Source organism: Shewanella saliphila, assembly GCF_014648295.1.
In the GTDB taxonomy this organism is placed as follows: Bacteria; Pseudomonadota; Gammaproteobacteria; order Enterobacterales; family Shewanellaceae; genus Shewanella; species Shewanella saliphila.
Map to the genome: position 1 here is coordinate 1 of NZ_BMQV01000012.1, position 57,671 is coordinate 57,671.

The following is a 57,671-nucleotide window of genomic DNA, read 5'->3' on the forward strand; positions in this document are numbered from 1 at the left end:
TCCTTCAGACCCTGCCGTTGGCCAGCAACGCCCTTGCCATTCGGATTATCTTCCCCTCAGTCGGGGTGATTCAGGTTTCTTTCAACCTGACGGGTTTGCCAGCTTCGCTGGGCAAACAAAAAAGGGACTGAAAATTCAGTCCCTTTTTGTATCTGTTATTTAGTTGAATTTATGCTTCAACATCTACGCTATTACCGCCTTGAGATACCATTACCATGGCTGGGCGTAACAAACGGTCGTTAAGCAAGTAACCTTTTTGCATCACCATCATAACCGTGTTAGCAGGATACTCAGCACTTGGTTGCATACCAATAGCTTGGTGATGGTCAGGGTTAAATGCATCGCCTAGTGGGTTAACTTGGGTGACACCAAACTTTTCAACCGATGTTAAGAACCCTTTCATGGTTAACTCAACGCCTTCATAAATGGCTTTAGTCGCTTCGTCTTCAGGATCTGTTCCCTGTAGCGCACGCTCCATATTGTCAATGACTGGCAATAATTCATTGGTGAACTTTTCTAACGCAAATTTACGCGCTTGTTCAACATCTTTTGCTGCACGAGTACGGATATTTTGCGTTTCTGCTGCAGCGCGCATTTCAACATCTTTACGCTCTTCAAGTGCAGCCTGGCTCTCAGCTAATTGCTGCTCTAATTCTTCAATGCGAAAATTGGCTTGGGTCAATTCATCCATCAAACTCGCTTCATCAGCCACGACTTCAGGTGTTACCACTTCTTCCACTTGATCTTGCGGTGCGTTGTTCGATTCGTTGCTCATTTTCACTCCAGCTAAAAAATGCAATATTGGATATATTAATACAAAAATAAAGTGGCCAACTGCTGATTAATTGACAGCAATTATCACACTTTTAGTAAGTTTGAGTATATTATGGGGATCAATTCTTATGTTTCAAGGCCTAAAGGCAGAACAAACACGAATATGACTAAATTGTTCAACACAATCGGACTTATCGGCAAACCACATCACCAAGGGACCAACCAAACCCTGAGACGTTTGCATCACTGGCTCAGTGTTCAGGGCTTTAATGTGATTGTAGAGGAGCGTGTATCTGCTGAGCTTGGTAACGATATCTGTTCGATGGACTTGCCCGAAATGGGCGAGCATTGTGACCTTGCCATCGTTGTGGGTGGCGACGGGAATATGCTGGGTGCAGCACGTGTACTGGCGCGTTTTGATGTGGCCGTTATAGGCGTAAACCGAGGTAATCTTGGCTTTTTAACCGACCTACCTCCCGACAACTTTGAAGATGCATTGTCTAAAGTCTTAGACGGTGAGTTTGAAACTGAACATCGTTTCTTACTCGAAGCGGAAGTTCATCGTCATGGTAAAATCACCTCCAGCAACACTGCTGTTAATGAGGCGGTTTTGCACCCGGGTAAAATTGCGCACATGATCCAATTTGAGGTGTATATCGATGAACAATTTATGTACAGCCAACGAGCTGACGGCATGATTGTTTCAACCCCTACCGGATCGACTGCCTATTCTTTATCGGCAGGAGGATCAATTTTAACACCAAATTTACAAGCACTTATTTTAGTACCTATGTTTCCGCATACGCTGTCATGCCGACCGATTGTGGTCGATGCCTGCAGTAATATTAAATTAGTCGTATCGCCTAACAATGATGAAAATCTTGAAGTGAGTTGCGATGGTCATGTGCATTTAGCCGTCTTACCGGGTGATGAAATTTTTATTCGTCGCTCTAATGAACGCTTGCGATTAATACATCCTAAAGGGCACAACTATTTCCATGTTCTGCGAAATAAATTAGGTTGGGGCAGTAAACTTTTCTAACCTTTGACAGAGCTCACACCTTGTATTTCTCTCGCGTGAAACTCTTCACATTAACAAGCGCTAAATAACGTTATCGTAAGCCACTCGTTAAATCGAGTGGCTTTATTTTTGTGTCTATTTCAAAACATAAAAATGTGATCTAAAACAAACATTAAAAATACAGCTATTAGAGGTAGATCTCACTTCTACTCGCGAGCGATGTTTCCGGTGTATTCGATGATCTCGATCAACACTTTTAACACTTAAATAACGTCTATTACGCCCTAGTTAGCGAAAAGCTAACAAATAATAACAATTTAATACCCACTATTAGTGATACAGAGGTATACATGACATTTTTACAGTTACTAGCAAGCTTAACGCCCATTATAAGCGTAATGATATTTTTAGTACTCATGCGCTTACCGGCATCCAAAGCTATGCCAATATCAGCGATTGCAACAGGTCTGGCTGCAGTCTTTATTTGGCAAATGGACACTATGCTGCTCGCAGCTTCAGTTGTAGAAGGACTTTTATCCGCATTAACACCGCTTACCATTATTTTTGGCGCGGTGTTTTTGTTAAATACACTTAAATATTCTGGCGCGATGGACACCATCCGCTCAGGTTTTACCAACATTAGCGCCGACGCGCGAGTGCAAGTTGTCATTATTTGTTGGTTATTTGGCTCATTTATCGAAGGCTCTGCAGGCTTTGGTACACCAGCGGCAATTGGGGCGCCGTTGTTAGTGTTACTCGGCGTGCCACCTATTGCTGCTGCAGTAGTTGCCTTGATCGGTGACTCAACAGCTGTATCATTTGGTGCGATTGGTCTACCCGTATTATTTGGTATGGAGCAAGGCTTAACTGAAGGTGGCGTTAACATGGCTGCGGGTCAATTTGCTGAACATGGCGGCACCTTTGTCGGTTATGCGCAGTTTATTGCTAAGCACATGATCACCATCGACTTAATTACCGGTACGCTCATTCCACTCGTCATGGTTTGTGTATTGACGGGTTTCTTTGGTCGTAACAAATCAATTAAAGAGGGCCTACAAATTTGGAAGTTTGCCATTTTTGCAGGTTTGGCATTTACGATTCCAGCATGGTTAATTAACTTCTTTGCTGGTCCTGAGTTCCCATCTGTTATTGGTGCGCTTGTTGGTATGGCGTTAGTCATTCCTGTGGCTAAGAAAGGCTGGTTACTGCCTTCACAACCTTGGTGCGACTTTAGCGAAAATGACAACAAATCTGAAGAAGAGTTAGCAGTTGATCAAACCCCTGTTAAATTTTCTCAAATTGCAGCTTGGTCTCCCTATATCATTATGGCAGCGCTATTAGTTCTGTCGCGTGTTATTGGTCCTTTCAAGAGCTGGTTAACTAGTTTCAACGTTAGCTGGACTGGATTACTCGGTACCGAATTAAAAGCGGGCTTTGCCACCTTTTATGCACCCGGCATCTTCTTTGTAGCAGTCTGTTTATTCGGTTTTGTATTATTTAAAATGAAACCAAAAGCAATGCAGCAGTCTTTCACTGTATCGTGCAAGTCGATGTTACCGACGATTATCTCATTAGGTGCGTCAGTACCAATGGTTAAAATCTTCCTAAACTCTGGCGAAAATGGTGCTGGACTTGCGTCTATGCCAGTTGCGCTAGCTGACTTATTGGCTAACAGCATGGGAGCGGTTTGGGCATGGGTATCACCGGTTGTGGGGATTTTCGGTGCATTCTTGTCTGGTTCTGCCACCTTCTCAAACATGATGTTCTCTGGTTTACAGTATTCTGTAGCCGACAATATCGGCATGAACCATGCCTTAGCATTAGCACTTCAAGGTATTGGCGCTAACGCTGGTAACATGATGTGTGTGATGAATGTAGTAGCCGCTGCAACTGTTGTAGGTATGGCTGGACGTGAATCTGAAATTATTCGTAAAACAATGCCTATCGCCCTTGGTTATGCCATGGTAGCAGGCACTATCGCAGTAATTTGGGGCGGATTTTAATCCAAGCTAATTGCTGTAGAGTATGACAACTCAAAGCATTTGAAGCTGCGATAATCAGAAAAAGTTTATTGCAGCTTCTATTTATTATTGAGATTAACGATAGCTGGCAAACATAGCCTGCTAAATATTAGAGTGTTAAGAGAGCAAGTTATGACTATTAACTATCAAGTAGTAATGGATATTTTAACGTCTCAATTGGGAAGCGATGCTGTCTCAAATGATCCTGTACGTCGCTTTGCCTGGTCTACGGATGCGAGTTACTTCCGTATCGTACCAGAAATTGTTGTCCACGCTGATACCGTAGAACAAGTCAAAATCACCCTTAATGTTGCTAGAGCACATAATGTGCCAGTGACATTTCGTGCAGCAGGTACAAGCTTATCTGGTCAAGCTATTGGCGAAGGTATTTTATTAATCCTAGGCCATGATGGCTTTAGAACCATTGACATTAGCGAAGATAAATCATCTATCGCGTTAGGTGCTGCAGTTATTGGTTCTGACGCTAATGCGGCATTGAAACCATTTAACAAAAAGATTGGCCCAGACCCTGCCACTCTCGCCTCGGCACAGATTGGCGGCATGGTTGCCAACAACGCCTCAGGCATGTGCTGTGGTACTGCACAAAACAGTTACCAAACCATCAAGTCGGCAAAGTTAATGCTGGTCGATGGCACTGAATTAGACACGGGTTGTCCTCATTCAAAAGCCGCATTCAGTCAATCGCACCCCATGTTATTAGCAGCATTAACTGACTTAGCTGAGTTAACTCAAAATAACCCAACGTTAGCGGCACGTATTCGTAAAAAGTTCTCGATTAAAAATACTACGGGTTACAGCATCAACTCTTTGGTCGACTTTACGGACCCATTCGACATCATTAACCATTTGATTGTGGGCTCTGAAGGTACCTTAGCTTTCGTTAATGAGATCACTTATCACACCGTCGAAGAAGCACAATTTAAAGCCTCTGCCATGGCTGTGTTTTTCAACATGGAAGATGCCGCCAGTGTAATCCCGTTAATTAAAGGTGACAGTGTTGCTGCAGCAGAATTGCTCGACTGGGCGTCAATTAAGTCTGTAACCGGCAAAACAGGTATGCCTGAATGGCTAAGCGAGTTGCCAGAAGGCGCTGCCATTTTGTTGATTGAATCTCGTGCCAACGATTCAGAAACACTGGATAGCTACACCAGTGACGTTATCGAAAAAATTGCTCACATTAAAACAGAACGCCCAATTGAGTTCAGTAAAGATCCTGCTGTATTTGGTCAATACTGGGCCATGCGCTCTGGCTTGTTCCCAATTATTGGTGGCGCGCGCCCGAAAGGCACGTCAGTGATTATTGAAGACGTGGCATTTGAACTTGAACATTTAGCGAATGCAGCAGCCGATTTAACTGCATTATTCCACAAGCACGGCTACCCTGAAGGGGTTATTTACGGCCATGCTCTTGCGGGTAACTTCCACTTTATCATTACACCGACATTTGCATCGCAAGGCGATATCGACCGTTTCCATGCCTTTATGCAAGATGTGGCAGAAATGGTCATCGACAAATATGACGGCTCAATGAAAGCTGAGCATGGTACAGGCCGTGCGGTTGCGCCATTTGTTGAAATGGAATGGGGTAGCGATGCATATACCCTAATGAAACAAATTAAGCAGATTTTTGACCCTAGCGGTTTATTAAACCCAGGGGTGATATTAAATGATGATGCACAAGTGCACGTTAAAAATATCAAACCATGTCCAATTGTTGATGATTTTGTCGACAAGTGTATTGAGTGTGGTTTCTGTGAAAAGACCTGCCCAACATCAGCGCTTAACTTCTCGCCACGTCAACGTATTGCCGTGTTACGTGAAATTGAACGTTTAGAGCAATCTGGCGATAAGCAAGCCGCGGCTGAAATGCGTGCCAGTGCAAAATACGATGTTGTCGATACCTGTGCTGCATGTCAGCTATGTACTATTGCCTGCCCTGTTGATAACAGCATGGGTCAGTTAGTGCGTAAATTACGTACGCCATACATCACCACCACAGAACAAAAAGTACTCGACTTCCAGGCCAAGCATTTTGGCGCGGTTAACCAAGTCATCAGTACTGGTTTTGATATTTTAGGCATTCTTCATAAAGTAACCGGTGACACCATCACCAACTCACTCATGAATGCTGGCCGAATGATCACCAAAGAAGTGCCTTACTGGAACCCTGACTTCCCTAAAGGCGGTAAAGTCGCCAAACCATCGGCGCATAAGCCTAACCAACAAACTGTATTGTACTTCCCAGCTTGTGGTGGCAGAACCTTTGGTCCTACACCAAAAGATCCTGACAACCGTACCCTGCCAGAAGTGGTTATTACCTTGTTAGAGCGTGCTGGCTATAACGTGATTATTCCAGACAATACGCGTCATTTATGCTGTGGCCAAATGTGGGAATCAAAAGGCGACTTTAAAAATGCCGACGCCAAGCGTGATGAGCTCATTGAGGCGCTAAGTAAGATGTCTGACAATGGTAAAGTGCCTGTCGTGGTTGATGCCTTGTCTTGTACTTACCGTACATTAACAGGCAACCCTAAAGTGGCGATTACCGACCTAGTCGAGTTTATGCACGATAACTTACTGCCTAACATGACGATTACCAAAAAATCTAACGTCACCTTACACCAAGGCTGTAGTGCCCGTAAGATGAAGCTAGAGCCAAAACAACAGGCCATTGCTGATGCATGTGCCAACCATGTGGTATTGCCTGCAGGGATTACTTGTTGTGGTTATGCCGGTGAAAAAGGCTTGTATAAGCCTGAAATTAACGCCAGTGCATTACGTAATATCAAAAAACTCATTCCAGCAGAAACCAAAGAAGGTTACTACGCAAACAGAATGTGTGAAGTGGGCTTAACCCAACATAGTGGTATTTCGTACCGTCACTTAGCGTACCTATTAGAAGAGTGTACTCGCTAAGGTTCGTAAGGTTATTTGCGCCTGCTTAAAGGCATAAAACATAATGGGCATTGATATTGTATCAATGCCCATTTTTATATCAGGATGTGGGTGTTTACTTTAACATTCAATGTTAAGCGTTTAGTGCTACATCACCTCAATACAATCTAAAAGCTGTTGCTGTAAACCATCAGCATCGAGTTGCTTGTCACTAATGATTTCAATGCGCGAATCAAGCGCATCATCATGTTCATCTAGGCTCAAATGACCATCAACCATATTGGCGGTTAATATGCCATCAAGCGTAATGACAATGGCTTTTAATCTCAGTACATTTAACCCTTTGACCGACTCAAGCCACTGCATAAACGATTCAAAGCTAAAACAACGCTGACTATCAATAATCCAACCATAACTGACACAACCTTCGCCTTGGTTAGTTTTGAAAACATAACCCTGCTGCGCAAGTTGTTGTTGAAGCTCATCGTCGGTATGGGTTGATGGCGCACTGGGCAAAAACCATTGCTCTGCACCAGGACTAAGCATGCTTTTAGGTTTGAAGGTTGGCGATGGTTGTTTGTTACGTTGAGTGGTTGATGCATCCAGTTGCGTGAAAATGCGGTGCAATTGCTCAGGCTGAATAAGCTGGCTGTTATTGTACATTACCGGCGTATCGGCGCGATTAAGCTGTGCCATAAAGCCAGTCAAGGCCTGCTTATCTTGCTCAGTATAATGTTGGGCTTTATTGGCCATCACAATATCAGCTACCTGTAATTGCTGAATAAAAATATCGTGGCAGTTATAGCGCTCATCACTGACTTTGCGAGCATCAACGAGACATAAACTCGTTTGCACCTTAATAACGTGTTGGAAATGTTCTGCTTGTAAAAGCTTAACGATCTCCGCTGGATGACCCAACCCTGTAGGTTCAATCAATAATCTATCTGGTTTTGCTTGCTGGATCAGTTGCGTAATAGCCACTTGTGTTGGCACGCCTGCTGCGCAGCATAAACAGCCGCCAGGCACTTCTTTAATGGTTATACCTGCCGTTGCTTGCGTATGCAGCAAACCGCCATCTATGCCTATCTCGCCAAACTCATTGACCAGTACCGCCCACTTTTCATGAGCGGGTTTATTGGCCAATAACTGCTTAATGAGTGTGGTTTTGCCCACACCCAAAAAGCCAGTAATAATATTGGTTTTTATTGGTTTAGTGATCATTTCTTCGTTTTCGCGTATTTACCTTTGCGAGTGGGTTTGGCCTCTCCTTGTAACGGTTTACCCCGCTTATGCTTAAACACTTTTTTCGGTTTTTCAGGGCTCACATCACGATACCTGGCGGGTAACGGTGCACCTTCTTCATACCCTTTTGGAGTAAGCGTAGTTAATGTTTGCCCTATAAGCTGCTCAATTTCAGCTAATAACTCAAGCTCTTGCGGACTCACTAACGATATAGCCTCACCCGCGAGTCCTGCTCGACCGGTACGGCCAACACGGTGTACGTAATCTTCACACTCTTCAGGCAACTCAAAATTAATCACTCGCGGTAAGGCTTGAATGTCTAAGCCTCTTGCCGCTAAGTCAGTCGCTATTAATACCCGTAACTGCCCTGCTTTAAATTCTTCTAAGGCGCGGTTGCGGGCTCCTTGGCTTTTATCGCCATGAAAAACTGCCGACTTAATGCCGTCTAATGACAATTCGCGGTATAAATGTTCTGCCGTTTCTTTACGGCTGGTAAACACCATGACTTGCTGCCAATTGTGTTTACCAATCAACTCTGACAATAATTCGGCTTTACGACGCGCATCCACTTTATACACTTGCTGGCTTACATTAGCCGCTGTGGTTTGGGTTTCAACATGGACATATTCAGGTTGGTGAAGCATGTTAGCTGCCAAGCTTTTCACATCGTCAGAGAAGGTCGCAGAAAACATCATTGTATGATGTTGTTTAGCGATTAAACGCTTCACTTTTTCAATGTCTTTAACAAAACCTAAATCGAGCATGCGATCGGCTTCGTCAATGACCAGGTGGGTCACTGAAGATAAATCCAATTCATGTTGACCGATAATGTCAAACAAACGACCTGGCGTAGCAACTAACACATCAACGCCCTGCTCTAATGCTTTACGTTGAGGATTAATGCTTGCGCCGCCATACACTGCCAAACTTGAAAGTTCAGTGAATTGGCCGTACTTAACGAGGTTTTGTTCAATTTGAATAGCCAACTCACGGGTGGGAGTCATGATTAACACCCGCAATCTTGCTGCTGGGCTCAACGCTTCTATCGGTTGTTGCAACAAATGATGTAACAATGGCAACGCAAATGCCGCCGTTTTACCGGTACCGGTTTCGGCACTGGCCAACACATCTTGCCCATTGAGCGCTAGTGGGATAACCGCTTGTTGAACAGGGGTGGCGGTGTGATAACCTGATTGATTAATCGCATCAAATAACAATGGCGATAACCCTAGCGAAGTAAAAGACATAACAAACTCAACAGACAATGAAATAGTCCGCTATTGTATACTAATCTCCGAGCGTATTAACTATTTTCAATTAAGGTATGCAGATGAGTATGTTCAAAGCAGAATTAACTGAAATGGATAATCTTACCGGCCAGTAAATTGGTTTATCTGAATGGGCTCAGCGCGTTGTTGCAAATATTTTTGCTCAAACTCTTCATGACATAAAGCATGCGAAAACCAATACCCTTGGCCATAGTCACAACCGGCAAACTCAAGTAATGCTCGCTGCTGCTCTGTTTCAATGCCTTCAGCAATGACTTTCATACCTAATTTATGCGCCATCACAATTATCGCTTCACATAAGCTTAAATCATTACTGTCTGGCATTAAGCTGTTCACAAAAGATTTATCTATCTTAAGATAATCAATATTAAATTTGCGTAAATAAGAAAGCGATGAGTAACCAGTACCAAAATCGTCTAATGACACTTCAAGCCCTGCGTCGCGATATGCCATCAACTTAGCCTCTACATTTTGCTCTTTATCGAGGAGTAAATCTTCGGTAATTTCAATACAGATGCGACTTGGATTGACATGGTGCTCAGTGATTTGTGACAGCCAATCCTGCACATCGATGGTTTCATCTTTAAATTGTACAGGTGATTTATTAATGCTGATTTGAATATCGGCATTAAACATTTCTGTCCATCGTGCAGATTGCTTAACTGCTTGGTTAAATACCCAATGACCAATCTCAATAATCATTCCGGTTTCTTCTGCAATAGGAATAAAATCAGCGGGCGGTATAAATCCCATTGTTGGATGCTTCCAGCGTATAAGGGCTTCTGCTTTTATCACTTTTTCGTTGGTCAAATTCACAATCGGTTGATAATACAGTTCGAATTGCTGCTGAATAATGGCATTTTTTAACTCTTGTACCAGCTCCATGCGCTTTTGAGCATCACTTTGCATGGCGGGCGTGAAATAGTTAAATCGATTTCGACCATGGGTTTTAGCAGAATACATCGCTTGATCTGCGTTTTTAAGCAGTGCTTCGGTAGTCGTTGCATCATCAGGGAATAAGGTTATCCCGATACTGCCGCTAATGTAGGCCGTTTGCTCACCCAATGCATAAGGTTCGGCTAAACGTTTAAGAATTTGCCCTGCAACACGCTCAACGCCATGGTTGTCATCTAAATTGGTTAACACAATCGTAAATTCGTCGCCGCCTAAACGTGCCACAACATCTGATTCGCGCACACAACTTTTTAAACGCTCTGCGGTTTCTAACAACAAGACATCGCCCATATCATGACCCAGCGTATCGTTTATTTCTTTAAAATAATCTAAGTCTAAAAACATCAACGCAAAATGGTTATGTTGCCTATCGCCATGCAGCACTTCTTTACTGAGAAACTCCATTAACATTCTACGATTAGGTAATCCCGTTAATGCGTCATAATTGGCTTGGCGCCATATTAACTCTTCTGTTTGTTTTTTTTCTGTGATGTCAGAAAACAGCGCAACAAATCTGGCCTTATGTGCTTTGGTTTTACTGATGGCATTTATGGTTAATAAAATGAGGTAGTTTTCGCCATTTTTGCGCCGCATCCAGACTTCACCATGCCAACGACCTAACTGATTGAGTTGTTTATCAAGCTGGTCGTAAAATTTCCGAGGTTGTAATTCAGACTGAAAAATACGTAAATTTTGCCCTTGGATTTCATCTCGATTAAAACCTGTAATCAGCGAAAATGCCGGGTTAGAGTCAATAATAGTACCTTCAGCAGTGAATACACTCATGGCTTCACTGGAGTTTTGATATACGGATGCGGCCACACTTAATGACTCTTCAAACTGTTTAATGTCAGTGATATCACTTACCGTGCCACATACTCGCAATGGTTGACCTTTATCGTTTACGTCAACCACCTTACCCGTTTGCAATATCCAGCGCGTTTCGCCCTGTAAATTAGTCAATTGATATTCAATTCTTTGATTAATCGTATGGCCTAAACGAATATCACAAATAGAACGCAAAAACTTCATTTTATCAATTGGTTGAATTGCATCAAGCCACATTTTAGGGTGTTCATTTAATGCTTTGCTAGTACTACACAAAATATCGGCACTGTAGCGATTGGTGCTCATTGTGTGTTGAGCGACATCCCAGTCCCATACCCCAAGCTCACTGCTGTCGAGGACCAAATCTAACTGCTCTTTACTCTGTAATAATGCACTTTCGGCTAATTTATGCTGAGTGATATTTAAAAAGCCTGCAATCACTAAAAAACCATTATTGTCAGCATTACGTCGACATACTATCGTGACATGGGTGTAAACAATCGAGCCGTCTTTCGCAACAAATCGCTTATCAATCTCATACTCGTCTAATTCACCCTTAAGCATTTTGTCGTAAAGCAGCAAATCTTTATTTAAATCTTCAGGGTAGGTTAATTCTTCCCAGGTAAGCGCCTTTAATTCACTTTCGCTATAACCGAACATTTCACACAAATAAGGGTTCACTTTGAGCCAATATTTGGCTTTAGAGGTAATTGAAATACCTATGTTGCCAATATCAAATTGGCTGTTAAACAAAAAGTCCTCTTGTAACCTCACCTGCATATCGCGCTCACGAAATACCACTGTGCTAAATAAGCGGCCAATAACCATGGTCAAAATAGGGAAAATAACCAAAATAGGAATGGCAACAACCTTAATAGCATCGATACCAAGCTCAATGGGCAGTAATAGAAGAGATAATAACAACAAGAAGTGGAGCACTACCCCAGATAAATAAAAGCTCAAGTAGCTAATATCGTCCAGTTTGCGTTTAGCAAAATGACGCCAGACCAGGCCAAATAAACCGCTGAAACATAACATCGCAATGCCAACAAACATCCCAGTACCCGCTAAATTATAGCGGTATAAGGCCATGCAACTTGCGGCGATTAATGTCGGCACAAAACCAAAAAACAACCCCGATAAACACAATAATACTGAGCGAGTATCAAATAGTAAACCTTGCTCAAACACTAATGGAGTCATCATAATGATAACGCCAATAATGCCAATTAGGGCACCCATACTGACTTGCCATAATGCGAGGTGAGATTGACGCTGATATGAGGGAAAAAGCGAATACAAGTATACCAGCGCTAATAATAACGCGGCATTTTCACAAAATGACAAAAAAATATTCAGATTGATCATCTACACAATTCCCTTACGCATTCCTTTCAAGCTTAATTGCATCCTAGCAGTCTTTATTTAGTGTAGCAGAATCAAGCCAAAGTCTTGATTCCTGAATTACTTATACCGCATGAAAGCAGATAAAGAAATCAAAAATAATGAATCTTTGCCAATAGCTTAACGGAAAGTATTACCGTCCGAGTCAATGCTCATGCCTTAAATTGTTTCACATATGATTTAGCAAAGGATAAATATCAAGGTGTCATTTTTATCATCTCATGCCTTACGACTCATTTTTGTGCGTTATCACGCAAACAACCATCGCAATATGGTGATTATATCTTCAGCGATGACCAACGATTAAGCCACATATTTACCCCATAAATGATAGCAACATCATCATGTTAGTAACAATATATCATTAAAGCGTTAATTTCATCGGCAAACAAAAATATCATTAGATCACACTTCAGTAAAAATCATGACCCATGTAGTAAAAGAACGTATATTTAATGCGTTTCAGATCGATATTTTGCGTTAAATCACAAAACACATCGGACCATATTGGTACTTTTACTACAAATAAGATTTAAAATTAATATAAAGGGGTACAACTTATGGCGACTAAATTCTTTATTCCAAGTGTCAATATTCTTGGCCAAGGCAGTGTTGATGAAGCAGTAAACGACATTAAAGCGCTTGGATTTACTAAAGCATTAATCGTGACCGACAAACCATTAGTCAGTATTGGCCTTGTGGCCAGAGTACAAGACAAGCTTAATACTCAAGGTATTGAGGTGGTTATTTTTGACGGTGTGCAACCAAACCCAACAACCGGCAATGTCACCGCGGGGTTAGAGTTACTCACCAGTAACCAATGTGACTTTATTATTTCATTAGGTGGCGGCTCGCCGCATGATTGCGCTAAAGGGATAGCATTAGTAGCAACCAATGGTGGTCAGATTAAAGACTACGAAGGTGTAGATGTATCAACCAAGCCACAAATGCCATTAGTGGCCATTAATACTACCGCAGGCACGGCAAGCGAAATGACGCGCTTTTGCATTATTACCGACGAAGCCAGACACATTAAAATGGCAATTGTTGACAAAAACACCACACCTATTTTATCGGTAAACGATCCAGAATTGATGCTAGAAAAACCAGCATCACTTAGCGCTGCAACCGGTATGGATGCATTAACTCATGCAATTGAAGCTTATGTGTCTATCGCCGCTAATCCGATTACCGATGCCTGTGCTATCAAAGCAATTGAGTTAATTAAAGGCAACCTGGTTAATGCAGTTAATAAGGGCGATGACATTAACGCTAGAGAAAACATGGCTTACGCTCAGTTTTTAGCGGGTATGGCATTTAACAATGCCAGCCTAGGTTATGTGCATGCTATGGCGCATCAATTGGGCGGGTTTTATGATTTACCGCATGGCGTCTGTAACGCATTACTGTTACCTCATGTACAAACTTACAATGCGCAAGTGGTACCAGAGCGTTTAAATGATGTCGCTAAAGCTATGGGCGTTGATGTGAGTTCAATGACTGCAGAACAAGGCGCACAAGCTGCTATCGAGGCAATCAAAGCCTTATCGGTGGCGGTAAATATTCCGGCTAACTTAACCGAACTCGGCGTAAAAGCGGAAGATATTCCAACGCTTGCAGATAATGCATTAAAAGATGCTTGTGGTTTTACCAATCCTAAACAAGCAACCCATGACGAAATCTGCCAAATTTTTACTAACGCATTATAAAGGTTAAATTTAGCTTTACTTTTTAACGCTCGCAGCTTGCTGCGAGCGTTATTTTTATTCGTTATGAACTGTCGATTTTTAAAGCAAATATCTAATGATGACAATAGCTTATTTATAATTCAGCAAAAAGTGATGCATAGATCTAAGTTCTCGAAATAAGCATTGACCAAAACAAAAAATAAAGACTATGATGAAATCACTTAGATAGCGAATAGGTAGGTAAATAATGACAGCAATCACTCATGTATATAATTACACCGTTCGATGCCCGCACTATAAAGAAAATGAACAACCCGCAACATGGCTCAACCATATCGAAGTGAATCAATCATGTGAAATCGCGTTAGATCGTATCACCAAATGGCATAATATTTCTGGCACAAAATCGTTTGAACTAGATCAATTTGTGGTCCGAAAAGCTGACAATGAAGAAGCTTATTTTGCAATGCAAAGCAGCCGCTTAAAAAATGATGGCCACGCTTTAGTCACGTTTAAAATCCTGCTTGACCAATGCTGCCAAGATGCGTCACCCAATGAAATCATGAATCATTTAATTGAAGATTATCAACACCGTATCGCTAAAGTTGAATAAACCCATTTTTTAACCTAGTGATATTGTTGTATGACTAGGCATTTCTTAAGGAGCAAACAATTCCGTTTATTTGCTCCTTTTTTGCCACTTAAGCTGCATTCGCTCGCATACCATGTGGAATAGGCAAACCATTTTCATTGATATTCACAAACACCATTTTATCGATAAAGGCGATTGGCGCGTGATTCACTTTATTGCGGATTTTACAACGCACTGTCACCGAACTCTGCCCTAAGCTGACCAATTCAAAACCAAATTCAACAATATCGCCAACATGGGCTGGCGCCATGAAGTTAATTTCTGAAATCACTTTAGCAATATGAAACTGGCTGCGCATTTGGCAACTGGCAAAAATAGTCGCTTCTTCATTTACCCAGCTTAATAACTGCCCGCAACATAGAGTTTGACTACTATTAAGATGAATAGGCATAACGATATGACGTGTAAAATATTTCATAAGGACCTCGCGTGTTAATCCATTAATTAATGCCCTCCAGGCATATACCTCACAATGAGTAGCAACGATCAGGCCAAATATTTTTATTGTTTAAAATCAATAGAATAAAAATACCGAAATGAATAATGCATTTATGTTGCTCAAATTAAATGCAACTTCGCACCAAAAAAATACACAGACCGGGTTACCGACTGTGTATTGCTTAAATCATATTCACTTTACTTAGCTAGCGAATAGCTTGCTTCAATGCAGTAACAAAAGTACTAATGTCTGGGGTGCTAATATCATTATGAGTCACTAAGCGTAATTGATGGCTCGGGCTCAGCAATATGCCTTTATTCACAAGCGTTCGTGCCAGCGATTGTGGGTTAATATGTTCAGACAAGGTGGCAAACACCATGTTGGTTTGCACTAAACTCATATCTACCGTAAGTTCTGGTATTTCTACTAACATTTGCGCTAAAAGCTTAGCGTTATAGTGATCTTCGGCTAAACGCTCCACTTGATCTGTCAGGGCTAATTTTGCCGCCGCAGCAATAATACCCGCTTGACGCATGCCGCCACCGAGCATTTTACGCCAGCGAGTCGCCTTAGCGATTAACCGCTCATCACCCAGTAAAATCGAGCCTATCGGCGCACATAACCCTTTTGACAAGCAAATAGATACAGAGTCAAAATACTGGGTAATGTCGCTCATATTAATGCCTTGAGCAACCGCTGCGTTAGCCACTCGTGCGCCATCAAGGTGTATTTTAAGGCCTCGATTAAAAGCCAAGCTCTGTGCCGCTGCCAAGTAGTCCTGGGGCAGCACTTTACCGCCGATGGTGTTTTCTAAGCTCAATAATCGAGTGCGAGCAAAGTGCACATCATCAGGCTTAATTGCCGCTTCTATGTCAGTGAGTAAAATACTGCCATCAGCTTGGTTATTAAGAGGTTGAGGCTGAATACTGCCTAAAACGGCAGCACCGCCACCTTCAAATTTATAATTATGTGCTTGCTGACCACAGAGATACTCGTCACCTCTTTCACAGTGAGCCATTAAGGCAAGTAAATTAGCTTGAGTACCAGAGCTGACAAATAATGCACCATCAAAGCCAAACATGTCTGCGGCCATCTCTTGCAAGCTGTTAACCGTGGGGTCGTCACCGTATACATCATCGCCCACTTCAGCTTGTGCCATTGCAGCACGCATCGCTTGAGTCGGTTTAGTGACGGTATCACTTCGAAAATCAATCATGGATTACTCTATTCTATCAAAGGCTAATATTGGGCCGACGAAAACATTATTGACCCGCGGCAATGTCTACAAGTGCGGTTAATGCTGCGTCATAATTAGGGTGTTCACTCACTTCAGCAACCAGTTCGTGATATTTTAATATGCCTTGCGCATCAATAATAAAAATCGATCGCGCTAATAAACCACGGTCTTTAATCAATAAACCGTATTTTTCACCAAAATCGCGCCATACAGAATCAGACAGGACTTTAATTTTGTCTACATTTTCAGTTTGGCAAAAACGTTTTTGAGCAAAAGGTAAGTCTTCACTTACGGTTAGCATCACGACATCTGCGCCAAAATTGGCAAACTCTTTATTAAAACGTTTGGTTTGTAATGCACACACACCAGTATCTAAACTCGGTACGGCACTAATCAGCACTGTCTTGCCTTTAAAATCGCTTAAACTCACTGGGTTAAATTTTTCATCAACAACTTTAAACAATGGCGCAGGGCTATTTATACTCGGTATTTTTCCTTCAAGAGCAACGGGAGTTCCGCCCATTGTAATCATGGTTTTATCACCAGCAAAGGCCAACGATCCCATCACAAAAGTGGATAATACTGCCGTTATAGCTAAACGAGAAATTAGTTTCATAAAAACTCCTGATAAAAAAACCAGCAATTGCTGGTTTTTTTTGTTAGTAAACATAGCGCCCGCAAATTATTTTGCTGGAACTTCTTTTACATGTAAATCCATTTGTGGAAATGGAATTTCGATTTCAGCTGCATCGAGTGCATTTTTGATTTGCTCAAGCAATTCAAAGCGAACTGGCCAGTAGTCACCCGTGCTAACCCAAGGACGAACCACAAAGTTAATAGATGAATCAGCAAGTTCAGCTAAACCAATTGTGTAACCAGGATCTTTCATTACTAATGAGTGGTTATCTAAGACATCAGCAATCACTTTCTTGGTTGTCGCTATATCAGCTGTGTAAGACACACCAATCGTTAAATCGATACGACGCTTTTCTAATGCAGAATAGTTAGTAATTGTACCGTTCATGATGGCTGAGTTTGGCGCGATAATGATTTTGTTATCGCCTGTACGTAAACGTGTTGAGAAAATAGTAATTTCATCAACTACACCGGCAGTACCTGCAGCTTCAATAAAGTCGCCAACACGACATGGACGGAATAACACCATCAACACGCCTGACGCAAAGTTCGATAAAGAACCTTGTAATGCTAAACCAACAGCTAAACCTGCAGCACCGATAACGGCAACAAGTGACGCGGTTTGTACACCAACCTGACCCAATGTGGCAATAATGGTAAATATAAATACTAATGCCCACGATAAGTTAGCCACAAAAGACACAACCGTTGCATCAACCTTACGGTTATTTAACACTTTAATGGTTAAACGTTTTGCAACTCCAGCAAGATATTTACCAATAATAAAGATTACAATTGCTGCTAACGCTTTTAGACCATATGTCATAAAGAACTCTGGTGCTTTCTCTATTAGTCCGTCTAAACCTTCTAGGTGTTCCATTTTTCTCTCCCTTAAATAAGCAGAATTATTCTGCCGAAATGATGAACTCAACTCTCCGATTGCGCTGACGCCCTTCTACTGTGGCGTTATCCGCTGCCGGTTTTTTGTTACTCATACCAACAACCTCAATGGATGTTGGTAGAAACTGATAATCATTAATTAATAATTGTTTTATTGCTTCAGCTCTTTTTAGCGATAACGTCATGTTAACCGCATCACTGCCTATGTTATCTGTATGCCCTTCTAAACGAATGCTCACTTGAGGATGCAGTTCGATATATTGCTGCACCCTAACTAACGTTGGGCGCTGGGTCAGTAATACATTGGATTTATCGAAATCAAAATAGACGGGTTGAAGAATTGATCCAAAACAATCTACCGCGACATTCACATCGGGTTGTTGACGGCACTGTTCGGCAATTAACGCTGCATTATTGGTAATGGTGGCGCCGAGTTCTGCTTCGTCAAACTCGTCGTCATCTTCTGCGTCTTCATCAACGATAATAATGTCAGTATCAATACAGCCGTTAGCCATAACCACGGTATTGGCAGGCGTATCTTTGCAGGCATCCTTTTTATCAGGCACACCATCAAAGTCGCTATCAACCCAAGCTAATGCGCTGGTGATAAAACAGCAAAACAAGATCAATGTCAAAGTTCGAACAATTATCATCAAAGCCCCCTTCGACATAGCATCGAGATATGTTAATAAGGCGTATATTAACGGTTTCTCGCTGGAATTAAAAGACAATACTTAATAATCAACACCTTGCAAAGTAAGTGTAATGTCAACGCCATAAAACATCATAAGATTATCGGCCATAAACGTAAAAACCGCACTTACACACGTGACTTAATTGTTTTAATTTTGTACAAGTCATTAACAAGCAAGTGTTTTTATTTTTTACCCTGAAACAATTTCTAACACGCACAACCTCTCTGTTCCCCCCATTAACATTGACTTTAACGCCCCTAAAAGGGTATATAAGGTTAGCTTTTTGGTGTTTGGTCAGCTTTTAGCATCAAAATGACATTATTTCTTATAAAAAATAACCAATAAAGTCGCTAAACGGTGTTTTTCTTTAATTATTCTCTTTTATTAAGAGGGAGTTTTAATGGCACGGCTAGACGATTAAATGCAAACAAACTATTTCTGTGTCGACATTTTCGCACAGGCAATCACAAGCTTAAGGTGGAAGACTTAATGAGTGAAGCAAAACCACAAGGAACGATGTTTGGACACCCTAAAGGGCTGTTCTTACTGTTTACAACGGAATTATGGGAACGTTTTAGTTACTACGCTATGCGTGCAATCTTGGTACTTTATTTAGTCGATAAAGTGCAAAGTGACCAAGCTGGAGGCGGCTTAGGCTGGACTGAAGCTGATGCATTATCTTTATACGGTACATTTACGGGTCTTGTTTATTTAACCCCACTTATTGGTGGATGGTTAGCAGATAACGTTTTAGGTCAACGTAAAGCGATTTATATCGGTGGCTTCTTAATGGCCGCGGGTCAATTTGCCTTAGCCGCTCCACATAGTTGGATGCCTGGTTTAGAAACCACCATGTTTTATATTGGTTTAGGTACCTTAATCTTAGGTAACGGTCTATTTAAACCAAACATCTCTACTATGGTTGGTGATTTATACCCTGCGGGCGATCATCGCCGCGACGGTGCATTTACCATTTTCTACATGGGTATCAACATTGGTGCAGCGCTTTCAGGCTTTATTGTTGCCTGGGCTTATACTTCATTCGGTCACGAAGTTGTGATTGATGGACAAAGCGTATTTATCAACAACTGGCAAGCAGGCTTCTTCTGTGCTGGTGTTGGTATGATCATTTCATTAATCATTCAATTCTTCTTTGCCCAAAAACTACTTGGTGATATCGGTACTGTTCCGGCAGCCAAATTAGAGCAAAGTAAAAATGCTGCTGAAGGCAATACTCGTAAAGAGCCGTTAACTAAAGTTGAACGTGACCGTATTAAAGTCATTATGGTTATGGGTTTATTTACCATTATCTTCTGGGCTGGTTTTGAGCAAGCCGGTGGTTTAATGAACTTGTTCACCAACAACTTCACAGACCGCATGATTGGCTCATGGGAAGTACCAACAACTTACTTCCAATCACTGAATGCTATTTTCATTGTTGTATTCGCACCAGTCATTGCCTCAATTTGGATTAAATTAGGTAAAAATGAACCTAACTCGCCAATTAAGTTTGCTTTAGGTTTATTCCTATTAGCTGTTGGCTTTTTATTCATGATGGGTGCTGTACTAGAAATGGGCGGCGACGCTTCTGTTAAGTCAAGCATGTGGTGGTTAGTGGGAGCTTACTTCTTCCACACCATGGGTGAGCTATGTTTATCACCTATTGGTTTATCAATGGTGACTAAGCTTGCTCCACTGCGTATTGCTTCATTAATGATGGGTGCTTGGTTCCTATTCATTGCAGCAGCAAACAAAATTGGTGGTTTAGTAGGTTCATTAATTGGCCATGGCGGCGCAGTTGAAGAACAATTAGCAAACGCAATGGCTATCTTTGCCGGTATCGCGATTACCGCGACTATCTCTGCGATTATCTTGTACTTAATGTCAGATAAATTGGTTGACTGGATGCATGGCGCTGAAAGCAAGCATGACACTGAAGAGCAAGCACTAGAAGAAGAGATTGCTGTTACCGCTGAACATGAAGCAATTAAGCGTTAATAAAATCGACGATAAAGTGATGACTTAGCAACATATCATCACCAATAAAAATCCCCTCCAAGTTAACTTGTGAGGGGATTTTTTTATCCGGTCATTTCACTAGTGACAAGACAACTGCATAAAGCCACCCGCATTAATATCGGTTTGATAAACCAGCCCGGTAAAACGGTTTTCCAGTAACTGTTGTTTATGTTGTTGATGATACGTACCAATGCACAGTTTTTCATCCATCAACAATGTTCGTCTTTGCACGCCAGCTTGATGCCAATTCACATCGCCCAATTGCAAGGCACTAGGTAACACTAACGGCATTAAATGATTATCATGGCGTAAGTAACACCGTAAGCCATTGCCTGCCTGACCCACAGACACAGTGTACTGTTGCAAATCAACACAAACATAGATGATATCTGTGAGAATATGTAAACCCGACCTCACCATACGCTTATTTAAATAGCCCAGCATGTTATCAGGTTCAATTAGTGTGGTGCTCAAACCGTTACGAAATAGCTTAAGCTTTTGATTGATGAAACTTTTAAGCAATACACAGCCAAATGCTGCGCTGTTATCTTCAGGATGAAAATGCGCCATATACATGACTAAATGACTGTCGCCTACCATGGTTGAATCAATAAAATAGGCACTGACATCATTGTTTTTAAATAAGCTGTAATCAATAACAGCCCTGGGATAAAGGATGTGAGACGCGGGGAAAAGTTGTTGCTGTACACTCTTAGCGGCTTGAGCATTTTGTTCAAGTAGATGCAGGTTATCGGTTAACTCCAGGTAAGACAGTTCATTCATTTCGTGCAAATGAGTTTGGCTACTGGCATTCATTGGTGTCGCTGCGGTTAACATCGCTTGAATGATGGCTTGTTCAATAATGAACAGATCGGCAACAGGTTTGGTTAAATAATCGCTAGCACCAATCCGTAATGCTTCGACAACATCGGCCATAACATCATTAGCAGAAATCACAATAGAGGGCACGGCGGGATTGATATCTTGCATTTGCCTCAGCATGGGCAAACCACCGAGCCCAGGTAAACCTAAGTCAGCAATAACAATATCAAACGTTGTTTGAGAAAAAAGTGCGATACCCTCTTTACCGTCATGAGCGAGGTGGACTTTAGCTCCCTGCCCTTGCAAAAAATCTGCAACGACATGACGAAATATAGGATCATCTTCAACAAAAAGGATTTCGACATCAGTTAACGCCATACTACAACCCCGCAGAAGTGTCTGCCGGGGTTGTATAGCCCCGGCTAATCTAGCTCATCAAGGTATTCGTCAAGTAACTCATCGCTTTCTTGATTAACAGGCATGTCGCCATCATACACTTTGTAATCCATATGCTGTAAATATGCGTCTTTTACAAATGCGTATGGATCGAGAGCATTGTCTAATAACCTTTCTTGGTCAATTGCTTCAGCACGTGAGTGCAAGCCTTTAAGGCCCCATTTCAATACCGATTGCCAAAAAGTTAACTCGGATAAAGGAAAGTATAGACTATCCACCCAGTCTGATGCGATTTCTCTTGTCACAAAAGGGCCATAAAACGGTGCCATAAAATACGGACCATTCGGAACGCCGTAATACCCTAACACTTCATTAAAGGCGTCTTGTTTACGGTTCATTCCCATCATATCGGCCACATCAATAACACCGAGCAAACCAATCGTGGTGTTAACCGTAAAACGGCCACCCGCATTGGCAGCCCACATCCACTTACCTTGCAAGGTATTGTTAATAAGTGCGCTAGGCTCTTCTAGGTTATATACAAAATTATTAATGCCCGTTTTAATTGGGCGTGGCACATAATCTTTATAGCCGTGAGCAACGGGTCTTAAAATATATTGATCAACATACAAATAGTTGAAATCCCACATAGTGCGGTTAAATCCCTCAAACGGATCTCGAGGATCGTTATAAGTGATTTCAATTGCGGGCGATGATTCTTGGGTAACTTGAGGCGCATCATCTTGGGCATACACTGGCATACCTAACACAACAAACGCCTGAAGTAATATCCATTTATACTTCATAACACTCTCTTAAAAATGACAAAAGGGCCTGCTCAATAAACTGCTAATTTTGTCTTTTTATTAAAGCAATTTCTGTTCAAGTCGATATAATTTAACCGGCTAAAGCAAGGTGTAGCCTTGTTGTTTGTTCTCAATAGCGGGTTAGCTTTGTCTTATTACCAGCAATGATTCATACGACATGAATTCAATTGCCCCAATAAAAGGCAACAAGAGCGCTAAGGATACTTAGACTGTTGACAATATCAATCAAAAATTTGTAAATGAAAATAAATTCAGTGTTAGGTTAATCGGTTTGATTATTGTGCAAAATGTTCGCTTAATAGGATTTATATGGCGGTGCCACCGACAAACACAGCAACAACCACACCCAGCTCTGCAACGCAAAAAGCGGCGAATGCGGGTCAACAAGTGTCGCCTGATATTCAACAAAAGCATGCAACCGCGGCAAGCACAGCAACCCCAAAAGCAACGTCAGATCTTGCTGCTGTGTTATTACCCGTAAAACTACAACAACCACAAACTACGGTATCGACAGATCTTGATATCACCATTCAAAATCAACAGTATCAACTGACAAAGACCGCTGAATTACAAAAATTATTACAACAAACCGCTCAAGTAGTGATGACCAGCGAACAAGCAAAAGCGGTAACTAAAGCTGCTAATCTAGCCTTAACTCAAGGAACGAATACGGCTCAACCCACCAACACGCCGCAACAGTTTGCCCCCGTAGTGACAGTAAACCAGCCAACGGTTAGTGTCATTTCAACGCAACTGGTGTTATTAGCGCAGAGTATTAACTTAACGTTACCGACATCGTTAACAGAACTTGCCCAACAAAATGGGGTGTCAACTCAACAGCTCACATCATTGGCCTCGCGGCCACAAGGCTACACACTACCGACGGCACAGGTATCTCAAGGACTATTAACCTTTACCGATGGCCCAAGCATTAAGCTGCCTCAAACGGTCTCCCTGAGTGAAGGCCAATACCTTGCTAAAGTGGTTGTTAATCAGCAGCAGTTACAGCTCGCACTGACACCTGTTGTAGCAAAAGTTAATGTAGACTTAGTCAAACAAGCAGCTGCTATGCCTGATTTACAGTCTAACAATGTTGTTTTAACCAAAAATGAGCCGGCACAAATCCTCAGTCAATTTATAAAAAAACTTGAAGCGACCCCGTTGCCGAGCACTAATAGCCCAAAAACGCCTGTTAATCAAAGTGGCATAAATCAAAACACCATTAATCAAAACAGTATCAATCAAAGTAAGCCTGCAACAGGCAGTACAAGTACAAACGATGTCGTTATTTCGGCTCAACAAGTCAGTCGTAACATCGCGAGTTCAAGCACTAACAGCACGAGTAATATTGCTAACGGATTAGGCCGTCGCCCTGAGATAGGGCTAAGCATTGGTAATGGTAATACTGGTGTCAGTGCAGTAAAAGAAATACCCGTTAATTTATCGACAACCGCTGTGACATCAACAAGCACTGGCATAAAAACGAACAGTGGCAATGCACAACAAAGCTCGCAGCAAACATCAGCGATAAAGCCAGAGGGACGGCAAGGTGGTCAACATCTAGCACCAACAGATGTTAGTCATCAGACTCAAAAAGTACCGGGACAACAGTTAACAGCAAGTCTTACAAGTGCTTCCATATCATCAGCAAGTACGCCTGCGACGCAGAATACTCAAGCAACATCAGCCGCTCAGGCAACATCAGCCGCTCAGGCAACACAAACAGCTCAGAACACTCAAACGACACAAACAGCTCCGAACGCTCAAGCAACTCAAGCAACTCAAGCAACTCAAGCAACTCAAGCAACTCAGAGCAATGCTACCCAGGTAAATATCGCAGTCACTAATGATGCTGCTCAATCTAAGCAAACAGTAAACAAAGATCCCCAGCCAATAGAAGTGCTCAATAAAGCTTTATCTAAAGCGGGAGCAATGCCAATAAAACAACAGCAAAATTTACAACTGCCTAATAGCTTGGCCACTGAATTATTAAAACATTTACCGCAAATGAGCCCGCATCCATTAAGTGCATTAAGCGATCCCAAATTACTGAACCATGAACTCCACAGCCTTGCCAGTTTAAACCTTGCTCAATCTATTCTGCCTTCAAACTCTGCAAGCTCTCCACTTTATTCTGGCGGAGCCATCACAACATTATTTCAACTGTTACTTGGCGTGAAAGCCCAATCAAACAGCTCAAGCATCAGTGCAAAATTACAAGATCATTTAGCTCAATTACAGCAGCGAACCTTAGCAAAATTAACCGGAACCTCCGGCTTACTTGGTGCGCTTGATAAACTCGGTGGCGCTGACTCAATGGCTCAACTTGCCAACAGTATTGCAATGTACCAACAAGCGAGCACAGATCAAAATCAAGCGATGACCTGGTATTTTGCATTACCTTATTCAATAAATCAGCGTGATGAACAGTTTGAAGGCAAGTTTGAACAAGACAACGAGCAAGACCAAGAGAAAGGCGGCTGGAAATTACAGTTAAAATTTAATCTAGCACAAGGTTCATTGCTTATTTGTGCTCATAAGAAAGCAGATAAGTTAGATATCCAATTTAAAGGCAACAGCCAATCTCTACTCGAAAGAGTCGATAAATTTAATGGCGCACTGGCAACAAAAATTAGCCAAATAGGCCTGACCCCTGGGACGTTTAGCTCGCAGTTAACCCACATTCCTGCCACATTATTACCTGGCGACCATTATCTGGTTAAAACGAGGGCATAAACCATGAATGATGAATCGAAAAAAACACAACAAGCAGTCGCACTCAGCTTCGACGGCATTAGTGCGCCAAAGATTACCGCCACAGGTAAGGATTTAGTCGCAGATGAAATCATTGCCATCGCCAAAAGTGCGGGCATTCACATTCATCAAGATCCACATTTAAGCGAGTTTTTACAGTTACTCGAGCTTGGCGAAGAAATCCCCAAAGAACTTTATTTACTCATTGCTGAGTTAATTGCATTTGTTTATATGCTAGACGGTAAATTCCCAGAGCAATGGAGTAACCTTCATCAAAAAATAGTTGCTCAGGCATAGCAACCTGCTCAAAAAAACGTAAGTTGCTTCAGCTATTTGACTATATCAAAAATTGATAACTAAATTTAGCGACCATAAACAGCGCTCCTAATCCTAACCCACTCAGGCATAACCCCGCCAAACGGTCTTGATCAAATGCAAGCCAATCATTAAATGAGGCGTAAAATCGTAATGAAATACCATAGAGCACAATAAAGGCCAGTGAGATAAAGCTGTAGAGGTAATGTTCAGGATAAAAAAACGTCAATAACGGGATAAACGCCAACACGTAATCACCGCTTTTATATTCAAAATCAGTGTTATTTTCAATAATAATATCAAGCAGCATTTGCAGAGGTATGACGATTACCAGCAAGCCTAACAACAAAATAAAGTCCATCACTACTCCGTTAATCTGTGATGTACACAGACAATGTTAGCTTTAGTAAACACGAGCCGACTATTAAGAGTAACAGACCGAACCAACCACCTATTTATCACAAGATGTTGAGGTTTAAGCTCAGAGGTAAGACCATCAGCATTTGAGCTAACAGCAAAGACGCCACAAAAGTACCGGATAATATAATCCATTATAAATTCCATTTATAAGTATTTCTTCCATTTCAAATCGTCACAGTATCAATAATGAAAGTGAGCGCAAAAGAACTGTGCAGATGACAAAACTTATAGCTTGTTTTTAACCCACAATCAATAATTTACATTATCTAAGTGATATTTACATACGATATAATTAGATCCATCGAACAAATTAACATCAGCAATTATGTGATTGAGTTAATGCTTGATATAATTAATCGGAATATTTAGTTCATTTTTAAACGTTCAAATTTATATTGTGCGCAATCATAATGTGCCATTCAATTTTGATGACTTTAACCCGTCACAATGTAACTTCACTTAATCAATAATAGTGTTAAAACTGAACAAGATTTCACGAAACAAAATGAGAGAGATGATGTCAATAAAAGCCAATTTGTTAGTTACACTTTCAGGATTAGCAGTCGTTCCTGCGGTTCAAGCTCAGATGGTCGACTTTGACGATTACGGCCCATTAAGGGTTTATGCTCAATCCCCTATGCAATCAATAAACCACACCCCGCTGTTGCGCTCAGGATTCTCATTACCCAATGGCCAGAAAGAATGGTATATCACGGCCAACATTGCCAGTATTTGGTCTGAGTCAGAAGTACTTCTGGCCGATTACTATCAAAATACTGTCACGGGTGGCATAAAGTGGCAGATGTCAGATGCGTTAATGTTAGATGTTAATTATCGATGGGGATTTAGTGCTGATAATCATTTAGACTCGCTCACAATGTGGTTTCATGACGCGTTTGGATTTGACCAAAATGGTCGTCAAGATCAAGCCAAGCATCAAAACCAAATTCATTCCGATGAGTATGACATTCACATTGACGATTTAAGCGGTGAAACCCTCGAGAACGCCATAACGGCATACTTAGGTTACCAACTTCTACAAAGTGAGCATCATGGGTTATCAATCGGTGCTAGCCTATATTTAAAAGCGGTTGACAGTGGCCCATTTGCTGAAGATTCGTTTGCGCAAAGCATTCAAATAAACTACAGCTACAAAAATGGCCCACATCATGTGAACTCAAGCTTGGGAGTTAGCTTTATTGAAGACACCGAGTCGATATCAACCAATAGTTATGACGACCGTTTCACCACGATTGCGATTGGCTATGAATATCGCAGTGGACGCCACGGTTGGTTAGCAGAAATACACAGATATGCAGGATTGGTAAGCTGGGATGAAAATTTCTCAGATGCGTCTCATGAAGCTTTGCTCGGCTACCGTTACTACTTAAACACCAGTGCAATTGAATTCACTCTGGTTGAAAACTTTGAAAACATGGATAACAGTGCAGATATTGCCTATACGCTAGGCTACCGTCAGAAATTTTGATCAACAGGGCATTATATTGCCCTGTTTAACTCTCTAAACAGTGGCGAGCTCTGCTGTCATAACCTCTGCACCTAGCACTCTGTTTCTGCCACGGTTCTTAGCTAAATAAAGTTGTTTGTCTGCAGCTTCAATAAGGATGTTAGCCGACACGTCACGAGTAGGCACTATGGTTGCAACACCAGCGCTGATGGTGACATAACTCGATACTTGTGAGCTTTCGTGAGCTATTTTGAGTGAAACAATACTGTCGACAATTTGTTGAGCCACATAAGTCCCACCAATCAAATCGGTATTAGGCAAAATACACACAAACTCTTCACCGCCATAGCGAGCAACTAAATCGTAAGGGCGGTTAACCGTATCATGAATTTTTTGTGCCACCTGCCGTAAGCAAGCATCACCTTCGGTATGGCCGTAGGTATCATTAAATGACTTAAAGAAATCAATATCTAATAAAATCATCGTTAAGGGTTGTTGCTCGCGGCAACATTGTAGCCATGAGACGGGTAATGCCTGTTCAAAATTCCGACGATTAGCAACACCAGTTAAGCCATCTAATAAGGCTATTGAGCGTAATAAATCAGACTGTGACTTCAACTTAATCTGATTTTTAACTCGCGCTTTGGTAATAACAGGGTTTATTGGTTTGTGAATAAAATCAACCGCACCAAGCTTAAAACCTTTAACCTCTTTATCTTCATCAAAGTGACCTGAAATAAAAATCACAGCAATGTCTTGAGTGTTCGGATCATTTTTTAAATGAGCGCACACATCAAAACCATTTAAGATTGGCATTTCAATGTCTAATAACACCAGATCAGGCTTCACTTTGTTACACATATCTATGGCTTGATGACCATCACGAGCCATGTAAATATCATAATCATCTTGTAATAGTTGATGCAGTATTTTGATGTTGACGACCTGATCATCAACAAGCAAAATCTTACATTTCTCAGGGGAAGCCCCCAAAACATACTCATCAATGAACACGCATTACTCCTTCATAATCGACGTTAAGGTATCAATAGCGTCTAAAAACTCCAATTGACTGACTTGCTTGCTTAACCTTAACCACTGTTTATCCGCAGCAACATTGACAAGCATGTTTTCAAGATAGTCAATTGCATCAAGGTTCTGTTCTACTAATAATGCCATCAGTTTAGCCTTTTTATCAGCTTCAATACTCTCTATCGGCAAATATTGAGATTTATTCACTTCGTTTGTCGAAATGACTTCATCAGGAAACAAGGTATCTAACATATGCAAACTATCGTTTATTTGCCCCTGCATTTGACTTAAATAGTCACTCACATTAACACTATCAGCATTTTTGACCGAACGCTCTAATTGTTCTGCAAAAGCAGCAAGTCTTTTTGCACCGATATTGCTTGCAGTGCCTTTTATCGTATGAGCAATAATATTAATGGCATCGTTATCACCTCGCTCAAAAGCTTGAGTGAGTAACGCTAATTGTTCAGACATTTCGATTGCAAAATGATGTTTCAAATCAATAAAAAAGGCGAGTTCACCGCCAAAACGACGTAATATCGACTCAGGATTTTCGAGTACATCATCGCTGTCACTTTGGCTGTCAGGCAATAACGCCTGTTCTGCAAATTGTAATGTTTTTGATTCGCGGCCCAATAGACCCAACATGCAAGGTAATAATAATGTCATGTCGATAGGTTTACCGATATGTTCATTCATCCCAGCTTCGATACATAACGCTTTATCCGCTACAGAAGCATTAGCTGTCATGGCTAAAATCGGTAAATCAGCAAAACGGCCATCAGCGCGGATAAGCCGTGTTGCTTCTAAACCATCCATGTCAGGCATTTGCATATCCATAATCACTATATCAAAAGATTTATCAGACTGTGTGACCCACTCAACCCCTTCTACGCCACCTGTTGCTAATGTCACCACTGCACCTTGCAAGCGTAATAATTCATCAATAACTTGGCGATTTAATTGGTTATCTTCAACAACCAGTACTCTAACCGCCTCTAATGCTAAATGTTCAATGGTATGAGGCCCAAACGGTGTATGCTCTCCATTTATGGCTTGGTGAACTGCCTCAAGCATTAAATTCGCGGTAACAGGTTTTGATAACATACTCACAAACGGTTGCTGGTTAAATTGTTTAGTTTGTTGCAACACTTCAGAACCATACGCAGTAAGCATGATGATGGCAGGCGCATCACCTTCATCAAACATTTGTTGGATATGCTGCGTAGTATCGAGGCCATTCATCCCCGGCATACGCCAATCCATAATAATCACATCATAGTGATGGGTCGCATTAATGCTTTGCTCTATCAAATTAATAGCTTGCTTGCTGTTTCCTGCTTCATTTACGTACGCGCCATGGGCAACTAACGTTTTGGAGATAATTTTACGACTCATTTTACTGTCATCAACAATCAGGATATTTTTTCCCTGTAAATCAATATTAAGCAACGTATTGTTCATCTCTACAATGTCGAGAGTCAGTTCAAACCAAAAACGGCTTCCCTGGTCCACCTGGCTGGATAATTGCAATTCAGAGCCCATTAAATCCACTAATCTTTTCGTGATGGCTAACCCTAATCCTGTACCGCCAAAGCGCCTCGAGGTGGACGACTCCGCTTGCATAAATCCTTGAAAAATTTTACGGCTTTGCTCTTCACTGATCCCAATACCCGTGTCAGCTATCGATACCGTTAAGCTGACTTGATTTTGTTTAACTTCATGACAAAGCACACTCACTATGACGTGACCTTCAGGGGTAAATTTTATCGCATTACCGGCAAGGTTGAGTAACACCTGGCGCAAGCGTTGTTCATCACCTTCGATGAGATAAGGAATAGCAGGGTCTAGGTCAAAAATAACTTCGATATTTTTATTATGCACATTCGTCGCGAGCATCACGGCTAATTCGCGCATTAAGGTTTCTAACTGGAATGAATGCAAATCAAGCTCTAGCTTACCTGCATCAATTTTAGAAAAATCTAAAATATCATTTAATAAACCTAGCAGTGACTTAGCAGCGATTTCTGCTTTGCTGACATAATCATGTTGTTGCCCAGTTAACTCTGAGTATTGCACCAGTTGCAGCATACCGAGTACCGCATTCATTGGGGTGCGGATCTCATGACTCATATTGGCTAAAAATTCAGATTTGGCAGCACTGGCGGCATCAGCAGCCTTTTTGGCTAAACGTAAAGTCTGCTCTAGCTCACGTTGCTCAGTGACATCACGGTTTATCCCCACTACACGAATTGCCTGGCCAGTTTTATCGTAACTCACCTGCGCACCCGCTTGAATATAGCGAATGTCATTGCTACGAGTCACAATTCTAAATGTGGGCTCATAGGTTGTGTGAGTGTTCATGGCTTGCTGCAAAGCCGACTCTGCCATTTTGATATCATCAGGGTGCACCCGCTCTCGCCAATGGCGGTAATGTAAGCCCAGCTCTTTTAGCGACATTGGATAATCGTACATAGCAAACATACGGTCATTCCATTGCAACTCATCATTGATGACGTCAAAATCCCAGATCCCAAGCTCAGCAACTTCAGCAGCCTTAACCAACTGGTTACTGGCTGAAACTAATTCTTCTTGCTGCTTAAGCATGGTGTCGATATTTACTGCGACACCTAAATAACCGACTAACTCGCCATCCTCATTGCGCATAGCCGAAACTGAAATAGACACCTGACACTGCGAGAAATCCTTACGAATATAAGTCCAATTGCGGGTTTCTGGGCCAACATTTCTTGCTTTATAAACAAACACATCAAATGAACTAATTTCTTCACCAAACTCTTCGCTTAACTCTTCAGCTCTTGCACGGATTTCAGCGGGTGAGTGTAAAATGGCAGGACTAACTTTACCGACAATTTCTGCTGCACTGTAGCCAAGCAATAACTCTGCACCCCGGTTGAAAATAGTGATAATGCCATTATTGTCTGTTGAAATGATGGCTATTTCAGATGCAGCATCCAGTACATTTGTTAATAATGAGGTTAATTTATGATTTTCAATTTGAGCTTGTTTACGAGCAGTAATGTCGATCCTAAGAGCAATACAACGTTCTAATTCACCTTCAGCGTTCATTATCGGTGCAATAACCGTATCAAACCAAATGGGTTGACCTTGTTTATCAAAATTACACACTTCATTATGCCAGGTTTGGCCCGCTGTGATGGTTAACCACATCTGCTCCCAAAAAGCATCATCGTGCAGATCAGACTTAATAATGGAATGTTTATGGCCAATCATGTGCTCACGAGAATAGCCAGAAGCAATACAAAAATAGTCGTTTACCGCTAAAATCACCCCATCTTTATCGGTTTCAGAATACAGTAATTGTTGATTAATATTATCGAGTAGCGTTTTGTTTTCAGATAAGGCTTGCGCCAGCGCCTGGGTTCGCTCACTGACTTTACGTTCTAGATTGGCATTTAAGCTTAAAATTTGTTTTTCAGCATTTTGCTGTGCTGTAATATCACGGATAGTTTGACTAACGCCTACAATCACTCCGTATTCATTATAAATCGCTAAAGACGTCATGGTAGTTGATAACAACACATCACCTTTACGCTTATGAGAGCCAATATAATTAAGCAACGACTCACCAGCTAACACTTTATCAAATAACGCCTGTTCAGCGTCAATGCTATCGTCAGGGGTAATAAACGCTTGCTTTTTTAAGCCAAGAACCTCAGCTTGAGTATAACCAAATATGGTTTCAGCACCCTGGTTCCATCCTGTAATCACCCCATCACAATCATAGCTAATAATCGCATCAAGTGAGTGCTCTACAATATTGGCACGTCGCTCATTGTCAGCTAATGTGATTTTCCTTTTGCCTGCGGTATAAGCGTAATAACCAATAAAAGCCCCTAATAATAAGCTAAAAATCAGCCCGTAAGAAAACACGATATTAGGTGATGTTAGCTGTAAACCGCTAACAAAATTAGGGTAAGCAGCAAGCGTAATTTGCCACTTACGCCCAAAAACTTCTCGCTCAACGGTAACACTATACTTTGATAATTGACTCGCATCATCTAAGTGTGTCTCGTAAAAAGCGACATGCTCATCAAAATGAGTAATATCTTTAATGATTAACTTTGTCGAATCACGCGACAAAGGCAGTTCGTCAAAAACTTCGTTGGCGACTAAAGGAGCATAACTCCAGCCAAATGCGTTAGCTTCTCTTAATTGAACGGTTGGCGGCGTATAACCACTGCGATAAATTGGCATTAACACTAAAAAAGCCTGCAAAGGACTCCCAGTCGCTTGCACTAAAGTAATGGGGCCTGTGAGCCTAACTTCACCGCTTAAATATGCCTCTTTAGCCGCATTTTTACGATTTTGTTCTGAAGCAATATCCAAACCCACTGCTGAATAATTGCGCTCTACAGGCTCGATATATTGAATAACATAGCGTTCATCATCATGTGCATTTATCTGTCTAATATTAAAACTTGGCCAATCATCCGCCTTAGCTTGTGCTAAAAAAACGAGCTCTTTGGATGCGGTAACGCGTCGAATAAAACCAAACCCTCTGGCCCCAGGAAACTCATTATCTAAATCGCGGGTTTGGCTGTATTTGATAAACTTTTCACGCGAAATCCCCTCCTCACCTTCGGTGAAGATAATCCCACGGGCACTGCGTAAGCCATATTGGTAGAGTTGCAGACGATTAGTAATATTAGATGAGACTTGTTCACTGACATCATTCAGGGTTTTGGTAATAAAATTATCATTTTTATTTTGTACCCCTAAGGCAACACCAGCACTAATGACTAAGCCAAAAGCGAATACTCCAATACCCAATTTAAGCGCATTTTTATAACTAGCAATTTTGGTCATGTTTATCATTAGGTTAAAATCACAGAGGTTAACTGTGGACGATAACTCAGTTTTTTACAAGCTAGACATTGAAAAACATAGTATTTTTAATACACAATCTAAGTTAATGTTATATTGTTACACTGGTTAAACACTCAATACAAACAGGCTTAGGCTAAATTAAGCTCCTCAATATTGAGTTAATATAGCGATTTCCGCCAAGCACAACATATGTCGCCATGTTAACAACACCCTTTATTACGCATATTTGCATTCTTTTTAAAGTTAACCCCAAATGAGTTTATGTAACATGCATTATGTTCATCATTTTGAAAGAGATACACAAGCTGCTTTTTGAACAGTCATTCAAACAATGATATCATGCGAATTATAGTGTCAGTGGTATCAACGAGGGTGGCTGAAATGGCAAAGAAAAATTATCAGCGAGAAGACGTCTTAGACAACGTTATTAGTTTATTTTGGCAACAAGGTTATGCCGCATCGAGCATCCAGCAAATCACTAAAGCCACAGGGTTAAAACCTGGCAGCATTTATCATGAGTTTGAAAGTAAAGAGAAGCTGTTTCAGGAAGCATTAGCGCGCTATGCCACAGCTTCAATCGGTGCCATTCACCAAAAAATGGCCGATACCGAAAACGTTAACGAGGGTATCAAGCAAATATTGGCTGATTTAGTCGAGCAATCAAAATCTTGCGATTATTGCGGCTGCTTTTTGATCAAAACACAACTTGAATTAGCTTCACAAGGTAATACCTTATACCAGTTTGCATCGATGCAATTGTCCAACATAGAAAAAATCTATACCGAATACCTCAGCCGCCTTTATAGCAACGAACAGGCTAAAGCTTATGCTGCACAGTTGATGACAGTGATTTTTGGTATTCGTACATACGGTTACCAGGCGGATTCTGCCAATACCATCACCCAAACCATTAATGCCCTTCTTCCTTGGTTAAATGAGCATTAATACGCAATAAATACTCATAATTGCTCAACAACATAACTTTCAGGCAATTAATTGCCTGAAAGTTATGTTGTTCTATCTGTAAATAACCTAATTTGATGGTTAGATCGCTTAGTATTATCTGTCAGACTGCTCACAATACAATCGACTCAATCAATGGCATGAATTCACACCAATATTAGTTTTTACCCTTTCAATTGGACATCTTAATCATCCGCTTTATCTGTTAGGCATACCAATTACATGCAAATTACATTGGATAAATCGCCGTTTTGTGGCAACCTGAACAGATAACACATAGCGTTATCATTTGGGCTATTTACGAGTAACTTGACTCATTTCTAAGTCGACTTTGAGTTCTATCATACTTAAAGGGTTAATCATTGCGTGCATTCATCAAACAACACAAAAACAGCAACGGCGAGCAGCAACAAGCTCGGATTATCGCCTTGTTTTCGTTGGTTGGTATGTCTATTACCTTTTTGATGGGATTGCTCAGCCTATTTGGTCAAAACACCACGCTCTCTGTTGTCTTGTTTGTCGCCAGCACAATTTATTTAATCGCGTTTTTTTCTGTCAATAAATTCGAGCTCAAAATCGGCTCGACACTGGTCATTTATTCGCTTTATTTATTAATGTTTTACCTCGTTTTTAGCGGTGGAGTCGAGCACACAGGTCCCTTATGGATTTTTATTGTCGCGCCAGTGTCTGTTTATGTATTAGGGCTTCGCAAAGGATTATTTAACCTATTCATCTTTATAATGATTATTTGCATCATCATCTTTTTACCACAACACATCATTGAACATGCGCAATACAGTAACAGTTACACCTTGCGACTTATCTTGTCGTTTTTAACCATGTCATTTTTATCTGCCCTGTATGAATACTCCAGAATGCAATCCTACATAAATGCACTTGAGCTCAGCAGACAATACCAAGAACTGGCCATGCGCGATCCACTCACCAAATTAGCCAACAGACGCAACGCCGCCGCCATTTTAGAACAAGAAAAATCAAGGTTGCAGCGTAATAATGAACCGTTATCGGTATTATTGTGCGATTTAGACCACTTTAAATTGGTTAATGATAAATACGGCCACAATGGTGGAGACATGGTGCTGACTGAATTATCAGCCCTCTTTAAAGAACAAGTTCGACAACAAGATTGTGTCGCCCGTTGGGGCGGAGAAGAGTTTTTAATTATTCTGCCGCAAACCTCGGCAGAGCAAGCGAGCATCATTGCTGAAAAAATCCGCAGCAGCGTTGAGCAACATACGGTTAATTTTCTATCACAACAAATCAAAACCACCATCAGTATCGGCATTTCACAACTGAGCGACGATCAAAGTATCGACGAGCTGATCAACACTGCCGACAAATGTTTGTATCAAGCTAAAACGTTAGGCCGAAACCAAGTGTATCCCTAATATCATTGTGCGTTAATAAGTGATGACTCAGCGAGAGTTTAAGTACGCTTCTATACCCAATCAACTTGAAGATCCGTGTTTCAGAGCTTCACCGTGTTTTCAATACTAGGCGCGTTAATGCGGTAATCTAGGTACCTTATAAGTTAACGTAACAACGTATTGGAAGCTCGGTGAAACTCCCAAAGGGTAAGTTTTACACGCGTTTATGCTGCGTTATTGATTTTGGAAAGGGAATAACCATTACCCGCAATCAATGCCTTGCCTAAACGCGTGTAAATTCTTGCTGAAATCGAGCATCTTCAGGTTGTTTGGGTATATATCTATAGAATACTATCAATACTTTATATTTAGCTTTGCGTATTTTATTAATGCGCGGATTAAAGGAGCGCTATCGTTTTTACCTTTATTAATTGCGACTTGTGTAGAAAGCTTTTTATATTTGAGGATTTCATCTACAACTTGTTTTGGAGTGTAATCGTACCGAATGGATAAGCTGACTAGCATATCACTATCAAATTTCACCGATTGTTCCATTGCAGCGTTAATGGCACGAACGCCTTGAAGCTTCAATGCTATTTTACGCTCACGAGTGTTAATTAAGCTTTCTTTCACACGGCGTTTATGTGTTTTGAATGCATCAGGTGATTTTAAAGATTTTATATCGCTGATAATCACTTCTATAGGAAATGGCAAAGAGGAAGTGAGATAGTGAAGTAAGTCTGCTGCGTTCAAACCGCGTTTTAAGTATAAAATATAAACTATCTTATCCCTGCGACATAATACCTCTGGATCGATGATTTCAAGCTCAACACTCACTTCGGTAAAATCTGCCGCTTCATGTTGCTCATCAAGTTGCTCAGTGATGACAATATTTGACAGTCCCTGATTAACCGTTTGCTCTGCTAGCGCGTCATTTTCCTTTGCTTGCTCTGGTACTATCGCATGCGCATCCTGGTAGTTATTAAAGCTGCCAGATACACCTTTAGTGACCGTTTTTTTGTCATCCGTATTGTGTTTTTGATTAGACATAATAAACACTCAAGCTAGATTTTCTGAGAGATAAAAACATAATTATCATAGCCTTAAATAGAATGATGATAATCGCGTGTAAATAAGCATACACTTAATCACCATAAAGTGAGTTATTTCTATTTTCGATATTATAGCCAACATTAACATCAATATTAAATGCTAGGTGTATGTTTAAGGATAATGCCATTCTGCAATAAAATCGGTAACACTATCTTAAGCGAATAGAAACATAACAGCCCCGACATTACGGGGCTGTTATAAGAAAGCCTAGATTAACGACTACTTGTCAGCCGTTTCAGGGTAAAGGCTATTCCACCATTGTGGCTCGTCTTTAAGTTTCATATCAAACCAGGCCATGGTGGTATTCCACCAGTCAAAACGCGCCTGGCGAGTGTTGATGTGATGGTCTTGGTCATTAAACTCCACCAGCTCGACCTCTTTACCCAACAACTTAAGCGCGGTGTACATGTAATGGCTTTCGCCCACTGGCACGTTGGTATCGGCATTACCATGAATGAGTAATAATGGCGTAGTGATGTTGTCAGCATGATAAAGTGGGCTTTGCTCGACATAAAGCTCAGGGTTATTCCACGGGAAACTGCCACGACTCGCCACACCAGAATACCCATAGCCCCACCAGCCATGTCCCCAATACGCTGACAGATTACTGATCCCGGCATGTGACATCGACGCGGCAAAAATATCAGTTTGCGTAGCCAAATACATGGTCATAAAGCCGCCGTAAGATGCGCCCATATTACCCACGCGTGTTGCATCAACATAACTGTGGGCATTCAAGAATGCTTTAGTACCTTCAATAATATCATCTGCGCTGTACTTGCCCCAGGCATTAACATGGCGTCCGCTAAAGGCCTGGCCATAACCGGTTGCGCCATTAGGTTGCAATACATACACCACATACCCTTGCGCGGCCCACAAGTTAAATGGCCAGCGCCCAGTAAAGTGACGCCCAACCGGTGACGTGCCGCCATAGTAGTACACCAATGCAGGGTACTTTTTGTTGGCATCAAAGTCGGCAGGAAAATACACGCGGCCGTCGATGTTGTGGCCATGCTTGTTGGTAAAATCAAAATCTTCAATGTTACCGAAACGCGTTTCGGCATAGTGTTGCTTTTGGCTGTCAAATAACACTTGTTTACGGCTTGAGTTAAGCGACATGCTGTAGGCTTTTTGCGGCGCAGTGGCCGAGGTGCCTGCAACCACTAACAAAGGTTTTGATTTCTTGGTTGTCACACTAAAACCATCAACCATATCAACACCAGTGTCGATGCGGTTAAATCGTTTTTTGCGCTTATCAAATACATAAAGGGGTGAGCGATCGCCCTCGGTCACTTTAAGCAGTAAATCATCATTTTCAAGCTTGGTCATGCTGCCAATAGCGGGGTCAAAGTCTTTGCTTAATGCTGTGACATTGCCCTTTGCATCACGCCAATATAGCTGGCCATCATAATCATTAACTTCAATATCGGGGTTTTGCATGCCAACGCCATTCATAAAGCGCGGGCCGGCGGTAATGTACATGCCATCATCAGCATATAACGCACCACTAAAACTGCGGTATTCACCGAACATGGTTTCGCTTAAATTCGCAACATTAAGTTCAATTAGCTGAGTGATACTATGAGCCGGTGCTTTGTAATCCACAGGTGATCGAGTCAGCAATAAAGTGCCTTTATCGGCGTTGCTGTCTAACAGTGAACTGGTGATGTTGCTGTCGGTAAGCTGACGAATAAAACCGGAGGCCACATCTAATTGATAAAGCTGACTGTTGTTACGCCAATAGCTCCAGCGCTCTTCTAATGCTTGAAAACGCTTTGAAGTGGCTTTGTCATCGGCCTTAAACGGCTTTTCCCAACTAAACAATAAGCTATCGCCAAACCACTGCAAGCCAGACACATTTTCAAGCTCAGTGGCGGCAATATCGATGCTTAAATCAGCGACATTGAATAATTGAATTTGTTTATTCGCCACAAACGCGAGGTGTTTTGAATCATCAGACCATACCGCACTGCTCGGGCGGCTATCTTGCCAGCGATAAATCACGCTGTTGTCTGGCAATTTGCGCAGCTCTGTCACTTGGAGCGGCTTATCGCCCTGGGCGGCTTGATACTCAATGGTTGATTGCAGTAAGTATTTACCATTTGGCGATAAGGTTAAATTGTTGATGACCTTTGAGTCAAAAAGCTGCTCTGCCGATACACGTTGTGATTTTTGCGCGCTGAAATCGAGCTCATCAACATCGCTTTTACCTTGCCAGTCCAGACTAAAAGACACGTCTTTTTGTAAGCCATCCGCGAGCAACATGAGTTGATAATCACCGTTGGCGAATTCAAGCTCGACCTTGTCGGCTGATTTTACTAGCTGACCGTTAAGATATACCTGCGGGTTCTCAAGGCCTTTAACGGTTAATGTACCTTGCGTAAAGCGCTGTGTAGAAACTGGCAAACGGTAGGCTAACCAGCCCTCGCCTTCGGCTTTCGATGTACCGGATTGCCATGAAAGCGTTTGATTAAATACTTTTACCTTACTGGCTGTATGCTCTTGGATGAGTTTGGCCACTACATTGGCACGTAATGCATCGGCCTGAGCACTTTTAGATAATGTCGTGGCAGAGGCTTGTGTCACCGGGCCAATTCGCTCAATATGCTTGGCGTCAATTTCGGCGCCGTGCGCCATGCCCGAAACAGCTATGGCTAAACTGGTTAACACCAGAGAAAAAACTTTCATTGCACGTCCTTTTGTTTGTAAAAACCAGCTTGTAATAAATCAATTTTAATAGGCCAGTTAATTATTTTTAGTGGGTTATTAATCAAATAACTGTGTCTATTTTCTATAATCGCTGAGGTAAACTAGGTTAGTGGTGTCTACCGGGCCGTCTTCAAAATCAAGATCGTGTAACCAGCTATCGATAAACACATCATTAGCAAAAAAGTGGCTACTGCGCCCTTTTGCATTTCGAGGAAATTTACCCATAAAGACGCTAAAATCAATAAACTCATTGGGCATTAATAGCATTCCGTCTTCATAGCAGTGTTGCTCCAAGTGCCAAGCAACCTCGTTTAAATGCCCTTGCACGCTGCGATCGCCTCGCGGATGAAATGCACAGGTAGTAAATTTATCGTGATATCGTGCTAATGCTAAATCGGCCTCGACACTGTCCACGCCTTTTTTATTGGCTAAAAACATAAAGTTCGACACCATCATTTTCTCAAACATATTGAGAAAATCGATTTCATCACCCTTTTTTGTCGCCAAAAACGTTATGCAATAGCGGCTAACATAATCCATCACTAATAAATATTTTTTGCGTTTAACGGTGACACAGTGCACCACCCAATGCCATTGAGTACCATCGTGTTCATGTGATTCAACATCTGTGGGGAAATCAGGCGTAGCCACTGACTCGGCAATGGTTTTATGCGGTGCGGCCTTTAAGCAAGACAACGCTTCACCTTTGCGAGTCACACTAAAAAACTCCGCCGCCGCTTTAGTACAGTTAAACACTAACATTGGTATTCCATCGGGTAGAAACAAAAATTAAGCCGATTATATCAACAACAGGATAATAACGACCACAACACACAAGGGATTAACTCAAAATCGTCGACTTAGTTTGTAAGCGCTTGTTATCGCTAAATCACTACTCTACTGCTAAGTTAACGAGGGACTCATTCAATTAAAGGATTAATATGCAGATTATCCACCATGGCGCAGTTAATGGGGTAACGGGCTCGTGTCATCAGCTCGATATCAACCCACAACTTCCAAGCAGTTATCTTATTGATTGCGGGTTATTTCAAGGAGCAGAAACTGCAGGTAAAAACTCTGCAAACCAACTGCAAATAGACTTTAACATCGACAACATCAAAGCGTTAATCGTCACGCATTGTCATATCGATCATGTTGGCCGGATCCCCTACCTACTCGCAGCCGGTTTTAACCAACCGATTTACGCCACAACCGCAACGGCGTCGTTATTGCCTTTGGTAATTGAAGATGCATTAAAAGTGGGCGTGACTCGCGACCAAAAGCTGATCCAGGCCTGTTTAAACCAGCTCAATAAACTCATTGTGCCGGTAGACTATAACCAGTGGGTTTCATTGCCGATAAACCTCAGCAGCAATGCGACTCAACCTGTTAAGCAAATTAAGCTTAAGTTTAAACCTGCGGGGCATATTTTAGGCTCGGCTTATGTTGAGCTTGACCTTAAAGGACCAAGCTACAAGCATAGAGTGGTATTTTCAGGTGACTTAGGCGCAACCTATGCCCCATTGCTGGCGAGCCCAAAAAGTCCGTACAGAGCAGATACCTTAGTGATTGAGTCAACCTACGGCGATAAAAACCATCAGGGCCGTAAAGATCGCAGCAAACAACTCAAAGGGATCATTGAAAAAGCAGTTAACGATAATGGCGTCGTGCTCATTCCTGCTTTTAGTATTGGTCGTACACAGGAGTTGTTATACGAGTTTGAGCACATCATTTATCGCAATCAACACAACCCCATGTGGCAAAATATCGACATTATTGTCGACTCCCCTATGGCGGCCAACTTTACTCAACAGTACCGTGCATTTAAGGATTTGTGGGACAAAGAGGCCAAACGAAAACTGTCACAAGGCCGTCATCCACTCGATTTTGCACAACTCACCACCATCGACAGCCATCAAGATCACTTAGCGGTCATTAACTATTTAGATTCAGTCAATAAACCCGCCATCATCATTGCCGCATCGGGCATGTGCACCGGTGGCCGAATTAGCAATTATCTTAGCCGCTTTTTACCCAAGGCCACTACCGACGTATTATTTGTCGGCTATCAAGCCCAAGGCACCACTGGCCGAGACATACAACAATATGGCCCACAAGGCGGTTATGTGTATATTAATGAACAAAAAATAGACATTAAAGCCGTTATCCATACCATTAGCGGCTACTCTGCCCACGCCGACCAACACAACCTCATCAACTTTGTAAAACGCATGCACCACAAACCTAAGCACATTCGCATCGTTCATGGCGATGATGAAGCTAAACAAGCGTTAGCCGACGCGTATCAAACCTTATTACCCACGGCAGAAATTGAAATTGGTAAAGAATAATTACGCAAAACGGCAATCAAAAACAGCTTAAGGTTAAGTTAATGACCAAATTTAATTCTAACGCCAGCGTTCGCAATAAACCCATCGTTACGCGACCAAATATCAGTGGTCCATTGGCCACTAGGCGCGCGACTAGGTAATAACATTGGGTGCTCGTCGGTTTGCTTCACATCGAGTAGGTTTTCTAAATTAATAAACCAACTGACGCTGCCCACTGTAATCTCACCCATTAAGCCTAAATGCCAATAGGGATTGGTTTCATCAATATAAGGATTATCATTCACGCGCTGCGTGCCAGTGTAATAGGCCTCAAAACCGGCTCTAAAGTTGCCATGCTGCTCCCACATTGCCACAAAACCGCCAGAGTGTTCTGGGGTTAAGGCAATATCTCGTCGCCCAGTTCCTTCAGGTGACTCCTCGGTTGCATCTAAGTATAAATAGCTTGCCGTGAGTTTAATGTCGCCCAGATAGTAACGCAGCAATACTTCAGAGCCGCGAATTTGGCTTTCGCCAGATGCATTCACTAATCTCACCGCATCTAGTGTGCCGCTGTTGTTGGTAGAAAAAGACTCTAGCGTGGTGACGTTATCCACATTCGAACCAAACAAGGTCAAACTGGTTTCGACATCGTCAAAACGATAAGTAAAATCAAGCGACGCCGTTTTAGCGCGCTCTTCTTTTAAGTCTTCAATTGGCGCTAAACGAGATAACCCAGCCGCTTCAATCTCTTCAACAAACGGTGTCGGAGCAAAATATCCCTGCCCGTAAGAACCTCTAATGGTTAACTCATTTGGACGGTAAAGCACCGACACTCTTGGGCTAAATTGGGTGCCATATTCACTATGATCATCAATACGAGCACTGTAAGAAGTGGTGATTTGATCGGTTAACTCATAATCAAGCTGGGCAAATGCACCCGGTACGTCATAAGAGTAATCAAATTCAGGAAAGGTATCTGAAGCAAAGACTTCAGATTGGTACGCTAAACCCACCACCCAATCACTGTTGTCGGTGTAACCTGCGATGCTGTTTTCAAATAAATAACTCTCGTGCGTATCTTCTTCAATATCAGTACCGTAAACATGCACATGATCTTGTACCATCGCCGAGCCGCGAGTGGTCATGGTTAAGGTGTCTAATAACGGCATGGTAAACACCAGGCCGCCATCAAGTCTTTCTGAGTCTTGTGATTGCTCAAACGTTGTACCATCAGCAACCGTATTATCACCGAGAGTCCCGCCAGTGCGATCTTCAGTCATAAAGCCACTGGTCACATACAATGTTTGCCCAGCTTCGCCTTCCCAAAATAATCGAGGCCGCACGGTATAGCGCTCATACCCTGCCAGATCGATCCAGCCATCGCCATCGATATCTTGCTCGTCTTGATAATGGGCGCCAGCCGTTACCGACCCTTTTAGGTTCTCGCCAAGTGGTGACTCAATATAGGTAGTCACATCCTGGCCATTGCGGGTTGTGGCATTAACCAACACTTCACCACTGAGCTCATCACCAGGACGACGCGAAACAAGGTTAATCACCCCACCCAGTGCTGAGCCACCATAAAGCGATGATGCAGAGCCTTTAATAATTTCAACGCGGCTTAAATCGGTTGGCGGTACTTGTAACAAACCAATCGATGCAGCCTGATTACCATACAGCGGTAAGCCATCAGCCAGTAATTGGGTATAGCGGCCATACAAACCTTGTAAGCGAATATTGGCACTGCCAAGCGCTGGCGAGGTGGTTTGTAATCTCACTCCGCCAGTTTCAGCCACCAGCATCGAAATATTACCCGGTCTCATTGCCGCTTTTTCTTCAATTTCTTCGCGGTTAATCACTTCGACTCGAATAGGCTGTTCATCGGCAATTCGCCCTGAACGAGTAGCTTGTATCACAATGGTTTCCATTGCTTCTTCATGTTCATGTTCATGTTCATGTTCGTCATCATGATGATCAGCATCCGCATGAGGCTCATCATGAGAGGCTGAGGCGTGTTGCTCAACCGTATTAACCGAATGGCTCTCATCACTTGCGTGACTCATCCCCACAACACTTAGCGACAAAAACAACGATGCCGTAGCACAATAGCTAAACATACAACTTCCTTATAACAACACATGATCTAAAAATGATATCATTGAGCTTAAAGGTTACAGTTACTGGAAGGTCAAGTTGAAAATAAGTGAATTGGCATCGATTGCACAAGTATCGGTTAAAACTATTCGTTATTATGAGCAGATTGGCTTATTATCCGCGCCCAATCGAACCAATAATGGCTATCGGTTTTATCAAGCTAAAGACATTGAAACATTAACGTTTATTAGACGATGTCGAGAGTTGAATATTGCATTAGATGACATCAAGCGCCTTGTGGATACACAGCAAGATCCTAAATCTTCATGTGCCTTAGTCGACAACATCATTGCCCAGCAGCTCGCGCGTATTCAGCAAACTCAGCGAGAACTGGCATTATTAGAACAATCACTCGCCGCACTAGCCTCTTGCTGTCAAAACCATCAGATAAAAGATTGCAGTATTTTACACACATTGAAATCGTCATAGCCAAAGCTGTTGACCAAAACGAATAAGGCTTACACTCAAGTTTAGCGTTAATAGCGGTGTAAAAATAAATGAAAGAAAAGTGCACCATGCATAAGCAAATAAGCGTATGCATGCACATCTATTGGCCGTTAAAGAATCCACGCGGTTTGAGTTTACTGCTTGTCTGTCATTATGCTTTTTTCTAGTATTTCCAGCGCTTTAGCATAATTAAGCATTTGTACTTGCTCATTAAATGTTGTAAATGCCTCTTGCCCCATCAATGCCATTATACTTGCCGCGTTATTTTCGACGGTTTCACTCGCAGAAAGATCATTGGTTTCTAAAGCTAAAATCAGCTTTTCAACCTCAGATTGCGCCATCTTATCAGCAAGAGGTTCAACGCTTTGGTTTGCTTGCGATTTCACTTGCGACTGCTGCTCTAAAAATTGTTGGCTATTGATCCGTAATTCTTTTAAACCGCGAATAATATTGAGTAATAAATCGGCTTGTTCATCATGCTCACCTTTGCGCAAACTGATTTCAGCTTGAGACGTCAAATTGTACATTGCTTTCGCACCCACCATCCCCGAACTACCGCGTAATTTATGAAGTTCAGCAGCTAACTCAAGTCGTTTCTCATCTTCATGAAAAGGGAACTCAGCAGGGATTAAACGTTCAAAATCACCATGTTCCTCAAACAAACGCCGTAAAGCAAATTCAAATAGATTTAAATTTCCTTGAAATAAGTCGACGCTATTGGTGATACCCGTTATCACCGGCCAGTCTGGCGCGCTTTTCCCTCCGTCAATATGCTCAATCATTACGGCCTTTTCGCGGTAATGTTCTATCTGCTTGCGAAGACATAAAATCAACTGCCCGGGCTCAATAGGTTTACTCAAAAAAGCATTCATTCCGATATTAAGCGCTCGATTTTTTTCATCCGTTAGCGTACCCGCAGTTAAAGCGATGATAGGCAGCTGCTTAATATTTAATTGTTGGCGTATAACGCTGGTCGTCTCCAAGCCATCCATTTCGGGCATTTGCACATCCATGAGCACGACATCATAATCATTACTGACATCTTTTAACGCATCAATGGCTTTAGCACCACTGTTGGCCGTTGTCACTAAAGCACCATTATTAGTTAATATTTGCTCAACCACGTCAAGGTTCATCTGGTTATCATCAACGACTAATATGTTGACTCCGGGTAACCACTTCGCTTTAATCGCTTCCATTTTGGTTGACGCGAGTACGCGGCTGGTATCACCCGTTTGGTCAATTAGGACTTTATTGACCAAACTAAAGAGCTCCGCGGGTTGTACAGGATGAAGCAATATTCCTTTTATTAGCTCGCTATCAAGTTGTTCAATAATCTTTTGCTGATCAGCCGCGCACACGATAATAACAGGGACTTGTGGCCAATCAGGTAGCTTAAATATTTCATCAAGTAGCGGTAGACAATCTTGGTGATATTGTTCCCAATCAATCACGACAACATCTGGCAATGTTTTTGGATTGTATAACCGTTGTTGTAACTCCTGCCTAAACTGCTCCACGGTTGAGCCACAAAATACCCGCCAGCCTAATGACGTACCAATTTTCAAGATGCAGTTATCTTTTTCAGCGTCACCTAGCACCCATATATTCAGTGCTTCAATGATTGAGTCAGTAATAAAACCGTCATCCTGATTAATTTCGGTAAATGGCACCTCAAACCAGAATCGACTGCCTTTACCCAGCTCACTCGCGACGCCGACTTCGCCACCTAATAATTCACTTAAGTTGCTCACAATCGACAAGCCAAGCCCTGTTCCGTCAAAACGACGATTAATACCATCATCGGCCTGATTAAAAGGTTGGAATATTTTGTTTTGCTGCTTAGGAGAAATCCCGATACCAGTATCTTCAATGGTAAAACGCACTAATTCCTGATTGGGCAATAACTTGTCTGATGTCTGACGCGTCACGTTTAAAGTCACGCTGCCTTCACGGGTAAATTTAATAGCGTTACTCAATAAATTAGTTATGATCTGTTGTAATAATTTTTTGTCAGTAAGCACCACAGGCGTTAAATCGGATTCAACTTGTAAGTTAAGTGTAATGTGCTTTTGATTCGCTTGGTTTAAGAAAACACTGAAAATTTCATCAAGTAAATGCTGCAGATTACAAGGCTCTAATACCACCTTCATCTCATTCGCTTCAATTTTACTTAAGTCTAAGATGTCATTAACAATACCAAGTAGTGAACGTCCTGCCAGTTGAATATTACTTACCAAACTTAGCTGCTCAGTGGTTAAATCATTCCCTTTGAGAAGATGTGTTAATCCGATAACGGCATTAAGTGGCGTGCGAATTTCATGGCTCATGTTCGCCAAAAATGCTGTTTTGGCCTTGCTGGCACTCTTGGCTTTTTCAATGGCATTTGTTAATGTTTTTTCAATTTGTTTACGTTCAGATATATTGCGGATAGAGGAAGCGATAAGTAATTTATCATCCAACTGAATTGGACTTAAACTCACTTCAACAGGAAACTCCGAACCGTCTGCATGGCGGCTAAAGAGATCATTCGCCATTCCCATAGGGCGCGTGCGCGGTTTGTTAACGTAACCATCCACATAGCTGTCATGTTTGCCTGCAACCGATACCGGCACCAACATATTAATTTTCTCACCGACTAACTGTTCACGGCTATAACCAAATAGCTTTTCTGCCTGGGAGTTAATTAAAACGATCACACCTGTTGTGTCTATAATGACCATGGCCTCTGGAGATAACTCGGTGAGGCTTTCGAACATATTATCTTTTTGTTTTTGGGCGTTGAGCTCTTTTTTAACCTGGGAAGCAATAATCATACGAGTATTATTGGCCCAAGAATAATAAAACAGCATGAGCGCTAAAATGGAAAATGCGAGAAATATAAGCATCTGTTTTAACAATAATATCAATGCACTTTTATAAATTTCTGCCGTAAAAAATGTGGATCTAACAATTAATCGTCCTGTGGTATCACCTTGATTAGGGGAGATAACTGTTTCGGCACTTAACAGTGATCCCTTGTTGCCGTCCCAAGTACTAAGACTATTATTTAATGCGCTAAAAATATTTGCGGTTCGTTGAAAAGCATCTTCCCACGAATAGCCTTGCTCAAAAAAAGAATCATGAACCATTGATGAATGATTTGCGAGTATAAACCTTTGCTCTTCATCAAGAATATAGATTATTTCACCATCTTTAGGTAAATGGTTAATCTCTTGCAGTAAAGGTTTAGCTTCTACATTAATGACAATAATGGCAAAAATCGTTCCATCAGGATAAAAAAGAGGGGTTGAATAACGACGAGTTAACTTAATAGGGAGCTCTATTTCTCCGTTTTCAATGTTTGGCTCGATACTTGATGTATATATTTCACCGTTCTGTATATTCACCGTATTGACAAAATAGTCTCTATTCCCTTTAGCTTGCAAATCATCTTCAGGAGTAACAAAGGTCTCCCCACCTTTTCTTTCCACACGAACAATTTCCTTACCTTGCCCCTCAGCACTAATGAGCCGGATCTGGTATATTTCAGACTGAGATTGCATATAAGCTTTAAAGATATCAGCTAAAACCTCTTTCCAACGGCTTAATTCAAATGGAGATTGCGGCGTCATCGGCCCTGCATTTATAACAGCCTTGAGAATGGGGGTAGACTTTAAAAAAGTTAAGCCTTCTCTGTAATTTTGTTCATGGTTGTCGATCAGCTCTTTGCTGTACTGCGCATGATCTACTAACAAAGTCGAGACTGAATTAAACTCCTGTTCAACATACAAATAACCACTAAAAGCCAGAATACTCATCATAATGAACAAGTAGCCTTTAAATGCATTAATAAACCCTCGGCGTGAAAAAAATACGCTAGGAGAGACATTCTTTTGTTGCTCCGTTTCGGGACGTTTTTCTATATATTTTGCCGCCAATATAACTGAAATAAAATAAGCCAAACTCGTCATCAGCAAAAATAGAAATAGGAACCAAATCGGCGAATAAGATAAGAGGCCATTTTCAACATTTTTTACTGCTTTAGCAGAAATAACCCAACTCCTACCCATGAACTCAATTTCACGATAAATAACTGATTCAGAATTGTTATCAATTTGATTTTGGCCATGAAGAGATTCAAAAAAAGAATCTTTTTCGGCTTTATCAGCAATGGTAAGGTCAATCTCAGAAAATGATGGTGCAAGATCAAATAACACATCATCAACGACAAGCGGGGCATAAGCCCAGCCAATAGTCGATTGCAGCCTTTTTTCAACTTGATTATTTACAAAAGGGGTACTGTAAATAGGTAAAAGAATTAAAAAACCGCGCCGCTCTTTACCTTCTTCTTGAACAAGAGTGATAGGTGCGCTGAGTGTAGCCTCACCGCGAATAGAGGCTGCTACTGCAGCGGATCTTCGGTTACTTTCTGAAGCAATATCTAGGCCTATTGATTCATCGTTGCTCAGTTCTGGGTAAATATATTGCACAATAAAGCGATCTTTATTATGTGGCGTGAGTGTGCGCACCTTAAAATCAGCAGCGCCATCACTGCGAGCGGCAGCGACAAAATCATCTTCCTGCGCTACCGAAACCCGCCTGATAAAGCCAAACCCTCTGGCGCCGGTAAAGTATTTAGCCAGATCCAACGATGCAATATAACGCTCAAAGTGTTGTCGGTTAATATCACCGTTTTCAGAAGTAAGAATTGAGCTTCGAGTACTGAGTAAACCATACTCATATTTTTTAAACCGTGTTTTAACTAACTCAACGGCTTGCTCAATATGTATTTCTGTACGCTCAATTAATATCTTTTTATAATAGCTGTCGGTAATAAAATAAGCGCCACCTGTTAATACACATCCGATAAGCCAAATAACCAAAAAAATTCGAAACTGTGGTGACATAACAGCCGCTAATGTTTTTTTCACATTCAAAAACAAGTTCTCCCAATAGTGGCTGATACTGTCGCCGGCTGATATTAACTTATGATTACAGCTTGATAACCTTAAGCATTCTGTTGTAAATAATCACACATTTGCTGATACGGCATAGGCTTACAATAATAGTAGCCCTGCATAACAAAACACCCTTTAGCTGACAGTGCATTAACTTGCTCGATGGTTTCAACGCCCTCTGCAACTAACTGCATTTTTAACGAGTTGGCCAGGCTGATAATCGTGTCAACAATCGCTTCATCACTTTCATCATTGAGCATGTCATCAATAAAGCTTTTATCAATTTTGAGAATATCGATTGGAAAACGTTTGAGATAAAGCAAACTCGAGTAACCCGTGCCAAAGTCATCTATTGAGATTTTTATCCCGAGCTTTTGTAACGCTTCAAGCACATCTCGCGTACGCTCAATATCTCGCGCGAGAACCCCTTCGGTGATCTCAAATTCAATTAAACCGGTATCTATTGATAACTCTTCAACCAGTTTATATACCGTGTCATAAAAATCATCTTGGGCAAATTGTATAGGCGAAATGTTAATGCTCACTCGGCGTTTAAGGCCCATTTGTTGCCAGCTAATAGCATCTTCACATGCTTTTCGCATGACAAAATTGCCTATGGGCACTATCTGGCCACACTCTTCTGCAAGTGGAATAAATTCAGCAGGCGAAATAAACAGACCATCGGCTGACTTTAGTCTTAACAATGCTTCCATACCAACAAGCTTATTATTTCTGATATCAGTTTTAGCTTGATAATAAACCTCAAAAAGCTGCTCTTGTACTGCATGGCGTAAGTATTGCTCAAGCTTGTGCCTTGCTAAAACACTTGACCCTATTTCATCCGCATAAAAATGCCATCGCCCACGACCTAGCTCTTTAGCACGGTACATGGCTAAGTCTGAATGTTTGTGCAACATATCAATGCTCATTGAGTCATCGGGATAAACAGCTAAGCCAATACTACAAGACAAATCAAAACGTTTTTCATTGACATAAAAAGGCTCGGTAAAAAGCGCCAATATACGTTGTGCACAGCTCGCGACTTGATCGAGTTTAGTAATTTCAGGCTGTAAAATGATAAACTCATCTCCTCCCTGACGGCTCACTGTATCGACAGTTCTTGAGTTATCAAGTAAACGGTTAGCGACTTTTTTTAGTAAGATATCTCCCGCTTTATGCCCTACTGAATCGTTTACACTCTTAAAGTTATCGATATCTATCATTAGCATAGCGACTTTTTCATTGTTTCTGTCCGCTGTATTGATAGCGCGTTCAGCTCGATCTTGCAGTAACATTCGATTAGGTAAGTTGGTCAGAGAGTCATGATTTGCTAAATGAGACATTTTCAAGGCCATTGCCCTGGTTTCACTCACATCATGAAAAACAATAATCGCCCCTTGCGTTTGGCCGTATTGGTCTAAAATGGGGGCTGCAGAATCTTCTACTTCAAGCTTTTTCTGTTGTCGTGTATGCAATAACGTATTAAAAGCCATGCCCACTATTCGGCATTCTTTGATGGCGATATATATTGGGTTAACCATTGGAAAATGCCCACTGGAATCAGTTAATGGCATAATCTGTTCAATGGGTTTATCAACCGCATCCTCAACACGCCAGCCGGTTAAAGATGACGCTATCGGGTTCATAAAATTAACAATACCATTGACATCCGTGGTGATAACGGCGTCACCAATAGAGTTAAGTGTGACTTTTAGTAACTCTTTATCTTGATGTAAGTCATTCTGTAATACCTTCATTGGGGTAATGTCATTGAGTAGCATTACAAAGCCATTAAATTTGCCTTCCAATAGCGTTGGCACTAAAGAGACAGAAACGAAAACAACCTCACTGGAAGATGCATTGAATGTAAGATCAAACCCCATGGTTTTACCTAACATCACTTGGTCAATCGCCGTTGATAACACACTTATCGCTGTTGTATCGAGAATATTATTCTGATTAATCACATCTTTAAGTTGCTGACCAAGCATGGCTTTAGCAGCGATCCCAAACCAGTTGCCTTTAATATCATTGCTAAATACGTTGTTTAATTCGTCATCCCAATAAGCCACAAACACAGGTAGATGATGAATAATATTGTCCAGTGTGCCGCGGGTAAGATTAAGTTGATGTTGCCTATTTTTCAGTTCGAGGTGAGTTTTAGCTCTCGCTTCAATAATAAGTGGATTGAGTGGTTTTTGCAGAAAATCGACACCACCATATTGGAGTGCTTTTAATTCATGCTCTGTATCACCATGAGCGGTGACGAAAATGATCGCGGCATCTTTCAACCCGCTATCTTTCATTATTGCATCACACACTTCATAACCATTCATGCCAGGCATTTGAATATCAAGTAAAATCAGATCAGGCTTAACTTGATGAGCCATCTTGATGGCTTCTTCTCCATTGCTGGCAAAATACGTTTTGCCTAGAGCTGAAACGGCATTATTGAGCAACCTGATATTGGCTGGTTCATCATCAACCAATAAAATGACATTGGCTTTATTCTTTATTTTCATCTAACTGTTTCCAAAAAATGGTGACCGTATCTGTGTAACTACCTAACCGCACGTTAAATTGAAAAAATAATAGTATTCTGCCAAGATAAATCCTTTTGTTTCAATAGCTTTTTATTTTACTCGCGTAAAAATATAACATTAACCATACCTTAATATAAATATTTTTCATCCACTTTTAATCACTGCAGAAGCGTCACCGCGTAAATGTTGCATTTTGCTCGTTCTCAATAATGTAGCCATAACGCTATTACCAATGATTCATGAGCAGATGAGTCAGCGGATAATGACCCGATGAAGTAAAATAGCATAGTGTCAATACTAGGACAGATAACGTATTAATTCTTTATTTTTAAGGACATTAACCCTATTGACGTATGTAAGATCTATTGCGCTTTACTGCATGTGCCTAAACGACTATGATCCGGCTCAATTAATCCGTTGCGTATACTGTACTGTTAACGTTCCCATATTCAGGACGTTAAACCATGATAACAACACTCAATTTAAACGCTATTTAGGACTGTCTGGGCCCTCAGACACTGTATGGATACCATTATGACAACACAAACAATCACAGTACTTTACTACCCTGCAGAACTTGCCATTAAGCCTTTAGCCGAAGTGTTATACGATCTTGAAGTAGGCGTGAGCGGCCGAGTGATTATTCCTATGGAATACAAAGAAGATAAAATTATCGTCGCGGTATTTAAAGGTGAAGTAGAACTGCTGAACGCATTGGGCGATCGAGTGGCATCTGGGTTTAATGATGTAGCCTAAAGACAATAGCACTCAGAACAGATCACAACTAAACCAGATAAAAGTCATGTTACAAGCTTAGTATTACTGCTATCAGATTTAACAGGCATCTTTACCAGAAGCAGCGGTAACCATTAACTTAAGCGAATACCCTTAGAACGTACCAACGTAAACTGAATTTATCCTAATGGTAGTTCGCCTCGCGCGATAAAAAGCAGCGTTCACAGTAAACTCTGCTCACCATCGCAACATGCCGAAGTCACTTTCGCAACATCGAATATTGACCTCAATGAATGGTAACCATGAATCATTGTTGGATCATCTTAAATAAATGCCCTTTCACTTGCTCGATGGTAATTGCCCCTAAAAATATTCCTGTTTTACCGGTAACTACCATGACTGATTGAGGATATAAGCAAAAATGCTTTAATAATGACTCTACAGAATAGTCGGTATAGCAAGTGTACTCTACCGGGATAGAGATTTGATGAGCCCGCTTGGTCATTGTTAATCTATCGTGTTTTGTTTCAGCGTTGGTGTTCACATAGGGGCTAATCGCAGCATTGACATCATTCTGTGAAATATACCCAACACATTTAGTGTTACTCAGCACCATGATCATATCGCTGCTTTCAAACATATCAATGAACATCTCGATCCTATCATCAGGCTCAACATGTGGTGGTGCAGGCATTAAAAAATCGGTTACCGTCGGTATTTTTTTCATGTCGCTGACAAGCAGCTTAAGCTGAAGTTTGTCTATGATGACGTTAATATCATTAACGGTATTGCTGTGCTCCATTAACGAAAGCGGCTTACTAAAAATATAGCCTTGCACATAATTAACCCCCATCTCAACTAACGCCTTAAGAACTTCCTTACCTTCAACCCCTTCAATCACAATTTCGCCACCCATTGAGTGAATAAATTGAGTAAACATTTTCACCATTAGGCGCTTTTGCTTATCTTTTACGATGTCATCAGTGATGAACTTATTGATTTTGATTAAATTAAGAGGCAGTACAGATAAGTCCGTAAACGAAGTATAACCAGAGCCAAAATCATCAATAGCCAGCACGATATCGTTGTCAGTAATATGTTTAATATCATCCAGAATGCTTTGGTTATCGTTACACACAGCCGATTCAGTTAACTCAATGGTGATCCGTCTAGGGTCAATACCTGTCGAGTTAATTAACGTTACCGTATCATCCAGGGTAAAGCGGTTTTTAGAACTGTTAATCATTGAACGATTAATGGATAAACCTAAATTTTCATTGCCTAACATAGTAGCCAAAGCCGGTAGCTCGCTTATTGCAGTGAGCAGCACTTTTTTATCAATGATATTAATCCAGTCATTTTCCTCAGCCAGATCAATCAGCTCCTGGATACTATGATGAACCGTCGTGTTGATATTAAAGCGTGCCAGCGCTTCAACCTTATCTATTTTTAATGTTTTTAAATTAATAATCGGCTGGTAAACCACATAAATCTGCTCATGTTCCAAACAACTTTTTAAGGCCGATTCTAACTTTAATTTACGGTTATTAATGATGTTGATTTTGGGATTAAAATACTTAACCTTATGCTCATTAACATAGCTAAAACCAACAGAAGATGTGGTTAGCGCCTGTAGTGTATTAGACAATAGTTGCTCATTACTTTGCGCATCAACACCATCAATCGACACGCCAATGTTGCATCGAATTTTATGCTCTAACTGTAACTGATTTTCTTCCAGCAATAAGTCGAAAATTTCCGCCAAATCACTGTGAATCGTCTTAACCAATTTTGAAGAAATAAACGCGCCACAAATTTGCTCATCGTTTAACAAACCTAATTTAACGATATGCTGAAAACCTTTAAGCTTAGGAAGAGATTGGCCAAGTAACCATCGAGGAGAGATAGAGTTTTTTGATGAATGAAAATAAGTGTCAATCACAAAAACAACCAAGCTTTCTTGATTACTACGTAGCGCTCGCATGTCGTTTAATTCATCAAAAAAGTCGACTTTATTATTCCAATCCCAATTAGGCTTTTGTTGAGAATATTCAACGATATCTGAAAATATAAAATCAAGCTTACTCAGCTGAAAAATATTTAACTGCGTACTTTTATTAGATCCTGAGTAATGCAATATATTGGCTTTAAAGGCCACAAAAGAACCATCTTTATGATGAAAAAATAGCTCTCCATCCCAGGTGCCATTGGCTTCACAATTGAAAAAGTACTCCTGAAAAACATTGTTTTTATCATGAATAAAAGCGCTAATTTTTTGACCAACAACCTCGTATTCTTCATAACCAAGGTACTCAACGAGCATTTGATTAATCATCAATATTTGGTTGTTATCATCACAAACAAACAGTAATCGTGAAGATTGATAAAAAAGCTTCTTTAAAATCGAAGCCTCTTTTTGTTTAGAGGGTAATAAGCGCTTAAACAGCATACTCCCCGCAACAAGCTTTAAATTGCTCGAATAAATGGTGACTTCAACAAGGTACCTAACGTTAGCGATGGTAAAGACTAAATGGCTTGTGACTACATCTTGAGAAGATATGCTGGTTTCAATATTTTTTTTGAAATACGTTGCCTGGTTTGCGTCTAATAAATCGACCAGTAACCTGAATCTCACTGAACCTGAATTTTCTGGGCCAAAAATGATCTTTAACAGCGGTTCGCTATAAAAGAGTTTTTCATCAATATTCCACTTCCATTGGAAAGTGCGACCAAGTAGATCTTTTTCGGCGCTCGAGAGCGTCATCATGATTCCATTCATTTCTAACTGCTTTCCCTATGACTTGTCAGGCAAAAACCTGTTACAACAAATCATCACTCAAACTGAGCCTTTCCAAAGATCTTGACGTTACTGTAGGCCAAAACCTTTTATGTAAGGCTCGTCTATGATGTGATGATTAGACTTGCCCATGCAATCTTCTGTTCTACGATATTCAAATTAGTTATCGCAATAACTTAGTATCATTATTTATACAGACAACAACTTATATAGGCAATCATACTTTAAAAGATTGTATAAATATTTTTTGTATCGTGCGTTCAATTTGATAATAATTTATCGAATTGTTAGCTGCGTCACGTAAAAGTGTATTAAAAACAACATGGAGTTCAAAGTTTAGTCACTAAACTTGTTGGTGAATTGACATTGAACTTAAGGAGCCCAAACTTTGCACCAAATGATTAAATAACCCGAGTTCAGGTTAAATAATCAAGCCGTGTGAAAATGATGGAAAAACCAAATAAAAAAGCCAACTTACAAAGTAAATTGGCTTTTTAGAAGAACAACTAAGCAGTAAAGTTAAAACATGCTCTTAATACGTTCTTTAAACTCTTTGCCTAACTTAGGGTCACGCAAGCCATACTCGACAAAAGCAGCCATATAACCCACTTTATCGCCGCAATCATGCGACTTACCGGTCATATTAAACGCCTCAACAGTATCTTGCTCAATGAGCATATCAATCGCATCGGTTAATTGAATCTCATCCCCTGCACCAGCTGGTGTTTTGGCTAATAATCGCCAAATCTTTTCTGATAACACATAACGACCCACAACCGCTAAGTTTGATGGGGCTTCGCCTACGGCAGGCTTTTCAACCATGGCACTGATTTTAGCTGAATCACCAGGCGCAATCTCCACGCCATTACAATCAGCAATACCGTATTTATTAACTTGATCGTCGGGGACTGGAGCAACCATGATTTGACTTGCAAAAGTCGCTTTATAACGAGCAATCATAGACGCTAAGTTTTCATTTTTTTGATCGGCAGTGTACTCATCTAAAATCACGTCAGGTAACACTACTGCAAAAGGGTTATTGCCAATACAAGGATATGCGCATAATACAGCATGCCCTAAGCCTTTTGCTTCACCTTGACGCACATGCATGATAGTTACATCTTTCGGGCAAATGGCCTGAACTTCTTCAAGCAACTGGCGTTTTACACGTTTTTCTAACGTTGACTCGAGTTCATAAGACTTATCGAAATGGTTTTCAATGGCATTTTTACTGGCATGAGTAACTAATACAATCTGTTTTACACCAGCAGCAACACATTCATTCACAATGTATTGAATCAATGGTTTATCAACAATTGGTAACATCTCTTTCGGGATTGCCTTAGTCGCAGGCAACATGCGTGTACCTAAACCCGCAACAGGGATAACAACTTTCATCTCAACTCCTTTTAAATGTTATAATACTCTTTATACCAACTCACAAATTTTACTATTCCCTCTCGAATATCTGTTGAAGGCCTATAATCAATTAAATCAAATAACTCACTTGAGTCTGCCCAAGTGGCATGAACATCGCCAGACTGTAATGGCAACATATTTTTAACCGCTTTAATGCCAATAACATCCTCAAGTGCCTCAACAAAATCCAATAACTTTACCGGTTTTCCATTACCAAGGTTATAAATTCGGTAAGGAGCATTGCTTTGAGACAAAGAATCATCACTCATACTCCAGCTATCATTTGCTTGAGGTATTTTATCTTGTACGCGAATAACGCCTTCAACAATATCATCTATAAAAGTAAAATCTCTACTTAAATCACCGTAATTAAAGATATCAATAGGTTCACCGTTAAAAATCGCTTTAGTAAACTTAAATAAAGCCATATCTGGGCGCCCCCATGGGCCATACACAGTAAAAAACCGTAATCCCGTTGTTGGCAAACCATATAAATGAGAATAGCTATGACT

The 57,671-nt window shown here is 41.2% G+C and carries 37 protein-coding genes (1 of these 37 running past the window's edge); 14 read left to right on the plus strand and 23 right to left on the minus strand.

What is annotated here, in order from left to right; translation table 11 throughout:
- Positions 1-169 precede the first annotated feature (169 nt).
- Complete coding sequence (grpE, locus tag IEY48_RS07790) at positions 170-775, minus strand: nucleotide exchange factor GrpE (protein ID WP_188918980.1); 606 nt, start codon at positions 773-775, stop codon at positions 170-172.
- Positions 776-937: 162 nt separating this feature from the next.
- Here grpE and nadK point away from each other — a divergent pair, with 162 nt between their 5' ends.
- The 3 genes from nadK to IEY48_RS07805 all read left to right on the plus strand — a co-directional run bounded on the left by nadK (position 938) and on the right by IEY48_RS07805 (position 6,753).
- Positions 938-1,816, plus strand: coding sequence for an NAD(+) kinase (gene nadK, locus IEY48_RS07795; protein ID WP_188918982.1), 879 nt, complete (start codon positions 938-940; stop codon positions 1,814-1,816).
- 329 nt (positions 1,817-2,145) lie between these two features.
- Positions 2,146-3,798, plus strand: a complete 1,653-nt coding sequence (locus tag IEY48_RS07800; protein WP_188918984.1) for an L-lactate permease — start codon at positions 2,146-2,148, stop codon at positions 3,796-3,798.
- 150 nt (positions 3,799-3,948) lie between these two features.
- On the plus strand, positions 3,949-6,753 hold the full coding sequence (locus IEY48_RS07805; RefSeq protein ID WP_188918986.1) for an FAD-binding and (Fe-S)-binding domain-containing protein: 2,805 nt from the start codon (positions 3,949-3,951) through the stop codon (positions 6,751-6,753).
- Between the two features lie 126 nt (positions 6,754-6,879).
- Here the strand turns inward: IEY48_RS07805 and IEY48_RS07810 are convergent, their stop codons facing one another.
- The 3 genes from IEY48_RS07810 to IEY48_RS07820 all read right to left on the minus strand — a co-directional run bounded on the left by IEY48_RS07810 (position 6,880) and on the right by IEY48_RS07820 (position 12,410).
- Positions 6,880-7,953 carry a CobW family GTP-binding protein gene (locus IEY48_RS07810; protein WP_188918988.1) on the minus strand — a complete coding sequence of 358 codons (1,074 nt, stop codon included), beginning with the start codon at positions 7,951-7,953 and terminating at the stop codon, positions 6,880-6,882.
- On the minus strand, positions 7,950-9,221 hold the full coding sequence (locus IEY48_RS07815; RefSeq protein WP_188918990.1) for a DEAD/DEAH box helicase: 1,272 nt from the start codon (positions 9,219-9,221) through the stop codon (positions 7,950-7,952). Before IEY48_RS07815 ends, IEY48_RS07810 begins: the two co-directional genes overlap by 4 nt.
- 123 nt (positions 9,222-9,344) lie before the next feature.
- Positions 9,345-12,410, minus strand: a complete 3,066-nt coding sequence (locus tag IEY48_RS07820; protein WP_373293715.1) for an EAL domain-containing protein — start codon at positions 12,408-12,410, stop codon at positions 9,345-9,347.
- Positions 12,411-13,009: 599 nt separating this feature from the next.
- Here IEY48_RS07820 and yiaY point away from each other — a divergent pair.
- Positions 13,010-14,158 carry an L-threonine dehydrogenase gene (gene yiaY / locus IEY48_RS07825; protein WP_188918994.1) on the plus strand — a complete coding sequence of 383 codons (1,149 nt, stop codon included), beginning with the start codon at positions 13,010-13,012 and terminating at the stop codon, positions 14,156-14,158.
- A gap of 226 nt (positions 14,159-14,384) precedes the next feature.
- Positions 14,385-14,750, plus strand: a complete 366-nt coding sequence (locus tag IEY48_RS07830) for a cytoplasmic protein (RefSeq protein WP_188918996.1) — start codon at positions 14,385-14,387, stop codon at positions 14,748-14,750.
- An 88-nt stretch (positions 14,751-14,838) separates the two neighbouring features.
- Here the strand turns inward: IEY48_RS07830 and IEY48_RS07835 are convergent, their stop codons facing one another.
- The 5 genes from IEY48_RS07835 to IEY48_RS07855 all read right to left on the minus strand — a co-directional run bounded on the left by IEY48_RS07835 (position 14,839) and on the right by IEY48_RS07855 (position 18,654).
- Positions 14,839-15,207: an acyl-CoA thioesterase gene (locus IEY48_RS07835; protein ID WP_188918998.1), complete on the minus strand. Its 369-nt coding sequence runs from the start codon at positions 15,205-15,207 to the stop codon at positions 14,839-14,841.
- A 226-nt stretch (positions 15,208-15,433) separates the two neighbouring features.
- The gene (ltaE, locus tag IEY48_RS07840; protein WP_188919000.1) at positions 15,434-16,444 is read right to left on the minus strand and encodes a low-specificity L-threonine aldolase; all 1,011 of its coding nucleotides are present in this window, start codon (positions 16,442-16,444) and stop codon (positions 15,434-15,436) included.
- Positions 16,445-16,490: 46 nt separating this feature from the next.
- Positions 16,491-17,081, minus strand: coding sequence for a thiol peroxidase (gene tpx, locus IEY48_RS07845; RefSeq protein ID WP_188919002.1), 591 nt, complete (start codon positions 17,079-17,081; stop codon positions 16,491-16,493).
- Between the two features lie 66 nt (positions 17,082-17,147).
- The gene (locus IEY48_RS07850) at positions 17,148-17,981 is read right to left on the minus strand and encodes a mechanosensitive ion channel family protein (RefSeq protein ID WP_188919005.1); all 834 of its coding nucleotides are present in this window, start codon (positions 17,979-17,981) and stop codon (positions 17,148-17,150) included.
- Positions 17,982-18,006: 25 nt separating this feature from the next.
- Entirely contained in the window at positions 18,007-18,654 is a 648-nt protein-coding gene (locus IEY48_RS07855) for an OmpA family protein (protein WP_188919019.1), read from the minus strand.
- Positions 18,655-19,185: 531 nt separating this feature from the next.
- On the opposite strand from IEY48_RS07855, the gene IEY48_RS07860 reads away from it, so the two are divergent.
- On the plus strand, positions 19,186-20,694 hold the full coding sequence (locus IEY48_RS07860) for a peptide MFS transporter (protein WP_188919021.1): 1,509 nt from the start codon (positions 19,186-19,188) through the stop codon (positions 20,692-20,694).
- A gap of 99 nt (positions 20,695-20,793) precedes the next feature.
- On the opposite strand, the gene IEY48_RS07865 is transcribed toward IEY48_RS07860, so the two are convergent.
- Complete coding sequence (locus tag IEY48_RS07865) at positions 20,794-21,915, minus strand: response regulator (RefSeq protein ID WP_188919023.1); 1,122 nt, start codon at positions 21,913-21,915, stop codon at positions 20,794-20,796.
- Positions 21,916-21,959: 44 nt separating this feature from the next.
- Positions 21,960-22,739 (minus strand): MlaA family lipoprotein, encoded by a 780-nt coding sequence (locus IEY48_RS07870; RefSeq protein ID WP_188919025.1) that lies wholly within the window; start codon positions 22,737-22,739, stop codon positions 21,960-21,962.
- Positions 22,740-23,069: 330 nt separating this feature from the next.
- Between IEY48_RS07870 and IEY48_RS07875 the strand changes: the two genes are divergently transcribed.
- Complete coding sequence (locus IEY48_RS07875; RefSeq protein WP_188919027.1) at positions 23,070-25,496, plus strand: hypothetical protein; 2,427 nt, start codon at positions 23,070-23,072, stop codon at positions 25,494-25,496.
- A 3-nt stretch (positions 25,497-25,499) separates the two neighbouring features.
- Complete coding sequence (locus IEY48_RS07880; RefSeq protein ID WP_188919029.1) at positions 25,500-25,811, plus strand: EscU/YscU/HrcU family type III secretion system export apparatus switch protein; 312 nt, start codon at positions 25,500-25,502, stop codon at positions 25,809-25,811.
- A gap of 40 nt (positions 25,812-25,851) precedes the next feature.
- On the opposite strand, the gene IEY48_RS07885 is transcribed toward IEY48_RS07880, so the two are convergent.
- Positions 25,852-26,190 (minus strand): hypothetical protein, encoded by a 339-nt coding sequence (locus tag IEY48_RS07885; protein ID WP_188919031.1) that lies wholly within the window; start codon positions 26,188-26,190, stop codon positions 25,852-25,854.
- A 573-nt stretch (positions 26,191-26,763) separates the two neighbouring features.
- On the opposite strand from IEY48_RS07885, the gene IEY48_RS07890 reads away from it, so the two are divergent.
- Positions 26,764-27,738, plus strand: coding sequence for a DUF3187 family protein (locus IEY48_RS07890; protein WP_229786361.1), 975 nt, complete (start codon positions 26,764-26,766; stop codon positions 27,736-27,738).
- Positions 27,739-27,771: 33 nt separating this feature from the next.
- Here IEY48_RS07890 and IEY48_RS07895 read toward each other — a convergent pair whose 3' ends face one another.
- Together IEY48_RS07895 and IEY48_RS07900 are read right to left on the minus strand one after the other, a co-directional pair.
- Positions 27,772-28,731, minus strand: a complete 960-nt coding sequence (locus IEY48_RS07895) for a diguanylate cyclase (RefSeq protein WP_188919033.1) — start codon at positions 28,729-28,731, stop codon at positions 27,772-27,774.
- 3 nt (positions 28,732-28,734) lie between these two features.
- Positions 28,735-33,600 carry a PAS domain S-box protein gene (locus tag IEY48_RS07900; RefSeq protein WP_229786362.1) on the minus strand — a complete coding sequence of 1,622 codons (4,866 nt, stop codon included), beginning with the start codon at positions 33,598-33,600 and terminating at the stop codon, positions 28,735-28,737.
- Positions 33,601-34,002: 402 nt separating this feature from the next.
- Between IEY48_RS07900 and IEY48_RS07905 the strand changes: the two genes are divergently transcribed.
- On the plus strand, positions 34,003-34,566 hold the full coding sequence (locus IEY48_RS07905) for a TetR/AcrR family transcriptional regulator (RefSeq protein WP_188919037.1): 564 nt from the start codon (positions 34,003-34,005) through the stop codon (positions 34,564-34,566).
- Between the two features lie 380 nt (positions 34,567-34,946).
- The gene (locus tag IEY48_RS07910) at positions 34,947-35,993 is read left to right on the plus strand and encodes a GGDEF domain-containing protein (protein ID WP_229786363.1); all 1,047 of its coding nucleotides are present in this window, start codon (positions 34,947-34,949) and stop codon (positions 35,991-35,993) included.
- Positions 35,994-36,326: 333 nt separating this feature from the next.
- On the opposite strand, the gene IEY48_RS07915 is transcribed toward IEY48_RS07910, so the two are convergent.
- The 3 genes from IEY48_RS07915 to IEY48_RS07925 all read right to left on the minus strand — a co-directional run bounded on the left by IEY48_RS07915 (position 36,327) and on the right by IEY48_RS07925 (position 40,556).
- A complete protein-coding gene (locus IEY48_RS07915) occupies positions 36,327-37,022 on the minus strand; it encodes a hypothetical protein (RefSeq protein WP_188919039.1) in 696 nt (231 codons plus the stop codon).
- Between the two features lie 282 nt (positions 37,023-37,304).
- Entirely contained in the window at positions 37,305-39,773 is a 2,469-nt protein-coding gene (locus IEY48_RS07920) for an alpha/beta hydrolase family protein (RefSeq protein ID WP_188919041.1), read from the minus strand.
- 96 nt (positions 39,774-39,869) lie between these two features.
- Complete coding sequence (locus tag IEY48_RS07925) at positions 39,870-40,556, minus strand: DUF6933 domain-containing protein (RefSeq protein WP_188919043.1); 687 nt, start codon at positions 40,554-40,556, stop codon at positions 39,870-39,872.
- A gap of 179 nt (positions 40,557-40,735) precedes the next feature.
- Between IEY48_RS07925 and IEY48_RS07930 the strand changes: the two genes are divergently transcribed.
- Entirely contained in the window at positions 40,736-42,145 is a 1,410-nt protein-coding gene (locus tag IEY48_RS07930; protein WP_188919045.1) for an MBL fold metallo-hydrolase RNA specificity domain-containing protein, read from the plus strand.
- A gap of 38 nt (positions 42,146-42,183) precedes the next feature.
- On the opposite strand, the gene IEY48_RS07935 is transcribed toward IEY48_RS07930, so the two are convergent.
- On the minus strand, positions 42,184-44,241 hold the full coding sequence (locus tag IEY48_RS07935; RefSeq protein WP_188919047.1) for a TonB-dependent receptor plug domain-containing protein: 2,058 nt from the start codon (positions 44,239-44,241) through the stop codon (positions 42,184-42,186).
- Between the two features lie 76 nt (positions 44,242-44,317).
- On the opposite strand from IEY48_RS07935, the gene IEY48_RS07940 reads away from it, so the two are divergent.
- Positions 44,318-44,707, plus strand: coding sequence for a Cd(II)/Pb(II)-responsive transcriptional regulator (locus IEY48_RS07940; protein WP_188919048.1), 390 nt, complete (start codon positions 44,318-44,320; stop codon positions 44,705-44,707).
- Between the two features lie 152 nt (positions 44,708-44,859).
- Here IEY48_RS07940 and IEY48_RS07945 read toward each other — a convergent pair whose 3' ends face one another.
- Entirely contained in the window at positions 44,860-49,614 is a 4,755-nt protein-coding gene (locus IEY48_RS07945) for a CHASE domain-containing protein (protein WP_268244297.1), read from the minus strand.
- 101 nt (positions 49,615-49,715) lie between these two features.
- Positions 49,716-52,187, minus strand: coding sequence for a two-component system response regulator (locus IEY48_RS07950; RefSeq protein WP_188919053.1), 2,472 nt, complete (start codon positions 52,185-52,187; stop codon positions 49,716-49,718).
- Between the two features lie 555 nt (positions 52,188-52,742).
- On the opposite strand from IEY48_RS07950, the gene IEY48_RS07955 reads away from it, so the two are divergent.
- On the plus strand, positions 52,743-52,964 hold the full coding sequence (locus IEY48_RS07955; RefSeq protein ID WP_188919056.1) for a DUF2375 family protein: 222 nt from the start codon (positions 52,743-52,745) through the stop codon (positions 52,962-52,964).
- 286 nt (positions 52,965-53,250) lie between these two features.
- Here the strand turns inward: IEY48_RS07955 and IEY48_RS07960 are convergent, their stop codons facing one another.
- The 3 genes from IEY48_RS07960 to IEY48_RS07970 form a co-directional block, all read right to left on the minus strand.
- Positions 53,251-55,710 carry a sensor domain-containing phosphodiesterase gene (locus IEY48_RS07960; RefSeq protein ID WP_188919058.1) on the minus strand — a complete coding sequence of 820 codons (2,460 nt, stop codon included), beginning with the start codon at positions 55,708-55,710 and terminating at the stop codon, positions 53,251-53,253.
- A 549-nt stretch (positions 55,711-56,259) separates the two neighbouring features.
- Complete coding sequence (gene galU, locus IEY48_RS07965; RefSeq protein WP_188919061.1) at positions 56,260-57,138, minus strand: UTP--glucose-1-phosphate uridylyltransferase GalU; 879 nt, start codon at positions 57,136-57,138, stop codon at positions 56,260-56,262.
- Positions 57,139-57,149: 11 nt separating this feature from the next.
- Positions 57,150-57,671, minus strand: the 3' portion of a protein-coding gene (locus tag IEY48_RS07970) for an NAD-dependent epimerase (protein WP_188919063.1). The gene runs 486 nt beyond the window's last position; the window shows 522 of its 1,008 coding nt (coding positions 487-1,008); its start codon lies off the right edge, out of view; the stop codon is at positions 57,150-57,152.

Bases quoted from the DNA above. Each gene is read 5' to 3' on its own strand.
- grpE (WP_188918980.1), bottom strand. From the start codon at position 775: ATGAGCAACGAATCGAACAACGCACCGCAAGATCAAGTGGAAGAAGTG.
- nadK (WP_188918982.1), top strand. From the start codon at position 938: ATGACTAAATTGTTCAACACAATCGGACTTATCGGCAAACCACATCAC.
- IEY48_RS07800 (WP_188918984.1), top strand. From the start codon at position 2,146: ATGACATTTTTACAGTTACTAGCAAGCTTAACGCCCATTATAAGCGTA.
- IEY48_RS07805 (WP_188918986.1), top strand. From the start codon at position 3,949: ATGACTATTAACTATCAAGTAGTAATGGATATTTTAACGTCTCAATTG.
- IEY48_RS07810 (WP_188918988.1), bottom strand. From the start codon at position 7,953: ATGATCACTAAACCAATAAAAACCAATATTATTACTGGCTTTTTGGGT.
- IEY48_RS07815 (WP_188918990.1), bottom strand. From the start codon at position 9,221: ATGTCTTTTACTTCGCTAGGGTTATCGCCATTGTTATTTGATGCGATT.
- yiaY (WP_188918994.1), top strand. From the start codon at position 13,010: ATGGCGACTAAATTCTTTATTCCAAGTGTCAATATTCTTGGCCAAGGC.
- IEY48_RS07830 (WP_188918996.1), top strand. From the start codon at position 14,385: ATGACAGCAATCACTCATGTATATAATTACACCGTTCGATGCCCGCAC.
- IEY48_RS07835 (WP_188918998.1), bottom strand. From the start codon at position 15,207: ATGAAATATTTTACACGTCATATCGTTATGCCTATTCATCTTAATAGT.
- ltaE (WP_188919000.1), bottom strand. From the start codon at position 16,444: ATGATTGATTTTCGAAGTGATACCGTCACTAAACCGACTCAAGCGATG.
- tpx (WP_188919002.1), bottom strand. From the start codon at position 17,081: ATGAAACTAATTTCTCGTTTAGCTATAACGGCAGTATTATCCACTTTT.
- IEY48_RS07850 (WP_188919005.1), bottom strand. From the start codon at position 17,981: ATGGAACACCTAGAAGGTTTAGACGGACTAATAGAGAAAGCACCAGAG.
- IEY48_RS07855 (WP_188919019.1), bottom strand. From the start codon at position 18,654: ATGATAATTGTTCGAACTTTGACATTGATCTTGTTTTGCTGTTTTATC.
- IEY48_RS07860 (WP_188919021.1), top strand. From the start codon at position 19,186: ATGAGTGAAGCAAAACCACAAGGAACGATGTTTGGACACCCTAAAGGG.
- IEY48_RS07865 (WP_188919023.1), bottom strand. From the start codon at position 21,915: ATGGCGTTAACTGATGTCGAAATCCTTTTTGTTGAAGATGATCCTATA.
- IEY48_RS07870 (WP_188919025.1), bottom strand. From the start codon at position 22,739: ATGAAGTATAAATGGATATTACTTCAGGCGTTTGTTGTGTTAGGTATG.
- IEY48_RS07875 (WP_188919027.1), top strand. From the start codon at position 23,070: ATGGCGGTGCCACCGACAAACACAGCAACAACCACACCCAGCTCTGCA.
- IEY48_RS07880 (WP_188919029.1), top strand. From the start codon at position 25,500: ATGAATGATGAATCGAAAAAAACACAACAAGCAGTCGCACTCAGCTTC.
- IEY48_RS07885 (WP_188919031.1), bottom strand. From the start codon at position 26,190: ATGGACTTTATTTTGTTGTTAGGCTTGCTGGTAATCGTCATACCTCTG.
- IEY48_RS07890 (WP_229786361.1), top strand. From the start codon at position 26,764: ATGATGTCAATAAAAGCCAATTTGTTAGTTACACTTTCAGGATTAGCA.
- IEY48_RS07900 (WP_229786362.1), bottom strand. From the start codon at position 33,600: ATGACCAAAATTGCTAGTTATAAAAATGCGCTTAAATTGGGTATTGGA.
- IEY48_RS07905 (WP_188919037.1), top strand. From the start codon at position 34,003: ATGGCAAAGAAAAATTATCAGCGAGAAGACGTCTTAGACAACGTTATT.
- IEY48_RS07915 (WP_188919039.1), bottom strand. From the start codon at position 37,022: ATGTCTAATCAAAAACACAATACGGATGACAAAAAAACGGTCACTAAA.
- IEY48_RS07920 (WP_188919041.1), bottom strand. From the start codon at position 39,773: ATGAAAGTTTTTTCTCTGGTGTTAACCAGTTTAGCCATAGCTGTTTCG.
- IEY48_RS07925 (WP_188919043.1), bottom strand. From the start codon at position 40,556: ATGTTAGTGTTTAACTGTACTAAAGCGGCGGCGGAGTTTTTTAGTGTG.
- IEY48_RS07930 (WP_188919045.1), top strand. From the start codon at position 40,736: ATGCAGATTATCCACCATGGCGCAGTTAATGGGGTAACGGGCTCGTGT.
- IEY48_RS07935 (WP_188919047.1), bottom strand. From the start codon at position 44,241: ATGTTTAGCTATTGTGCTACGGCATCGTTGTTTTTGTCGCTAAGTGTT.
- IEY48_RS07945 (WP_268244297.1), bottom strand. From the start codon at position 49,614: ATGTCACCACAGTTTCGAATTTTTTTGGTTATTTGGCTTATCGGATGT.
- IEY48_RS07950 (WP_188919053.1), bottom strand. From the start codon at position 52,187: ATGAAAATAAAGAATAAAGCCAATGTCATTTTATTGGTTGATGATGAA.
- IEY48_RS07955 (WP_188919056.1), top strand. From the start codon at position 52,743: ATGACAACACAAACAATCACAGTACTTTACTACCCTGCAGAACTTGCC.
- IEY48_RS07960 (WP_188919058.1), bottom strand. From the start codon at position 55,710: ATGATGACGCTCTCGAGCGCCGAAAAAGATCTACTTGGTCGCACTTTC.
- galU (WP_188919061.1), bottom strand. From the start codon at position 57,138: ATGAAAGTTGTTATCCCTGTTGCGGGTTTAGGTACACGCATGTTGCCT.